General features: G+C 30.6%; 50 protein-coding genes (2 of these 50 only partly in view). 16 read left to right on the top strand and 34 right to left on the bottom strand.

Annotation, left to right across the window (positions count from 1 at the left end):
• The 14 genes from nrdD to GVY01_RS12555 form a co-directional block, all read right to left on the bottom strand.
• Nucleotides 1-1633: the 5' portion of an anaerobic ribonucleoside-triphosphate reductase gene (gene nrdD / locus GVY01_RS09995; protein ID WP_017636658.1), read on the bottom strand. Its footprint begins 218 nt before the window's first position; 1633 of the gene's 1851 nt are visible here — the first part of the coding sequence; it begins with the start codon at nt 1631-1633; its stop codon lies beyond the left edge, outside the window.
• 282 nt (nt 1634-1915) lie between these two features.
• Complete coding sequence (locus GVY01_RS10000; RefSeq protein ID WP_017636659.1) at nt 1916-2707, bottom strand: CHAP domain-containing protein; 792 nt, start codon at nt 2705-2707, stop codon at nt 1916-1918.
• Nucleotides 2708-3062: 355 nt separating this feature from the next.
• On the bottom strand, nt 3063-4280 hold the full coding sequence (locus GVY01_RS10005; RefSeq protein WP_159333743.1) for an ArgE/DapE family deacylase: 1218 nt from the start codon (nt 4278-4280) through the stop codon (nt 3063-3065).
• Between the two features lie 251 nt (nt 4281-4531).
• Nucleotides 4532-5149: an NAD(P)-binding protein gene (locus tag GVY01_RS10010; protein WP_017636661.1), complete on the bottom strand. Its 618-nt coding sequence runs from the start codon at nt 5147-5149 to the stop codon at nt 4532-4534.
• A 20-nt stretch (nt 5150-5169) separates the two neighbouring features.
• Entirely contained in the window at nt 5170-7035 is a 1866-nt protein-coding gene (locus GVY01_RS10015; RefSeq protein ID WP_017636662.1) for an assimilatory sulfite reductase (NADPH) flavoprotein subunit, read from the bottom strand.
• 523 nt (nt 7036-7558) lie between these two features.
• Complete coding sequence (locus GVY01_RS10020; protein WP_026083450.1) at nt 7559-8326, bottom strand: zinc-ribbon domain-containing protein; 768 nt, start codon at nt 8324-8326, stop codon at nt 7559-7561.
• Between the two features lie 177 nt (nt 8327-8503).
• Entirely contained in the window at nt 8504-9625 is a 1122-nt protein-coding gene (locus GVY01_RS10025; RefSeq protein ID WP_017636664.1) for a hypothetical protein, read from the bottom strand.
• A complete protein-coding gene (locus tag GVY01_RS10030) occupies nt 9625-10809 on the bottom strand; it encodes a 5,10-methylene-tetrahydrofolate dehydrogenase (RefSeq protein WP_017636665.1) in 1185 nt (394 codons plus the stop codon). Before GVY01_RS10030 ends, GVY01_RS10025 begins: the two co-directional genes overlap by 1 nt.
• 359 nt (nt 10810-11168) lie before the next feature.
• Entirely contained in the window at nt 11169-11963 is a 795-nt protein-coding gene (locus GVY01_RS10035) for a DUF4064 domain-containing protein (protein WP_029055924.1), read from the bottom strand.
• 122 nt (nt 11964-12085) lie between these two features.
• Complete coding sequence (locus GVY01_RS10040; RefSeq protein ID WP_108168243.1) at nt 12086-14092, bottom strand: FtsX-like permease family protein; 2007 nt, start codon at nt 14090-14092, stop codon at nt 12086-12088.
• A gap of 5 nt (nt 14093-14097) precedes the next feature.
• Nucleotides 14098-14850, bottom strand: a complete 753-nt coding sequence (locus tag GVY01_RS10045) for an ABC transporter ATP-binding protein (RefSeq protein WP_017637232.1) — start codon at nt 14848-14850, stop codon at nt 14098-14100.
• A 106-nt stretch (nt 14851-14956) separates the two neighbouring features.
• On the bottom strand, nt 14957-15850 hold the full coding sequence (locus GVY01_RS10050) for a sensor histidine kinase (protein WP_159333744.1): 894 nt from the start codon (nt 15848-15850) through the stop codon (nt 14957-14959).
• 5 nt (nt 15851-15855) lie between these two features.
• The gene (locus tag GVY01_RS10055; protein WP_017637235.1) at nt 15856-16521 is read right to left on the bottom strand and encodes a response regulator transcription factor; all 666 of its coding nucleotides are present in this window, start codon (nt 16519-16521) and stop codon (nt 15856-15858) included.
• 21 nt (nt 16522-16542) lie between these two features.
• Nucleotides 16543-16710, bottom strand: coding sequence for a hypothetical protein (locus GVY01_RS12555; protein WP_017637236.1), 168 nt, complete (start codon nt 16708-16710; stop codon nt 16543-16545).
• Between the two features lie 266 nt (nt 16711-16976).
• Between GVY01_RS12555 and GVY01_RS10060 the strand changes: the two genes are divergently transcribed.
• Nucleotides 16977-18431, top strand: coding sequence for an alkaline phosphatase (locus GVY01_RS10060; protein WP_159333745.1), 1455 nt, complete (start codon nt 16977-16979; stop codon nt 18429-18431).
• A gap of 91 nt (nt 18432-18522) precedes the next feature.
• Here the strand turns inward: GVY01_RS10060 and GVY01_RS10065 are convergent, their stop codons facing one another.
• Nucleotides 18523-18624: an SE2200 family small protein gene (locus GVY01_RS10065; RefSeq protein WP_017637237.1), complete on the bottom strand. Its 102-nt coding sequence runs from the start codon at nt 18622-18624 to the stop codon at nt 18523-18525.
• 233 nt (nt 18625-18857) lie between these two features.
• The gene (locus tag GVY01_RS10070) at nt 18858-19307 is read right to left on the bottom strand and encodes a MarR family winged helix-turn-helix transcriptional regulator (protein WP_017637238.1); all 450 of its coding nucleotides are present in this window, start codon (nt 19305-19307) and stop codon (nt 18858-18860) included.
• Between the two features lie 166 nt (nt 19308-19473).
• Here GVY01_RS10070 and GVY01_RS10075 point away from each other — a divergent pair, with 166 nt between their 5' ends.
• Complete coding sequence (locus tag GVY01_RS10075) at nt 19474-21114, top strand: alpha-keto acid decarboxylase family protein (RefSeq protein WP_017637239.1); 1641 nt, start codon at nt 19474-19476, stop codon at nt 21112-21114.
• Nucleotides 21115-21200: 86 nt separating this feature from the next.
• On the opposite strand, the gene GVY01_RS10080 is transcribed toward GVY01_RS10075, so the two are convergent.
• The 5 genes from GVY01_RS10080 to GVY01_RS10100 form a co-directional block, all read right to left on the bottom strand.
• On the bottom strand, nt 21201-21413 hold the full coding sequence (locus GVY01_RS10080; RefSeq protein WP_017637240.1) for a hypothetical protein: 213 nt from the start codon (nt 21411-21413) through the stop codon (nt 21201-21203).
• A 23-nt stretch (nt 21414-21436) separates the two neighbouring features.
• Complete coding sequence (argF, locus tag GVY01_RS10085; RefSeq protein ID WP_159333746.1) at nt 21437-22444, bottom strand: ornithine carbamoyltransferase; 1008 nt, start codon at nt 22442-22444, stop codon at nt 21437-21439.
• 412 nt (nt 22445-22856) lie between these two features.
• Nucleotides 22857-24380 (bottom strand): M4 family metallopeptidase, encoded by a 1524-nt coding sequence (locus GVY01_RS10090; protein ID WP_017637242.1) that lies wholly within the window; start codon nt 24378-24380, stop codon nt 22857-22859.
• 163 nt (nt 24381-24543) lie between these two features.
• Nucleotides 24544-25107 carry an immunodominant staphylococcal antigen IsaB family protein gene (isaB, locus tag GVY01_RS10095; protein WP_017637243.1) on the bottom strand — a complete coding sequence of 188 codons (564 nt, stop codon included), beginning with the start codon at nt 25105-25107 and terminating at the stop codon, nt 24544-24546.
• 160 nt (nt 25108-25267) lie between these two features.
• Complete coding sequence (locus GVY01_RS10100; protein ID WP_108017280.1) at nt 25268-26503, bottom strand: ArgE/DapE family deacylase; 1236 nt, start codon at nt 26501-26503, stop codon at nt 25268-25270.
• 131 nt (nt 26504-26634) lie between these two features.
• Here GVY01_RS10100 and GVY01_RS10105 point away from each other — a divergent pair, with 131 nt between their 5' ends.
• Complete coding sequence (locus tag GVY01_RS10105) at nt 26635-27165, top strand: hypothetical protein (RefSeq protein WP_236549871.1); 531 nt, start codon at nt 26635-26637, stop codon at nt 27163-27165.
• A gap of 286 nt (nt 27166-27451) precedes the next feature.
• On the opposite strand, the gene GVY01_RS10110 is transcribed toward GVY01_RS10105, so the two are convergent.
• The gene (locus GVY01_RS10110; RefSeq protein WP_017637246.1) at nt 27452-30313 is read right to left on the bottom strand and encodes a YhgE/Pip domain-containing protein; all 2862 of its coding nucleotides are present in this window, start codon (nt 30311-30313) and stop codon (nt 27452-27454) included.
• Nucleotides 30314-30565: 252 nt separating this feature from the next.
• Here GVY01_RS10110 and GVY01_RS10115 point away from each other — a divergent pair, with 252 nt between their 5' ends.
• On the top strand, nt 30566-32623 hold the full coding sequence (locus tag GVY01_RS10115; protein WP_017637247.1) for an amidase domain-containing protein: 2058 nt from the start codon (nt 30566-30568) through the stop codon (nt 32621-32623).
• A 63-nt stretch (nt 32624-32686) separates the two neighbouring features.
• Here GVY01_RS10115 and GVY01_RS10120 read toward each other — a convergent pair whose 3' ends face one another.
• A complete protein-coding gene (locus GVY01_RS10120) occupies nt 32687-34702 on the bottom strand; it encodes a hypothetical protein (RefSeq protein ID WP_017637248.1) in 2016 nt (671 codons plus the stop codon).
• Nucleotides 34703-34932: 230 nt separating this feature from the next.
• Here GVY01_RS10120 and GVY01_RS10125 point away from each other — a divergent pair, with 230 nt between their 5' ends.
• The 6 genes from GVY01_RS10125 (at nt 34933) to GVY01_RS10150 (ending at nt 42198) form a co-directional block, all read left to right on the top strand.
• Entirely contained in the window at nt 34933-35361 is a 429-nt protein-coding gene (locus tag GVY01_RS10125; RefSeq protein ID WP_017637249.1) for an organic hydroperoxide resistance protein, read from the top strand.
• 479 nt (nt 35362-35840) lie between these two features.
• A complete protein-coding gene (locus GVY01_RS10130; RefSeq protein ID WP_017637250.1) occupies nt 35841-38555 on the top strand; it encodes an MMPL family transporter in 2715 nt (904 codons plus the stop codon).
• Between the two features lie 23 nt (nt 38556-38578).
• On the top strand, nt 38579-39505 hold the full coding sequence (locus GVY01_RS10135; protein ID WP_017637251.1) for a glycine betaine ABC transporter substrate-binding protein: 927 nt from the start codon (nt 38579-38581) through the stop codon (nt 39503-39505).
• Between the two features lie 212 nt (nt 39506-39717).
• Complete coding sequence (locus GVY01_RS10140) at nt 39718-40308, top strand: TetR/AcrR family transcriptional regulator (protein ID WP_017637252.1); 591 nt, start codon at nt 39718-39720, stop codon at nt 40306-40308.
• A 51-nt stretch (nt 40309-40359) separates the two neighbouring features.
• Nucleotides 40360-40917, top strand: coding sequence for a TetR/AcrR family transcriptional regulator (locus GVY01_RS10145; protein WP_017637253.1), 558 nt, complete (start codon nt 40360-40362; stop codon nt 40915-40917).
• Between the two features lie 87 nt (nt 40918-41004).
• A complete protein-coding gene (locus tag GVY01_RS10150; RefSeq protein ID WP_017637254.1) occupies nt 41005-42198 on the top strand; it encodes an MFS transporter in 1194 nt (397 codons plus the stop codon).
• A 50-nt stretch (nt 42199-42248) separates the two neighbouring features.
• Here the strand turns inward: GVY01_RS10150 and GVY01_RS10155 are convergent, their stop codons facing one another.
• Both GVY01_RS10155 and GVY01_RS10160 read right to left on the bottom strand, forming a co-directional pair.
• Nucleotides 42249-42935: a flavin reductase family protein gene (locus GVY01_RS10155; RefSeq protein ID WP_017637255.1), complete on the bottom strand. Its 687-nt coding sequence runs from the start codon at nt 42933-42935 to the stop codon at nt 42249-42251.
• A 162-nt stretch (nt 42936-43097) separates the two neighbouring features.
• On the bottom strand, nt 43098-44273 hold the full coding sequence (locus GVY01_RS10160; protein WP_017637256.1) for an MFS transporter: 1176 nt from the start codon (nt 44271-44273) through the stop codon (nt 43098-43100).
• A gap of 249 nt (nt 44274-44522) precedes the next feature.
• Here GVY01_RS10160 and GVY01_RS10165 point away from each other — a divergent pair, with 249 nt between their 5' ends.
• Together GVY01_RS10165 and GVY01_RS10170 are read left to right on the top strand one after the other, a co-directional pair.
• Nucleotides 44523-45575, top strand: a complete 1053-nt coding sequence (locus GVY01_RS10165; RefSeq protein ID WP_017637257.1) for an LLM class flavin-dependent oxidoreductase — start codon at nt 44523-44525, stop codon at nt 45573-45575.
• A gap of 14 nt (nt 45576-45589) precedes the next feature.
• Nucleotides 45590-45949: a hypothetical protein gene (locus GVY01_RS10170; RefSeq protein WP_017637258.1), complete on the top strand. Its 360-nt coding sequence runs from the start codon at nt 45590-45592 to the stop codon at nt 45947-45949.
• A gap of 38 nt (nt 45950-45987) precedes the next feature.
• Here GVY01_RS10170 and GVY01_RS10175 read toward each other — a convergent pair whose 3' ends face one another.
• Nucleotides 45988-46464, bottom strand: coding sequence for a peptide-methionine (S)-S-oxide reductase (locus tag GVY01_RS10175; protein WP_017637259.1), 477 nt, complete (start codon nt 46462-46464; stop codon nt 45988-45990).
• Between the two features lie 215 nt (nt 46465-46679).
• On the opposite strand from GVY01_RS10175, the gene GVY01_RS10180 reads away from it, so the two are divergent.
• From GVY01_RS10180 to GVY01_RS10195, 4 genes are all read left to right on the top strand, one after another.
• A complete protein-coding gene (locus GVY01_RS10180; protein ID WP_017637260.1) occupies nt 46680-46979 on the top strand; it encodes an LPXTG cell wall anchor domain-containing protein in 300 nt (99 codons plus the stop codon).
• 292 nt (nt 46980-47271) lie between these two features.
• On the top strand, nt 47272-48156 hold the full coding sequence (locus GVY01_RS10185; RefSeq protein ID WP_017637261.1) for a trypsin-like serine peptidase: 885 nt from the start codon (nt 47272-47274) through the stop codon (nt 48154-48156).
• A 54-nt stretch (nt 48157-48210) separates the two neighbouring features.
• Entirely contained in the window at nt 48211-49401 is a 1191-nt protein-coding gene (locus tag GVY01_RS10190) for a C47 family peptidase (RefSeq protein WP_017637262.1), read from the top strand.
• A 40-nt stretch (nt 49402-49441) separates the two neighbouring features.
• Complete coding sequence (locus tag GVY01_RS10195) at nt 49442-49765, top strand: cysteine protease inhibitor staphostatin B (protein ID WP_017637263.1); 324 nt, start codon at nt 49442-49444, stop codon at nt 49763-49765.
• Nucleotides 49766-49848: 83 nt separating this feature from the next.
• On the opposite strand, the gene GVY01_RS10200 is transcribed toward GVY01_RS10195, so the two are convergent.
• The 8 genes from GVY01_RS10200 to GVY01_RS10235 all read right to left on the bottom strand — a co-directional run.
• On the bottom strand, nt 49849-50190 hold the full coding sequence (locus GVY01_RS10200) for a DUF4870 domain-containing protein (protein WP_159333747.1): 342 nt from the start codon (nt 50188-50190) through the stop codon (nt 49849-49851).
• A 122-nt stretch (nt 50191-50312) separates the two neighbouring features.
• Nucleotides 50313-51350 carry a glycosyltransferase gene (locus tag GVY01_RS10205; protein WP_017637265.1) on the bottom strand — a complete coding sequence of 346 codons (1038 nt, stop codon included), beginning with the start codon at nt 51348-51350 and terminating at the stop codon, nt 50313-50315.
• A 100-nt stretch (nt 51351-51450) separates the two neighbouring features.
• The gene (locus tag GVY01_RS10210; protein WP_159333748.1) at nt 51451-52674 is read right to left on the bottom strand and encodes a glycosyltransferase family 4 protein; all 1224 of its coding nucleotides are present in this window, start codon (nt 52672-52674) and stop codon (nt 51451-51453) included.
• A 48-nt stretch (nt 52675-52722) separates the two neighbouring features.
• Nucleotides 52723-54042: a hypothetical protein gene (locus GVY01_RS10215; RefSeq protein WP_017637267.1), complete on the bottom strand. Its 1320-nt coding sequence runs from the start codon at nt 54040-54042 to the stop codon at nt 52723-52725.
• Nucleotides 54026-55324 carry an O-antigen ligase family protein gene (locus GVY01_RS10220; protein WP_017637268.1) on the bottom strand — a complete coding sequence of 433 codons (1299 nt, stop codon included), beginning with the start codon at nt 55322-55324 and terminating at the stop codon, nt 54026-54028. Before GVY01_RS10220 ends, GVY01_RS10215 begins: the two co-directional genes overlap by 17 nt.
• On the bottom strand, nt 55325-56449 hold the full coding sequence (wecB, locus tag GVY01_RS10225) for a non-hydrolyzing UDP-N-acetylglucosamine 2-epimerase (protein WP_017637269.1): 1125 nt from the start codon (nt 56447-56449) through the stop codon (nt 55325-55327).
• A gap of 2 nt (nt 56450-56451) precedes the next feature.
• The gene (locus GVY01_RS10230; protein WP_017637270.1) at nt 56452-57588 is read right to left on the bottom strand and encodes a polysaccharide biosynthesis C-terminal domain-containing protein; all 1137 of its coding nucleotides are present in this window, start codon (nt 57586-57588) and stop codon (nt 56452-56454) included.
• A 25-nt stretch (nt 57589-57613) separates the two neighbouring features.
• Nucleotides 57614-57671: the final stretch of an SDR family NAD(P)-dependent oxidoreductase gene (locus tag GVY01_RS10235; RefSeq protein WP_159333749.1), read on the bottom strand. Its footprint extends 965 nt past the window's final position; only the last 58 of its 1023 coding nucleotides appear in the window; its start codon lies off the right edge, out of view — the gene reads right to left on this strand; its stop codon occupies nt 57614-57616.

The following is a 57671-nucleotide window of genomic DNA, read 5'->3' on the forward strand; positions in this document are numbered from 1 at the left end:
GAATATTGGTTCCTAGGTACCCTACTCTTTCATAAGCGTAATCCCATACTGTCTCTAATGCCTTAATATTATGATTCAATTTTGGGTATTCGCAATAATGTATAAAGCCACCGCTCGCATAATATGGATAATCCTTTTCAAAATCAATTTTTTCAAATGGTTTAATATCTTTTCTTACATCATAATGAAATGAATTTTGGTAATAACCTTTATCTGTGATATCTGGAATGTCACCGAACCGTTCTTTATCTAATCGACAGAAGCGATCTGTCAAAGATTCACTCGGTGTACTATAAATACTGAACCAAATATCATATTGATTGGTCCATTGTTCTTGAAGACGTTTCATTTCCTTTAATATTTCTAGCGTAAATGCTTTAGCTTCTTGATTATCCTCCCATTCAGGTCCATAAAAAACTGTTGCAGTTTCATATAACCCAATGTAACCCATAGAAATGGTAGCTCTTTTATTTTTGAATAAAGTATCGACTTGGTCATCATCGTTAAGTTTGTATTTAAATGCACCACTTCTATACAGAATAGGAGCATTATTGACTGTAGCACTTTTTAGTCGTTCAATTCTATATACTAATGCATCATGCATTAATGTCATTTTGTCGTAAAATAGTTTCCAAAACGTCGTCATATCCCCTTCTGATTCTAAAGCTATTCTAGGTAAATTTAATGTCACAACACCTAAATTACAACGACCATTATTTTCAAATTCTCCTTTGTCATTGCGCCAACTTGGTAAAAATGATCGACATCCCATTGGTGCCTTAAAATCACCTAATAACTCAACAATTTTATCGTAATTTAAAATATCTGGATACATACGTTTCGTTGAACATTCCAATGCGAGTTGCTTAATATCATAGTTAGGATCATTTTGCTTCAAATTCACACCATCTTTAATCGAAAATACTAATTTTGGGAAAATAGCTGTTACCCTATCTTTACCTAGTCCTTTAATTCTTGTATTCAAAATAGCTTGCTGTATTTTTCGACTTAATCGATCAGTTCCTAATCCAAAACCTAAAGTCACAAAAGGTGTTTGGCCATTTGATGTATATAAAGTATTAATTTCATATTCCAAACTTTCTATAGCATCGTTAATATCTTTTGTAACTTGTTCGTCTATATACTTTTGAATCTGGTCTTCTTTCACATAATTATGAGCCATTTCACTATGATGCCGTTCATTACTTTCTGCGTATTTACTAAGTAATTCGTCTACACGATCAACTGTACAACCACCGTATTGACTACTAGAAACATTAGCAATAATTTGTACAAGTTGTGCTGACGCTGTTTGAATGGATTTAGGAGAAGTTACATTAGCATTACCGATTTCAAAGCCATTTTTTAACATACTTTCTGCATCTATAAGACAACAATTCGTTAAAGGTTGAAATGGATGATAATCTAAATCATGAAAATGAATATCACCACTTTCATGTGCTTGCGCTATATGTTTAGGTAATAAGTAATTTAAAGCATATGATTTAGAAACAATTCCTGCTGTTAAATCTCTCATTGTGGAAAATGTATTACTATCTTTATTAGCATTTTCATTTACAATAGTTGGGTCTTTTTCTATAAGTCCAGTTAATGATTGTTCTAGTTGATTCATCTTTTCACTCTTTTCTATATATAGTGTTTAATTTAAACTTAATCCACTATATATAGTTATTCAATGAATAACTCGACACTTAACCAAACTGTCATAAAGTTTTTACTAATTAATGAACAACTATAAAATAATACTTACATTATTGATGGCAATCCAATTGATAACAATGAGTGCGCTACTTATCAATACTATTATTTTAATCAGCATAAATAACTTATTTTTTTTAATAAAAAAAGACAAACCCACCTCATGGTAAGTTTGTCTTAATAAACTCAATCTATATTATGAAATATAGTTGTATGAACCAGCTTGGCTAGCTGAAATTGTACGAGTTGATACGTTACCTGGTCCACCATTATAGTTCATTTCTGAAACTTTAATTGAACCATCAGAATTTACATTTTCAACATAAGCAACGTGACCATATGCACCTTGTGATGTTTGCATGATTGCACCTTGTTTAGGTGAATTACTTACATTGTAACCATCTTGTGCAGCAGCGTTTGCCCAGTTGCTAGCGTTGCCCCAGTTAGAACTAATTTTTCCGCCAACTTTGTCATATACATAATAAGTACATTGACCAGCTGTGTATGCATTTGAACCAGAGCTTGATTGACCTGAAAATGCAGTTGAATTATTTGATGATGGCGCATTTTGTGTAGTTACTTTAATGTTTTTATCTGATGTTGAATAATCAGCACCTAATCCGCCACCTTGGTTATTTGAATTATTTGCTGTATAAGATTGTGTAGATTGATTATTATTTGTTGTAGCGTTATTTGAATTGTAGCTTTGAGTTCCTTGGTTACCATAAGAATAACTATAGTAATTACCTTGTTGTGGTTGTTGAGCTTGTTGTTGATTTTGTTGGTTCTGTTGGTTAGGGCTCCAATTACCTTTCCAATCGTAATTGTAATTACCTTGTTGGTCTATTGTGTATGTGTACTCATATGAATAAGGATCATTAGGATTATATCCATTATTATTGTTTTCTGCTGCATCTGCATCATGTTGCATTAAACCAAAAGTTGCGAAACCTGCTGTTGCGATTGTAGCTGTAGCGATTTTTTTCATTTTAAATATCCTCCTAAAGATTGATATAACTGTTTATTCTCTTTATCTCGTGGCTACCTTCAATTTTCAATTAATAAAAGTTTTTTACTCGTTAAATAACGACAAGTCACACTCTAACAGACATACAAGGGTTTGTGGTCAATGTTAATGTTTTGTAAATGAATCATAATAATCCAACATTTTTTGTAAAATTGTTGGATATCGTTGTAATGGCTTTCAATTCATTGCCTAGGCTATTATTTAATTATATTTATATTATTTATTACTGTTTATGTAATTTATCTGACAATTACAGACATAAAAATACTAAGATAATAGCTTTATTTCTACTATTATCTTAGTATTTGATAATCTATTAATGTTGATTCAAATAATTCAATATAACTTGTTGATACATATCTATATAATCTAAATATCGAGATTTATAAACATATTCGTCTGTTTGATGTGCCAACGTTATATGTCCTGGTCCAATAATAGCTAAATCAAAATCTTCATCTTTATCCCCTAGTAATTCTGCTGCATCTGTTGCACCAACCATACCTGATACTTTGAAGTCGTGATTATATTCTAAAAATGTGTTTATTAAACGATTATCTTTATGCGTATAAACTGTAGGATGATTAACAGTGACTTCTACAGATAATCTTTCACTGTCTATTTCTTTTACAGTATTTTTAAATAACTTTTCAATAGCAACATTATCATATTCTGGCACTGTTCTTATATTAAATTCTGCGTAGGCAGATTCTGGCACTGTATTGAATTGCTCGCCTCCTCTAATAATTGAGTTTACAATTACTAGTCCTGCTGCCACATCTTCCTTTAGGTCACCATCATTATAATGACCTTGCTCTCTAATACATTCATCAATATAAGGATGAACATCAAGCGAATGTTCTTTTTCGTTCTTTTTGATTTCAACATATTTTTCTTTAATCCTTTGTATGAATGCAATTAATGAATTGATTGCGTTGTGCCCTAATGATGGTAAAGATGAATGTGCCGGTATGCCTTTAGATGTTACTTTTAATCCCATAGATCCCTTTGTTGCGTAAAAAGCGAAACCATCTGATGGTTCAGCAATGATCATTCCATCTAAATCATTAACATATCCTTGTTCTTTAAATAATTGAGCACCTGACATTTCTTTTTCTTCTGCAGCAGTAGCCATTAATCTAATTGTCCCTTTTTGTAAATGACCCGATTCCTTAATCTCAATCATGGCTATAATTAATGCTGCTAATCCACCTTTCATATCTGTTGTTCCACGTCCATACAACTTTTCATCTTCTTCAGTTAATTTAAAAGGATCATATTTCCATTCATTATAATCTCCTGCGTCAACTACATCCATGTGTCCTGATATAGCAATTTTAGGCTTTCCTTCACCTATTTCAGCAACTAAATTAGCACGACGATTGTCAACTTTTATTATTTTCGAATCAATATCATATTTGTTCAAAAATGCTTTAAAATAATTACAAACCTCAAGCTCATTATCATTTTCAGTATTTATTTCTACAATATCAGCTAAAATTTTTATTTTATCTTCTTCTGAAAATACACTCATGTCATCATCCCCATTGTATTTCATGTAATTAATCACTTTACATTAAATTTTTCACTTACAACCAATAAATAAACACTATTTTAAATATGTATTTTACTGTGTACCGATTTTTTGGGAAAAAACGAAGAGGATACGATGAAATGTCAACTTTCTTCATCGTACCCTCTATTAATTAAATAACGAATTATTTACTGTTTATAAACATAGTTAAATGTATTATTAAAACTCTTATACATACTTCAAGACGTCCTCTATCTATATGAATTCATAGATTCAAGCCAACTTATAAATGATTGTTGTTCTGCTTGATTAAAATATTTTTTAGACAAAATATCTTTAAGTAGTTGCTGTTTCTTAGACGAATCTATTACTTTCGCCTTAATTAATTGTCTTGCCTCATATAAGAAATCAATATAATTCTCATAAGATTTGTCATATGTTTCAGATAAATCTTGAATAATTTGTTTTCCTAATTTGGGACTTGCACCTTCTGTGGAGACACTGATAGTTAATCTTCCTCTTCTAAGTTGATTAGGAAACGTTATATTACCTTGTTGGGCATTACCAACATGATTAAATAGTGTGTGAGGGGATATATGATTTTTAATTTCATCGTTAACATGCGCTTGATTTGTAGCGGCAATCACTAGGTCGGCATTGTTTACATCTGATGCTTCAAAAGATTTTTCTTCCCACGTAATCTGTTGCTGTCGTACTAGTTGTTCCAATATATCTGTAATATGCGGACTGACTACATGAATTTGTGATGTATATTCAAGGAGCAAACTTACGCGACGAGTGGCAATTTTTCCGCCTCCAATAACAACTACATTCATATTTGTTAAATCAATCATTATTGGCATTTGCATGGGTAATCCCCATTTCTATTTTAATAGACATCTCTTTGATATCTATTTTCTTTTTTCATTTGTTTTAGATAATCTTCAGCTTCTGTTTCAGATAAATTTTGTTCTTTTATCAATACTTCTTTAATTGTTTGATGTACATCTTTAGCCATTTGTTTTTCGTCTCCACAAATGTAAATAGCCGCTCCGTTTTGAATCCATTCATTAAATTGCTCACTATTTTCTAAAATACGATGTTGTACGTACACTTTGTGTTCAGTATCTCTAGAAAAAGCAACATCTAGTTGAGTTAGATAACCTTTATCCAACCACTCTTGCCAATCTTCCTGGTATAGAAAATCCGTTTCAAAATGTTGTTCACCGAAGAATAGCCATGTATTTCCTTTTAACCCAAGTTCTTCTCTTTCTTGCATATAACTTCTAAATGGTGCAATGCCTGTTCCTGGTCCAATCATGATAACTGGAATATCACTATCTTGAGGGAATTTAAAATTCGGATTACGTTTTAAATAAATTGGTACTGTATCACCCGGTTGAAGGCGTTCTGCAAATTCTACAGAGCATACACCTTTTCTATTACGACCATGTGATTGATATCTAACTGCACCGACCGTAATATGTACTTCATCAGGTATCGCTTTATAACTACTTGAAATTGAATACTCTCTAGGCGGTAATTTTCTCAATAATTGGAATAGGTTTTCTGGTTGTAATTCTGTTGTATCAAAATCATTTAATAAATCGATAAGGTCTCGACCGTCAATATAATTTTGAATCCATTCTTTATCTTGAACTCTCTCTTTTAAATCATCATTATCAAATAACACAGCAGCATTTTCTAACAATGGCTTTGTTAGTTTCGTAATTTCAAAGTAGGATGATAATGCTTCTTCTAAGTTAAGTGTATCTCCATCATCATTGATAAGTACTTGGTCTTCATAATCCCAACCTAATGTACTGATTAATAACTCTACTATAGCTGGATCGTTTTGTGGTAACACAACAATACAATCCCCTGGTTCAAAGTCTTCACCAAAATTATCTAATAGTAATTCAACATGACGTGTTTCTTTATTTGATCCTTCACCATTTAAATTAATATTTTCTAATACTTCCGCTTCATAAGGATTTGATTTAGAATATTTTCTTTCTTTTGCTAATTTTATAGACTCACTTACCACCTGTTCACTCTCTGTATCTTCAGGTTTAGAACCAATTGAATTAATCACATTGGCCATCCATTTTTCAGTGTCTTCTTCATAATCTACATCACAATCTATACGGTCATAGATACGTTCAGCACCTAATTCATCTAATCTAATGTCAAAATCTTTACCAGCTTGACAGAAATATTCATAGGTTTGATCACCTAAAGCTAATACTGAAAATCTTACACCATCTAATTTTGGTGCTTCGCGTCTATGTAACGCTTCGTGAAATTCAAATGCATTGTCTGGTGGGTCACCTTCGCCATATGTTGAGGTAATAATAAATAAGTCTTCTACTTTCTTAAGATCAGAAGTATTGAAATCTTCCATTGATTTTAATGTGACATCGTTTCCTAGGTTCACAAGTCTTTCTTCAAATATTTCAGCCAAACTTTGTGCATTTCCTGTTTCAGAACCATATAAAATGGTAATTGTTCGCGATTCTGGAGTAACTTCTGGTTCCTTTTCAGCTAGTAGCGCTTCAGTCTGTTGGTTACTTTGTACTGAATCACTTGAGTTCAACGTGGAAGTTGATTCTTTTTCATTATTTGACACTTGTTCACTAGCTAAAATGTATCCACTTAACCACATTTTTTGTTCGGGTGATAGTGTTTGAAGTAATTCATTAAGTTGTTCTGCTTGTTCCTCATTGAAAGGACTATTTGTGATGTTAATCTTCACTGTTTCCACCTCTTATCTTCAATACTAAATTCTTTAAATCCGTACTTTATATATGAAATGATTTGTCGTTCTATATTTTTTATTAATTTTAAATTTAAACGTTCAATCTGTAAGCGTTCAAATACTAATAGCTAATCATCTTAAAATTCTATTATACATATTAATTTTTAAGTCGGATTCGATTACTTTCATTATGTACCAAAACGTTAAAACAGTAAATGATAGTGTAATTACATCTCTTTTTTAGTACCATTTGATACGATTTGATTTCAAATTTAAAGATAAGTGGTTTATAAACAGTATCTTACTTAACATTTCTCAGGAAATAATACCTTTATTGTTATCAATTATGCGTTAACTCGCATAAAAACAGTATTATCACCTTGATATTTTGAAAGATATAGCTGTGTAAAATACCAAACTAAAAGATTTCCTAAGAAAGCACGAATAAAAAAACTGTCGACAAAGTCATATACTTTGTCGACAGTCTGATTCAACCAGATTTAACTGATTATTTATCCAATTACAATTGATCCATATTTTCAATTAAAGTGATTTTGCCTTTTTTACTATGCACAACGACTGAGAAATCATTATCTTTATTACTATCGTAAATCAATTCATCGCCTTTACGTTCATCTGGCTCATTATATACGTCTGTAAAATCATCTTCTGATACATTCGAAGGTGCTACACCCACTCGATCAACTTTATCACCAGAATATAACACGGCTAAATCACCATATTTTTCATAATATGTTTGGCCCCCATCAACTTTGCCTGTAGGCTTGCCAAATTTACTTTCAACTTCTTTTCTCGTCATATCTTCATAAATGCCTTTGTAACCATCAGTAGAAGCAGATTTCATATAACCTTGATCGAAGTTACTACTAAATACATCAATCGTTGGTGCTTTTTCTGAACCTTTTTTATCATTTGATGCGTTATCATTTGATTTACTAGTATCTTTAGATTTTTTATTTGTCTCTGTAGTTTGATTATCGTCAGAACTATTATTGATTACATTGTTATAAAAATAATAAGCGCCATATAACAATGCTGCTATCAATAGAATAAAGATAATTGATAAAATCACGATCCATATCGGTTTTTTAGTCTTTTTATTTTGTTGAGGGTTATATTGATTACGATCTGGATACTGTTGATTAGTTTGTTCATTTTGTGATGCCGATGAAGTTGCTTTATCCTGATTATTTAAAGACTTCCCACATTTATTACAAAATGCTTGCCCAGACTTTAATTCATTTCCACAATTGGGACAATATTTCATTTTCATCGTTCCCTTCTCTCAATAATCGTTCACAGTTTATAGTTTTAAAAATATTGTTATACAATATTTTAAATTAATTTATGTAAAATGACTATCTTTTCTTTTACATTTTTAAAATTAATTGTTTTAATCCTATCAATTAATAAAAAAGTACCGCTCCAAAAAGGGCGATACTTTTTATGAATCCTGGTCTTGATGTGTGTCTTCATATCGAATGCGTTGTCGATAACCATACGTACTTTCTTTTATTAATTTTTCATCGAGTAATCCAGCACCAATAGCACCTGCTACTGTGGAAATAGATGCTGCAAACCAAGGAATGCTTAAATATAAATCAGGGCCAGCTGGACCTTTAAGACTAATTTGTTTTCCTAAGAAATCTGCTGGTAAAAGAACTAATTCTGCGAATAAAAACATTAAATAGAGAATAATATAATATATGATAATTGCAATAAACAATGTCATAACAGTTGTTAAATTATATAATAAGGTGATTCTTTTATTTTTGCTGTGCTTTGAAGATTCCCACAGATCATGTGACACCATAATCCATAGCAACATACCTAATATTGCAATAATAGAGATACCAAATAATCGCCACATTGAGAAATTGTCAGCCATCTGCCACATGGTAGTAAATATTAAACCAAAGGCGCCTGTAGTAAAAGCGATAGCTACAATATTACTTAAACTAGCCATCATATTGAGTGGATTGTTCGCAAATGTCATGCCGCTAACTAACCTAAACATACCTCTTGTTCTAGAGCTTGATAAATATCGTGTATGATGAGTCTCTGTATTTTCTAAATATACTTGCGTTTTATCGATTTTAGATAAAGGAAACTGTTGCTTTATACTTTGTTCAATATTGTTATTTTCATCATAGTCACGATGATCTTGTTCAGCATGATGCACTTCATTGATAATTGTTAAAATCGCACTTTTAAAACGCTTTTTAACTGGTCTCCAACCAAATGCAGGATAAGAAAAGATAGCAGCACCATTTTTCATATTAATATCTACAGCCATCACACGATGTTGATGAAAAATAGGTAAATCTGTAATTGCAAGAACGTAATCCCACTCACGTTCATCGTGATACTCTTGAACTTTACTAAATATATCTTCTACATTTTCAGCATAACCAGTCAGAGGATCGACAACTAAGTCAATTTCCCATTCATATTGATTTTCATTTTGTTCAGATAAAATATCAGGAACATCTTCCATTATTTTTTCTGCAAGTGCTTCTGTAACACCAGGTGCTACTACTAAACCAATCATTTTTCGTTGCGACATTAGCGTCCCTCCTCTCTGTGCTCTTGTTTCTTGCCTTTGTTTAAATCATCATTACGATCATCACTTGAAGATTGCTGTTCCACTTCTTGATGTGATGGATCATGTTGCTGTTCTTCCTCTTGTTGTTCTTCTTGAGCTTCTTTATAACGTTGGTACTGACGATATGAATAAGTAATCTTACGGATTTTTTCTTCATTTTCAACTGTAGATCCCATTGCACCAGCTAATAAACCAAGTGAGGAAACAAACCAAATTAATCTAACGTAATTCATAAATGTAAATTCAGCTTGTGCACTTGTCCAACTATTAAATAAACTTACTGGTACGAATAAGGTAATACTTATAGTTAACAGTATATATAATACAAAATAGTTAATAAGAGTAATGACAACAAGTGTCAACATTGTAGTCGCATTATATATCCATCTATAAGTCCTTTGAGATTTAGCTGTTTTTCTTTCAATTAATCTATGGGCGTAAAAAAGCCAACCTGCCATCCCAACTATTGATATAATCATTAAGATAATAAATCTTAATGGTGAATAAATAACACTGAGTTCCCATGGCATTGAAAAAATTGAGACATATGTTCCAGTCGCAAAGGCTACAGAAATAATTTTTTTAAAGTTAAATACATTCTTCCACGGCTTATTTGCTCGTGTTAAGCCACATATTAACTGAATCCAACTTATTAACATTAATGTATTGATATAGCGTCTTTTAGCGGATTCATCTTCTGCAGGTTCAACAGAACGTAAATGTATGAGGGGGTGTGTACTAGGTTTCTTTAAGGGTTCATTATAATAAAGTTGTTCAATCATAGTTGTGATACTACTGATTAACTTTCGTTTTAAATCAATTGCTCCTAATGAGGGTAATGACAACATTGCAACTTGTTTGTCATTATCAAAATCACTCACTACAACTCTTTTTCCTGAAATACTTGGAAGATCCGTCACACATATTGCAAAATCCCAATTTTTTTCATTTTTAATTTGTTCAGCTTTATCAACACTTTCGTGTACATCTTCCGCAGATCCAATGATTAAATCTTCTTTTACATCAAAGTTCCACTGACTATCATCGTTAATTCGTTGTGATAATAAGCGTTTTACTTTAGGAATGATTTTTGTCACATGCTCGTGCGCTACGCCTGGAGATGGTACTAAACCTACTGTATACATCGTCATACCTCCTTTCTTTATATAATTTTTGAAACTTTGGTCTAATTACCTATTATTAATAAAAATAGCAGAAACTATTTTAGTATATATAAATATAATGATATGCAAATCTTATTATTACCTAACTTTTCCTTTTTAAACCTTTTAAAAAGAATTAGCAGACAATAATACATAATAACTGTATTTATTAACATTTACAAACAATCTTTTTATACATTTACTTTTTTTTAGCAAATAATAGTCTAAAATAAATAAGTTTAATCTCAAACACAAAACACCTTGAAAGGAACTCAATTGATTTCCTTTCAAGGTGTTGAATTAAAAATAAGCCTATTTACTTTTTATAGATATTACTTTAATTATTTCTCTTTATTATCGTTAAAACGACGTGTTACTTCGTCAGTGAAATCATCTTTGTTAGAATCGTCTTTTTTTAATTTATCTTTTTGACGACTTAATTCTTCGTGATGATTATGTTCATTAAAGTGATCATCTTCTCTATGTTCTTCTTCATATGAATCACGATGATTGTCTACATTGTTATCTCTTTGTTTATCATCTTTTAAATGATTATCTATATCTTCACGATGTTCTCTATGAACATTGTCTTCTTTACGTTGATTGTCATAATCATTATGATTATCTACTACACGGTCATTTCTTTTTTCATCAGTTTCATGATGACGTTGATTATCGTTATGTTGATCATTAGTATGATGTTCATTATTTCTATGCTTGTCATCATTATGATTGTCTACTTGTTTGTTTTTTCTAACTAATAACATAATACCAGCAATTATCCAGAATAATGCTGCTATCCAGTTCATCACTAATGATAGGACTCCTGCAATTAATAATAAGATACCTGCTAATTTTGCATGTTTTTTTATTAATAACGTTGCAATTATTGCAATTACAAAAATAACTAAACCGTATATTAGACCTACTTTAAAGATTGAAGGTAATAATTCAGACATGTGTGATGTTGAGTCTACGGCCGGATTAGAAGCTGCTTGTTCTTTCGCTTGTCTTTTTATTTCACTTTGCACTTCACTTCTTCCACCAAATAATGATGCTACCCCTAAAATTAATATTACAAATAATTGAGTAATGATCCCTAACCAAGCAAGGATGCGTTCAATTGTTCTTTTCATCAATTTACACCTCTTTCTCTATTTCTTAATCATTACCCAAATGAATATTAATATATGCTTAAATTATTAAATTAAATTCATAAAATTTTAATTATCCCTATTATATCAATGTTTAATAAGTATTATTTCTTTAATTGTTTTACTAATTTTGTAAATAAATAAGATGTCATTTTATACATAATAAAATAAATTATACCTACAATGAGAACAATACTTATAAAGCTTGTAATATATATACCTATGTATACTTCTCCAAACAAACCTAAAATTTCATATATAATTTTAGAAGCAAATAATGTATGAATGATAGCTACGATAAAAGGAATACTAAATAACCATATTAATTGTTGATCCAATATGTGTTTGATTTTCTGATTATCAATACCTAAATGTTCCATAGTAAGATAATTTTGAACATCTTCTTGTGCTTCAGAAACTTGCTTGTAATAAATAATTAAAAATATGCCAATAAATAGAACTAATGATACTAAACTTCCAACAAATATAAGTCCTCCATTAATGTTGTACCAAACGTTCTTAAATTGCTCATAAGTACTAATATCTATATCATGTTTTCGTTCAATCTCATGTATTATCGGTGAATCATTTCCTTTTAACTCATAGTCATTAAACTCTATCGTCGTATTTGTTAAATGCATGTTCGATTGTGATGTCGACTTGTTATAGTAGTTAACTATTTGATTTAATTCCCTATCATTTTTCACTATCAAATTAATATTTTCACTGAATCTTAGAGAATTAACGTTAGTCTGATGGACACGTTTTATATGGTAAGGTTTACCTTGTATGACTATTTTGTCAGAATCATCTAGAATATTCATATTAGTGTTTACGCCAACTTCATTATCTTTAAGATGGAGATGACGATTAAATTGATTATAGTCATTTAAATTCATAACAGTTATAAATACATTTTTATTTTTCCCTGGATCAATATTAAACTTATTTGGTGTTTCACTCGGTTTTAATAATCTTTGATATTCTGAATTAGCATCCAAATATACATTAAACAGTGATTGCGTATAAACTTTTGGCGTATCAGCATTCGTCTTCTGTTTAATATCATTAATTACTTTTTTTACTTTTTTAGCAGTTTGTTGATTATGATGAAAGTCTCCATCTACACTCGTTACATATTGATTTTTCCACATTTCATTTACATTTTTATCTAAACCTCTATATGTAGTTACTGTCATCCCTAAAGTAACAATTAAGAAAGTACAAAGTAGTGCTATGCTTGCCAAACCAATAGCATTAGATTTCATGCGTGTTCTTAGACCAGAAATTAAAAAGAAATGCTTAGGTTGATAATAATACTTTGGCAACTTTTGTAATCTTTCTATTATGAGCACACTGAATGAAACAAATAATAAATAAGTACCAGAAAATACGAAAAATATAGCTATAAACAATGCAAAAAAAGATTCAACAGGCGTATTGTCCTGCAATGCAATTCTATAACCATTGCCCACAAGAATAATGCCTACAAGTAGAAGTATATAATTGATCACTTTTTTAAAACGTCGCTTGTGATGAGCCTTTTTATTAATTAATTGCATAGGATTTTGTAGCGTGATTTTAAATTGATTAATCATAAAAAGTAATAACATCACTATAAATAACAACAGTAATGTAATCCACATTGCTTTAACATCAAATGGATATGCACGTAAACTAGTTTGATGACCTGTCGTAATTTTATTGATTAACATAAAGAATAATGATCCAAATAAATATCCACCCACGATACTAATTATCGTTATAAGGCAGTATTTTATTATATGTTCAATAAGTAACATCACTCTAATATGTTTCTTTTCCATTCCTAAAATAAGATACAGTGAAAATGTCTTTTGTTGTTGTTTCATTACAAATTGATTGGCATAAATGATAAAAATGACAGCTAATAATGACATGAATACATTACCAATAATTGCAAACATACCTAGCATTTGGTGATGTTGTTGTATATATGAATTAGTCGTAATAGATAATAATATGTATTCTATAGCAAATATAATACTTGAAGATAAAATAAATGGTAAGATGATATGTCGTTGTGTTACAAAATGACGCTTAACCATAGTCCAAATCATCGAAAAGGGCATCTCATTTACTCCCTCCCATTATTTAAGATAGCTAAACTATCAGCAATTCGCTTTTGATATTCTGATTGTCTTTCTTCTCCACGATAAATTTCATGGTACAAACGTCCATCTTTTATAAATATGACTCTATTCGCATATGAAGCATCAATATTAGAATGAGTCACCATCAAAATCGTTTGTAATTGTTGTTGATTAATTTGTTGAAATAATTGCATTAAATGTTTTGAACTTTTCGAATCAAGTGCACCAGTGGGCTCATCAGCTAATAAAATTTGGGGTTGTGTAATAAGCGCTCTTGCTATAGCTACTCGTTGCTTTTGTCCTCCAGAAATTTGGTTAGGAAATTGATTTAATATATCACTAATATTAAGACGCTGAGCTAAGTTATCAATACGCTGTTGCATAACTTTAACTGGTTTATTAGCCAAAACTAATGGCATTAAAATATTATCTTTGTTAGTCATTGAATCTAATAAATTAAAGTCTTGAAAAACAAAACCTAATTGTTCACGTCGAAATGAAGCGATATCTTTCGATTTCAGTGATGCTAATGATTGACCATCGATTTGAATCGTTCCTTCTGTCAATTGATCGAACGTCGCAATAAGTTGAAGTAAAGTTGTTTTTCCCGAACCTGATTCTCCCATAATAGCTACAAATTCACCTTTATCAACAAATAAATTCATATCACTTAATGCTTCTGTCCTATTTAGCCCCTTGCCAAACACTTTTTTAACTTGCTTCACTTCTAATAACATATGGACGCTCCTTTCCTAATCATTACCTATTTTATATTAAAAAATAACCAACAACATTTATAATTTCTTACAAATTTTGTTGGTTACCTTACAATTTTGAAAGTTATCATTCTCTTGGAAAATCAATCGTAAATTGCGTACCACTGTTTAATTTTGATTCTACTTCAACGTTTAAATTAAGATGTTGAGATATGTGTTTAACAATAAATAAACCTATACCACTAGATGATTCATTAAGACTCCCATTATATCCAGAATATCCTTTGTCAAAGATTTTTGGTAAATCTGCTTGGCTAATACCTATACCATTATCTTTGATATATAATTGTTTTGTTTCTGAGTTAAAGTTAATCCAAATATCTTTGCCACGTGCATACTTTAATGCATTATTTAACAACTGTTCTATTAATATAGATGCCCATTGTGCATCGGTTAATACGTTATCATCAACTGATTGATAATGGATTTTAGTATTTTGTTCAATAAAATGTACACGATACTTCATAATTAAAGGCTTGATTAACTCGTCAATTTTTACTTCTGAAATACTCATATCAGAAGCTTCATTAAGTAATTTCAAATAACTTAATGCTAGACTAGTATAATTATCTATTTGTACTATTTCTTGTCTTACTTGATTAACAACATTATGTTCATTACGTTCTAATAATAATTGGGTGGCAGTAATAGGTGTTTTAATTTGATGTACCCATGTTAAAAAATAACTTTCAATATCTTTTTGATATTCAACTTGTCGTTTTTTTGTTTCAAATAATTCTTCTTCAAGTACCTCTATTTTATGTTTAAGATTAACTTGTTTTTGAAATCCTAAATAACTAATCCACCAATAAATCAGCATAATAAATAAAACAATAGCAATACCAAGCAGCAATGCACTCATTGAAAGTGAAAATACAAAAAAGATCACAGCAAATAATAATAATATTAATGTGACGATTGCAATTTCATTTTTAATTGTTTTTATAAAAGGTAACATCATTTTATTTATACCCTATATCCAACATTTTTCTTCGTTTCAATAAAGTCTTTTAAATCAATTTGATTTAATTTCTTGCGCAGTCGCGTCATATTAACGGCTAATGTATTATCATCTATATAATTTTCAGATTCCCAACATTTTTCAATCAAAGCATTGCGTTTAACGAATTTCCCTTCATTTTGGAATAATAACTTTATGATTTGAAGTTCTGTTAAAGATAATTGTATTGCTTCTTCGTTATAAATAATTTTGGCCTCATCAATAATTAACTTACAACCTTTGACAGTTAATTCATCATTGGAAACTGCTAAATCATAGGTACGACGAAGTAATGCTTGAACTTTAGCAACCGTTAATGATAAATTAAATGGCTTTTCTATGAAGTCATCGCCACCCATTTGGATAGCCATAATTTGATCCATATTATCCGTTCGAGAACTGATAAATATAATAGGCACATTAGAAATCTTTCTTATTTCTTGGCACCAATGAAATCCATTTAATGTCGGTAGATTAATATCTAACAATACTATGTCAGGTTGATATGTGATGAAGTCATCTAAAATATTTGAGAATTGTTTAGCTATACTTACCTCATAATTCCAATTTTTAAGTTCATTAGCTAAACTTTCTGCAATGACAAAATCATCTTCTAGTATAAAAATCTTCATTAAGATACACCTTTCGTTGCGCTAAATTGTTTTATCTTGATGTTTATCTTTTTCATCAGTTTGATGTTGAATATGATTTTCATTTTGATTGTTTTTAGCTTCTTGGTTCTTTTTTCTTCTTTTTTCTTCATAAATACTTAAAGCAATAAAACCTACTATAAATAATGGGGATAACATGACAAATATCATTTTCTTCACCTCAGTCATATTAGCTTAAGAAGTTACGATGGTAAATACACACCTTAATTTCTCTTACTACACTGTATTTATTATCTATTTTACATCTTTATTATAAAAAATACATTTGTTATGAGTGATTTACTTTTACATTTCTTAATGTAATTAAAATTTATTATAGATTTACAATCTATTTACATGAATATCATAAACAGTCAAAATTATTTTCTTATAATTAAAATGTAATAAGTATATACATATTTTAGGAGGCTTTTTTAATGAAATCTTTTAAACATATTGGTAAGTATTTGTTGTCGGGTAGCATAGTCGCTGCAACATTATTAAGTACGACAAATATATCTTCAGCTTCAGAAACAAATGCTGATAAAAGTAAGGATAAAAACAAAGATGACGCAGTAGCCTTCGGTAATACTAAAAATCCAAAAAATGTCATCTTTTTAGTGGGTGATGGTATGGGTCCATCATTTAATACGGCCTATCGTTATTACCAAAATGATCCATCTGCAAAATCTATGAATCCTACCACTTTTGATAAATACTTAAAGGGTACGAATCGTACATATCCAAATGATCCTAAAGAAAACGTGACAGACTCAGCTGCAGGAGCAACTGCATTTAGTTCTGGTCATAAAACGTATAATGGTGCCATTGGTGTAGACGAAAATAAGAAAAAAGTTAAAACAGTTTTAGAAGACGCTAAAGAAAAAGGCAAATCAACTGGATTAGTATCAACTGCTGAACTCACTGACGCAACACCAGCTGCCTATGCTTCTCATGTAGATTCAAGAGATAAAAAAGACGAGATTGCTAAACAATTTTATAAAGATAAAATTAATGGCAAACATAAGGTCGATGTACTTTTAGGTGGTGGCTCTAAATACTTTGGCAAAGAGAACGGCAATCTTGATGAAAAATTTAAAAAAGATGGCTACGATGTAGTATCTAACAAAAATGAGCTTAATCAATCTAGCAAAAAACAAGTATTAGGATTGTTCTCAGAAGAAGATATGCCGCTTCAAATTGATGCGCCAAATAGTAACCCATTATTAGTTGATATGGAAAAAAGTGCTTTAAGTAAACTTGAAAAAAATGATAAAGGATTCTTCCTAATGGTAGAAGGTGCTTCTATTGATAAATCTGCACACCCAAATGATGTAACAGGTGTCATGTCTGAAATGCAAGGCTTTGATAAAGCATTTTCAAATGCTATTGATTATGCGAAAAATCATAAAGATACGCTAGTTGTGGCTACAGCTGACCATTCTACTGGTGGTATGACAATTGCAAAAGGCAAAGATTATAAATGGAATCCTCAAGCCATACATCAAATGAAACATTCTGGCTCATATATGACTAAAGAAATCGCATCAGGAAAAGATCCTGAAAAAGTTATTAAAGAAGGCTATGGCATTGATTTCCCTAAAGAACAAATGGATAAAGTTAAAAAAGAAGCTAAAAAACTTAAAAAATTAACTAAAAAAAATAAAGATGACGAAGATCCTAAAGTAGAAGAACAAACAACACATCTTCAAGATGCAATTCAAAAACCAATTAATGATGAATCTCATACTGGTTGGACAACATATGGTCATACTGGCGAAGATGTTAATACTTATGCATATGGTCCTGGTTCTAAAAAATTCACAGGTAATAAAGAAAATACTGATAGTGCTAAAAACATATTCGACTTTTTCGCTAATGACGTCAAATAATGATTTTAAAAAATGATTTTAAAAAAATCCGGGATGAGTAATACCTCATCTCGGATTAATTTCATGTATACAGTTATATTAAATATCTAAATTAATATTCAATATTTGGCGCTTGGTTTACATGGTTTTGATATCTTTTAAAAGCATAGTAACCTGCACCAACTAAAGTTAAAAGTATAGCTAATTTTTTCATCATCAAAACTCCTTTTCAATTTATTCATTTCAATTATCGCTTTGAAATTCTTATGACATAATTATACACTTTTTTCCAATAATTTTAAAAACCTTAATCTAATAGGATTGAAAAAACATAAATTAAATTTAATATACTTAGCACAAATATACAGAATGAGTATGAATGACAACTGCTTCAGGAGAATTTTTTAATTAGATATAAAACGATATAAGTTTATAAAATATCTTTTATTACTCTTGTCCTTTTAAATGCTCTATATGTTTAAAACCATCTCTTCGAATTGCTAGTTCTTCCATAATATCGTACCAATTATGACCTACTTTTTGTTGGATTGTTTGTAATAAGTGATCTTGAGCATAATTAAGTTCATTGATTAACGCGTTCCCACTGTCAGTTGAATATAATTGTTTTACTCGACGATCTTTGTCGGACGTTTTCTCTATGATAAGTCCCTTTTCTTTTAAAGTTCTTAATGTAGCATGTGAACCTTGTTTTGAGATTTCCAAAGTTTGTAATAACTCTTTAATAGTAATACCTGGTAATTTATTGATAAAAAATAAAAACCGGTGATGCTGACGACTCATGCCATATTGTTCAATAATGTCGTCGGCAGTTGTAACAAAGGTTTTATATGCGAAGTAAAACAACATATGTTCATAATCATTTTTATTTGTCGACATTTGCTTTCTTTCCTTTTCTTATGTTTAAGACTTATTATAATAAAAATTCAGTATTTCGTCATGTTTATACTTATAACTAGAAAGGTCAAGTTAGTTGACTTTATAATCTTAAAAAGTTATCTTTTAAATGTAATATACAAATACATAAACGAAGGTGGAATGAGTTATGAAACAACGTGTAGGACAATATTTGATGGATGCAGTACACGCTGCAGGAGTAGATAAAATATTCGGTGTCCCTGGCGATTTTAACTTAGCCTTTTTAGACGATATAATTTCACATGAACACGTAGAGTGGATTGGCAATACGAATGAATTAAACGCTAGCTATGCTGCAGATGGTTATTCACGAATCAATGGTTTAGGTGCATTAGTCACTACTTTTGGTGTAGGTGAATTAAGTGCTGTCAATGGTATTGCAGGTTCTTATGCCGAACGCGTACCAGTAATTGCAATTACTGGGGCACCTACTCGAGCGGTTGAATCTGCTGGTAAATATGTTCACCACTCATTAGGTGAAGGTAAATTTGATGATTACAGAAAAATGTTTGAACCCATTACTACAGCTCAAGGATACATTACACCTGACAATGCAACGACAGAAATTCCAAGACTAATTCAAGAAGCTATAAATGAACGTCGCCCAGTTCATATCCATTTGCCTATTGATGTAGCTATGACTGAAATAGATGTGACTTCAACGTTCCAACCTAAACAACCAACAGAACAAGATATTTCTAGCTATATCAAAATGATTGAAGATAAATTGAATGCTGCTAAGCAACCTGTTATTATTGCAGGTCATGAAATTAATAGTTTTGGCCTACATTCAGAGCTAGAACGATTTGTTAATCAAACAAATATCCCAGTAGCACAACTTTCTTTAGGTAAAGGTGCCTTTAATGAGGAAAATGAACACTATCTTGGAATCTTTGATGGTAGTATTGCTGAAGAAAATGTTAAAAACTATGTTAACCAAAGCGATGCCATCTTAAATATTGGTGCTAAATTAACTGACTCTGCAACAGCAGGTTTCTCATATGAATTCGATATAGATGATGTCGTTATGTTAAATCACAACTATTTTAAATTGAATGAAACAACTTCAAACGATATTGCTTTACCTAACTTATTAAAAGGATTAATGAATATTTCATATAAAAATACATCTGATTTCCCTTCATATGTTAGAGAAGAAAATAACGATTATATATTAGATGATCAACCTTTAACACAAGCAACTTATTTCAAGATGATGCAAGAATTCATACAACTTGATGATATTTTAATAGCTGATCAAGGAACGTCATTCTTCGGTGCATATGACTTATCTTTATATAAAGATAATACATTTATAGGTCAACCTTTATGGGGCTCAATTGGTTATACATTACCTGCCACACTAGGCACTCAAATTGCTGCGCCTAACAGAAGAAATATTTTATTAATCGGAGATGGCTCATTACAATTAACTGTCCAATCATTATCTACTATGATTAGACAGCAATTGAAACCTGTTATATTTGTTATTAATAACGATGGTTATACGGTTGAAAGATTAATTCATGGTATGAAAGAACCTTATAATGATATTCATATGTGGGATTATAAAGCGTTACCTGCTGTGTTTGGTGGCGATAATGTTGCAGTTCATGATGTCAACACATCCCATGAACTTAAAGATGCTTTTGAAAACATAAACGCTAATAATGATCGTATGCATTTCGTCGAAGTCAAAATGGCTGTTGAAGATGCACCAACTAAATTAAGCGATATTGCAAAAGCATTTGCTTCACAAAATAAATAATTAAGCATTAACTTCATATAACAACTTACTTGTATAGAAATCCTCTTGAATAATGAAATTTAGATCATTATTCAAGAGGATTGTTTTTATTGATACTGAACCATTTTTTCTTCTTCTAATTTTTCAATAACATGATTAATAGTCTGTTCCTGTATTTCTGATTTAATATCTTCATGTATTTCATCTTTAATCATAGGATATAAATGATCAATAATTTGTTTACTTGCAATTTCACCTATCTCTATTTCATATTTTTGATAAAGAAACGATTTTAATTCTTTAGAGACTTCTATAATCATATATATCACCTCTTTTTAATGATTTATTTTAATCCTCCTAAAGTTAATGCCATTATTGCTTTAATTGAATGTAAACGATTCTCTGCTTGCTTAAAAATAATAGAATACGAACTATTAAATACTTCATCAGTAATCTCCATTTCAGAGAGTCCATATTTCTGATAAACTTCGTTACCTACTTTAGTTTGTGTATTATGGAAAGCTGGCAAACAATGTAGTACTTTTACATTCGGATTTTGAACTTTTTTAATTATTGACATGTTCACTTGATAAGGTTTTAACATTGCTACACGTTCTTCTATAACATTTTCAGGTTCTCCCATTGAAAACCAAACATCAGTATATAGAGCATCTGTTTGATATATTGTATTATCTACTTCACTACTTAATTGTATTGTCGCCCCAGTTTGTTGTGCGTATTCTTTAGCCATAGTCACTACTTTTTCTTGTGGTAATCGTGACGTAGGTGCAACAATGTTTACATTGACACCTAATAAAGCGCCTGTAACTAATAAATCACTAGCAACATTATTTTGAGCGTCACCTATAAAAGTCAACGTTTTCCCTTCCAATGTACCCCATTCCTCTTTTAAAGTCATGAAGTCAGCTAACATTTGAGTAGGATGCCATTCATTCGTTAATCCATTCCAAACTGGTACATTTGCATATCTTGCTAATGTTTCCACATCATCATGTTCATGCCCTCTAAATTCAATGCCATCATACATACTTCCCAATACTTTAGCAGTATCATAAATAGATTCTTTTTTACCTAAATGAATTTCATTTTGACCAAAATAATCAACATTCATTCCTAAATCATGTGCTGCTACACTGAAAGCAGCTAGAGTACGTGTTGATGGTTTTTCAAAAATAATAGCTATATTTTTATTAGTAAGTAATTGATGTGGTTGATTATTTTTCTTTTCATCTTTTAATAGTCGTGCTTTTTCAATAATATAATTCAATTCTTCTTTAGTATAATCAGTCGATTTTAAAAAACATTTACCTTCAAAGTTAAATTCTCTCATGTCATCAACTCCTTGATAACATATTACAATAAAATTAATATAGATTCAATATAATGATTATTTATGCATAAATTAAAAAGTGCTTTTCCCTTTGTTATTCTGATTAGTTGCTATCTAAACGGAAACAAAATACGTTTTCTATGTATATATGTTTTTGTAATATAAAACTATTTCATGATGTTTCTCATGAAACATTTTAAAAGTAAAAGACTAAGCAACAATCATGTAATTATTTTTTCAAAAATATTTTTCTACAGTTCAAACTAGTTAATATAGTTATTTATATCTTCTTGGTTTCACTTTGAAATTAAGACTACTCGATGTCTACCGTAAGACAAACCTAAGTGTGACGTATATTAAAAAAGCCTTTCATTGTCTCATTCACAATGAAAAGCTTTTAACTATATAAATATTATTCAACGCCGACATCTTCCCATGATTGATTTACTTTGTCTGCAGTGGATTTATCATATAAATCAAGTGCTGCTTGATGTAATGATTTTTTTGCATCTTCAAAATCAGAATTTGAAGAAAGATATTGTGTTAATGTTCGATAATAAATTTGTTCTGCTTTATCTTTACCAATACGTTTGATAGTTAGGTACGCAGCTTTGTTAGGTATACCAGAATTGGTATGTACTCCGCCATTATCTTCTTGAGTTTTTGAATAATGTTTCATATTAGATGGTTGATCATATTGTTCAGGTTTAGACATACTTCTAAGTGCATCGCCTTTAACATTAGGTGTGTATATATCTTCACCTATTAAAAAGTTATTACTATCAATAAAGTATGCAAAGGTATCAGAAATACTTTCATTTAAGGCTCCCGGTTGATTTTCATATACTAAATCCGCTGTTTCTTGGGTGATTCCATGTGTAATTTCATGTGCTACAACATCTTTAGCACCAGAGAATGATAAATAATTTTCATTATCGCCATCACCATAAATCATTTTGTCTCCAATCCATGCAGCATTATTTCGATTATCTTCATTTTCAAATTGGTTAACATGTGTCAGTGAATCGATAGTACTTCCTTTATCATCATAAGATTCTCGCCCAAATTTATTTTTATAATACTCGTAAACGTCTTTAGCATAGTCATTAGCGTCTACACCAGCTCGTTGGGACTGATTTACAAAGTTTTTATCCTTATCAGTCATTAGTTTCGAATCACCTGATTTATCATTATAGTCATAAGCTGAAATTTTACCTTGATGTGTCACATCTTGCAGTGCATAACCTTTCTTTTGACTATTGATATTAATTTTTTTGTTTTTATTTAGTACACTTTTGCCTGTACCTTTAGTAGCAGCATGTTGCATATTATTTAATTTATCAACGACCTCACCTGTTTGGGCATCTACTTGTATAGTCCAGTGAGATATTTTAGGGTATGTTGTTACGATTTCAATATTATAAACATATTTATTATGTTGACCACTAATTTGGATATTATTCTCTTTAACAACATTATCTTTAAAGTTTTTAGCTTTATTTGATGACATAGAAATAGATTCGAATGCTTTATTTAGAGCTTCGTTTTTATTAATTTCAATACTATTACTTGGCTTAATTTCACCACCACTCGTATTTCCATTTATAAGAACTACTTTCCCTTTTTGATCTGTATGTATTTTAACTTCTCTATCAGGCACATATGTATTTTTAAACTTTGGCTGTAAAGTGTAATGTGTATAACCTAATTGGTCAGTTTTTACCTCAACAGTTTTGTAATGTTTATATTGTTTTTTCGCATTTTTATCATTAGGTAATACTTTTAATGCTTGGAATGCTTTATGTTTTTCTGTAATTTCTATTTTACTTTTAGTTGATGACTGTTCGATCTTAGCATCGGCATTTCCACTATAAATAGAACTGCTTAATGTTAATAAAGAGATGCCTGAAATAACAATTTTTGAAAATTTATTCATAGAACTCCTCCATTTATTCACAAAATTTATAATCTCCCCCAATAATATTTATATTTTTCAAAAAAGTAAATGCGAATTTCATAAAATACTTTGAATATTCTTTATAAAACACAATAAAAAAACAGACGTCATTTAATATATGACGTCTGTAAAAAATCTTATTTTATTTAATTTTTTTGATAGCTTTATCTTCTTTTACAGCTACTTTAGTTTTTTCATAACCAATTACTATACGGTCAATTTTACCTTTAGAAGAGTCAAACCATACTGTTTCACCTTTTTTATTAGGTTGGTAATAATAGATACCAGTATTATTATTTTTACCATTATTTACTTTTTTCAAATCTTTACCATATGATTTTTGTAAATCAGTTAGCTTCAATTGTTTTTTCAATGGAATATCAACTAGTGAAGCCTTTTTAGTTTTTTTATCATATTGGCGGAATAATTGATCTGATTTAACAATATTTTTTGTTGAATTTGTTGATGCAATTTTTATACCATTAAATGTTACATTTTGAGCTTTGATAGCATTTTTGAAGTTTTTATCTAATACGAATTTTGCATCGTAGCCTGCGTCACCTTTATAAGTATAATATGCATTATGTTGTTGTGTAGTTGCTGCATGAGCAGTAGTATTTATAACTGGCGTCGCACTCGCTGATACACTTAATAATGTTCCAAAAGCTAATGTAGACGCAATAATTGTTTTAGTCTTTTTATTCATGAGAGTACCTCACTTTCTTTATCTGTTACTATTTCTCTCAATGAGACTCCTAAATTATACGCTATCGGTCAAAGACATACAATTAAAAGCAGTTGTTATTACATATTTGTAATATTCAAATTGTTGATGAACATAAAACACTTGTAAACATAATTAATTTTTAACATTCTTCTAAATATGTAGTTAGCAGTTGGATATAATAGTCTATGAATTTTAAATAATCCGCTTTATTCACACACTCATCGATTTGATGAGGTCCTTTTCCTGGTCCAATCATTAAAAATGGAAAAGCATCTGTTTTACCTTTCAATAAATTAGAGGCGTCTGTAACTGCAACAGTTGGTGTAATCACTAATTCTGATTGATTGAAGTAATTTGTCGCTAACTGATGTCCTAATTTAAACAAACGATTGTCTCCAGTAGTCACTACAGGATCCAAATCTAAATATATGTCGTGCGTTAATTTTGCTCCTTTATCATTTGCTATGTTGATATATTTTTCAAATAAAGCTTTAACTTTTTCATTATTGTATTCAGGAATCGTTCTAATATTAAATTCAGCAGTTGCATAATCTGGAACTGAATTTACTTGAGTGCCACCTTTAATGATGCTATTTGTCATAACAAGACCTTGTATTCTAGTTTGCACTTCTTCTTTACTAACATAACTAGGTAACTGACTAGCCATTTGGTCGACCATATTACCATAGTTTAATGCTGTACCTTTTATATTTTGAGTGATTTCTTCATATTCTTTATTAATATTTTGAATAAATTCGATCAGTGGTGTGATCGCATTTTCTCCCATAAACGGTGTTGAACTATGGCTCGAACGACCTTTAGATGTAATTCTAATATCCATAGAACCCTTATGTGCATATACAATACTTGGATATGATGGCTCAGCTATCACTAGTGCATCTACGTCATCCATATAACCTTTACGATATAATTGCTCTGATCCGGCTTGTTCCATTTCTTCTCCAGCAGTTGCTAATAATTTAATTGTTCCTTTAGGTAATTGGCCACTTTCTTTAATTTCTATCATTGCTATCACTAATGCCGCTAGTCCTGATTTCATATCGGCAGCACCCCTACCGTATAAATAGCCATCTCGTTCTGTTAACTCAAATGGAGGCGATGTCCATTCCTCATGATTTCCTTCATGTACAACATCCATGTGACCTGAAACTGCAATTACTGGCTTTCCTGAGCCAATTGTTGCAATAAGATTTGCACGTTTATCTGATACTCTGTCTATTTCAGATTCAATATTATATTTGTTAAGACATTGCTGTAAATACAACGCTACCTCTAATTCATTATCATTAACTGTAGGAATAGATACAATATCTGATAAAATTTTTACCTTTTCTTCGTTAGTTAATACGGCCATAAATTTCACTTTCTTTCCTATCATATTTGAAGTCAATTAACATTCTTCAATAAAAATATAATTAAATGATATGTTCTTATTCAGAAAATTGATTATAATATAATTAATTATCATCGAAGTTAATGGAGGATATGCTTTTGAAAAAAATATTAGCAAGTATTGTTGTTTTAGCACTTGTAATAGCATTAGGATTTTCTGTTTTCGCAGCTTTAACTCATCAAAATAAATCATCACATCACAAAACAAATCATCAAACTGAAGACAAAGATAAAAAGAAAGACTCTAAAGATAAAAAACAAACAACTACTAAACAGCAGGAGCCTGTTCAAACTGAGCCTTCATCGTCTCAACAACCAAGTAATACACGCTCTAATAGTTCAGCTAGTCAACAAACGATTCAAAAATCAAATAAAAATAATAATCAAACGTCTCAAAATCAATCAACACAAGCCAAACAATCAACACAACCTGCACAATCTTCACAACGTAGTAGTAATCAATCAACTCGTTCACAACAACCATCAGCATCTAAGAAACAAAATCAATCTAATACGAGTACAGAAACTCCTAAAGCTAACAATGGACAAACTACTAACCAAAATGCGAATCACTCATCGCAGAATAACAGTAGTAATTCAAATAAACAGAACAAATCAGAATAAAATAAGAAATAGGGTTAGGTCATTCTCACACAGGCTCAATGAGCTGAATGTCTAATCCTTTTTTGTTTTGATTTTAATTAAATCTCACTTCAATCTTTCCACTTAGCGCTAACTATTTCATCAAAATCATCACTTATTATCTTCATATCAATGAATTATATTAATATATTATAATATTATTTAAAAATGATTTTGTGTGCAAGTAACTTCTCTTAAGAAAATCACAAAAAAAATTCTAGCACCAAGACATTAATTAACTGTCTTAAGTGCTAGAATCTAATTGTTATTATTCGGTTACATTACTTTCATCAACTTTAGCTGAGACTTTTCTCATTAGAGGATCAGTAATCGGTTTAAGTACTACACCTATAATTATAAACGCTAATCCAAATGCTGCTAAAATAATCACTTTTGTAATTAAAATTTCAGGCACAATACCTCCTACTGTTTCACGTAAAGCGTCAATAGCGTAAGTAAATGGCAAGTACGGTGATATCGTTTGGAAGAATTTAGGCGTTGTTTGAATTGGGAACGTTCCGCCACCGCCTGCAATTTGTAATACTAAGAAAATAATGGCAATTGCTTTACCTGGATTTCCTAATAACGATACACATGTATAGATAATTGAGTTAAATACTAACGAGCAGAACACTGCTATCGTTACGAATAATAATGGTGATTCAACAGCTGCTTTTAATATTACCAAATCTCCTATAGATACAATTAATGATTGAACAATACCTAATAAGAAGAAAAAGCCTGCTTTGCCCATGAAAATTTCGCGTGGTGTGAGTATCGGTTTCAATGATTCATGTTTATTGTCTACTGATAATAAACTCACCATCAATAACCCACCTACCCATATAGATAATGCAGTGTAGAATGGCGTCATTCCTGATCCATAATCTTTAACTGGGAAGACATCTGTTGTCTTTTTATTAATTGGATGAGCAATGACATCAGCTTGTTTTTTCAAATCATTTTTTAGAGTATCGATTAAATTATCAACAGCGTCATCTTTATCCAATTGCTTGAAAATTTTATTTGCTTTTTTCAAGTCTTTTTCAACGCCTGGTAATTTATTTTCAGAGAAGTCGGCTAAATTAGACAATGCCTCTTTAGCTCTAGGTTGATTTTTATCTAGTAGATTAACTGCATTATCATATCTACTGAACAATGATGGTAAATTATCATTTACTGATTGTGTTGCATTAGCTAGGCGTTGTTCTAATCCAGGTAAGTCGTTTCTAACAAAATCTGCGGCCTTACCAACGTCTTTCTTCACGGTTGGGAAGTATGCTTGTGCTGTTTTCATGGCATTGATATAAGCTTGTTCTATGCTAGGTAATGCTGTTTGAATACGCTCAATTCGTTTTTGACCGCTATTTAAAATACTTTGACCTGAATTAATCACTTGATTAATTGAATTTAATTTAGATTGTACATTTGATAATGTTTGTTGTCCTTCAGATAATTGTGCAGTAATGTCATTTGAGATATTTAATAAGTTTTGGTTTAATTCCTTCTTAATATACGTACGGAATTGACTTAATGCACTGTTTGTATCTTTGATATTTTTTAATACATTAACCGCTTCTGCTTTACCAGAACTTCCATTTGATAATGCATCGATTAATTGATTTGTAGTTCTTAATTGTTTGTTCAATTGATTGTTTGCAGATTTAATTTGTTTAATTTCTTTAGACAAATCAACATCTTCATTTTTCTCAAGTTCTGATAAGATATCGATAAATTGTTGATTATATTTTGTAGCATTTTCTAATCTTGATTTAATATTATCTAATGGTTCTTTAAACTCAGATGGCTTATCTGATGACAAAATACCATAAGATACATTTTTCAGCGCATCCATATCTTTTTGTGATGCGTTTGCTTGTACATCACTCATATTGGATAGTGATAATAACGATTCAGTCAATGCAGTATTCATTGATTTCACATCATTTGAAGTAACAAACTCATTAGAATTACTATTTTCATTATTACCAGATGTACTCAATGATTTCGTTTTAATATTTGAATTATAACTATGTCCTTCATCATGCTGTTTACCATGTGCACTCTGTTGACTTGTATTAGTTTGTTGTCGTAAGTCTTGGTTCACATTATTATTAGCATTTTGTGCTCGTCCAGCTGCGTCTTGGTAATCACCAACTCTATTTTGAACTTGAGTTAAAAATCCTTTAGCATCAGTCAATTGATCGTTTGCTTCATCAATACCTTGTCCTGCAATAGATACCCCTTTATTTATTTTAGGGAATTGTGCTGGTACATCATTCGCTGCAACATTCAAGACGCGTTCAATGTTAGGCATATAATTATTTAAAGCTAAAATTAATTTTGCCCTTTCGTTTAATGCAGGAATTGATGCATTGACTTGATTGAGTTTTTCTTGTGCATCTAAAATATCACCTTTATAATTACCAAGATTTCTAAATTGATTCGCATATTGATCAAGGTCATCCTGATGGTCATTTAAGTAGATAATTTTATCTTTAAATTTATTTATTTCTGGTAATGATTTATTAGCTGCGTACACTGCATTTTTAATTTTATTAATTGTAGGTACTTCGTCTTCAATTTTCAATCCTACTTTATTTGCTTCTGCAAGTAACGCTTTGGTCACAGTTTGGTTAAATTGTTCATTGGCTTTTTCTACTACCATCGAAGAACCTGTATCTGTTAGTTTTGCAGCTACAGCATTAATTTTTTGATTAACTTTGAAATCAACATCCGCCTTTTCAGGATGCTTTCTTAAAGTACCTGTAATTTGGTGTGTAAACTTACTTGGTATGTATATGCCTGCATAGTATTTCCCCATTTTTATTTCATGATCAGCTTTTTCTCGACTTACAAATTGCCAATCAAAGCTATCATTTTTCTTAAGCGTTTGTACCATTTTGTTACCGACGTTAATTTCTTTTCCTCTTACTTTGTCACCTTTATCTTCATTAACAATTGCCACTTTAATATGTCCAGTATTACCATACGGATCCCACATTGCCCACAAGTTAAACCAAGCATAAAATGAAGGTAATATAGCTAAACCTGCTAAAATCACCCAAACTGCCGGTGTCTTAGCAATTTTCTTTAAATCCGTTTTAAACAGTTTCAGTGCGTTTTTCATTGTCACACTCCTAAAAACAATTTATTAACTTTTCTACCTATTTTGTCACAGTCTTTATACTCATTTTATCAAATGTTATTTTACATTTTTCTAAAAACAATTTATTTTTCTTATAAAGGTTAGTATAATACATTTTGTTAGGTTATTATAATTCGTTGATATGTATCAACTATAAATGCCATAAATTAAATTATATCAAATTCAAGGTATATAGCACAATAATATTTAAATTTTCAAGGGAGCTTAATATAGATGTCTAAAGACAAATTCTTAATTTATTTACTTTCAACTACTTTAATCGTGCCATCTCTAACAACAGCACCCATAGCCCATGCTGAAGATGATCAAACACCTACACATTCATCATCTTCACAACGCACTCAATCTCAAAGTAATGCTGATAAAAAGAGTGGTCAAGTTACTTCATCAACAAATGATAATAATGACGAAGAAGATAAAGACAAAGATCATGATACCTCTCAAAGTGATAAAGAAGCTAAAAATAAATCTTCACGTCATGATTCTAAAAATAATCAATCAAAAGAAGAGAATCATTCATCACATCATTCTACACAAACATCTGTCACTGATGATAATTATAAAAAATCCCATCAGCCAACTAATGTTATCAATCAATTTTATGATGGATTATCTTCTTCACAATCTGATTTCAATCGTTTGTGGTCACCAGATAAATATGACAATAGTTTTAGTTTAACGACATTAATTCAAAATCTATTTCATTTTGACACTGATATTTCAGACTATGAACAACCAACTCGCGATGAAGAGAAAGATAATCAAAATTCCGATGATCAAGATACTAACGATGATGTAACGAGTGACGAAAGTAAAAGTAATTTAGATAACGCATCATCTAATAACAATTTAGAACAAGATGACAATAATCAAAACGATCAAACTACATCAAATGATGATCAAACAGATCATGATAACAATGATTCTCATAATGCAACACAAGAAACAAATGATGATGCATCTCAAAGCTCAAACACGAGCCATTCAAGTCAATCTAATACTAAAAATGACGATAATACTGATTCATCAAATCAAAGTATCTCAGATTCTGCGATTGATTCTATTTTAGATGAATATAGTGAAGATGCAAAGAAGACACAAAATCAATACCAATCTTCTAAAAATAAAAAAACTCGCAATGAGAATCATTCAGAAGAAAAACACAATGACGATACACAACAAGATATCAAGAACCCTCAATTACCAACACCTGACGAATTAAAACACAAAACGAAACCAGCACAATCATTTGAGAGTGATTTTAAAAAGTCTAATACACGTTCAACTGGTCTATTCCAACAATTACCAACATTACAAGATGGTCATTTAACAGATGGAGATATCAATATTGTAGATAGTAAAAACACAAGAGACTTTATAAAATCTATCGCCAAAGACGCTCATCAAATAGGACAAAAAGAAGATATTTATGCTTCAGTTATGATGGCACAAGCAATCCTAGAATCTGACTCAGGTAACAGTACGCTTGCTCAAAAACCTAACTTCAATTTATTTGGAATTAAAGGCGATTATCATGGTCAATCTGTTTCATTTAACACATTAGAAGCTGATAGCTCAAATAATATGTATAATATAACAGCTGGATTCCGTAAATATCCTAATACCAAAGCTTCATTAGAAGATTACGCTACTTTAATTAAAGATGGTATCGATGGTAATCCAACAATTTATCAACCAACATGGAAAAGTAAGGCATCTACATATCAGTCAGCAACGTCACACTTATCACGTACGTATGCCACTGATCCAAATTATGCTAAAAAATTAAATAGTATTATTAAACATTATCATTTAACTGATTTTGATAAGAAAAAAATGCCAAGTTTAGATAAATATAACCATTCTATTAAAAATGACGATCAATCACAATCCAGTTTCAAACCATTCGAAGAAAGTCAAGGTAGCGCTGGCTATCCTCAAGGTCAGTGTACTTGGTATGTTGACCAACGTATGAAACAATTTAATGAATATATCCACAGTAATATGGGAGATGCTCATAATTGGAATAACCGTGCAGAAAAAGAAGGCTATCATGTATCATCAACACCTAAAAAGCACACTGCTGTTGTTTTTGAAGCTGGTCAATTAGGTGCAGACACGCAATATGGCCATGTTGCATTTGTAGAAAAAGTTAATTCAGATGGTTCAATTATTATTTCAGAATCTAATGTTAAAGGATTAGGAGTCATTTCATATAGAACAATTGATGCGAGTGACGCTTCACAACTTGATTATATTACTGGTAAATAATTTCAAACTATAAATAATGGACGAGACAATACTAAATTTGCCTCGTCCATTTTTATTTTGATGTTACTGTTGATGATGTTTTCGTTTATGTCTGCTTATCCAAATAAGACTTGCCCCGAATAATGCAACAACAATTGAAATTGGCATCCAGTGTTGTTTAATTGTTTGTCCTGCTTCTGGTAATGATAGATTACCGTCATCATTAAATAACCCTTCTAACAGACCATCTCCAGAACCTAGTGTCAATCCCTTTTCTGGTGTAGGTGTTGGTATATCTTCAATTCCATCCAATAAACTACGTCCTGAATTTAATTGATCCAATAAGCTTGAGTCATTATTGGAACGCTGATTAATTCTATCAAAGATACTTGGTCTATCTTTAATAGGAGATATAATGTAATCTAAATCTTTCTTAGCACTATCTACTTTATGCTGTAATTGTAATAAGTCATTTGCTTTACCGTTAATTGCAGATTTAATTAAGTCTAGCGTACTCGCTTTATCGGTTTGAATACGATTAATGATATCTGCCAACACTTTGGCTTTTCCTTGTTCTATACGAGTTGCTAATATCGTTTCAATGGCTTGTCTTTTATCTTTAGCATTATTTAATACATCATTTAAAATATCATCTGCAGTGACGTTCCCTTGTTTATTAATTTGCTGTTTTAACTGATCTACAATTTGTTGATTATTTAAATTTCCATTTGCTAATTGATTGGAGATACGTTCTGCTTCTTTGTCATCTAATCGGGTAGAAAGTAATTGTTTAATCAATTGTTGCTTATCTTTAGATTGATCTAGCATTGATTTTAAAATATTATCTGATGAAGTATGTGATAAGTTATCAAATTGTTTTGCAATTTGATTAGCGATTTGTTCATCTGATTGACCTTTGGTTTGTATTTTTTTCAGAGCTTGATCCGCTTCATTTTGGCTCATAACGTTATTTAATATCGCTTTAACTGATTTATTTTTGTCTTTAGAGTTGTTGAGCTCATCAAGTATTAAATCACGTTGTTGATTTGTACGATTTTGAGTTTGACGAATATCTCGTTTCAATTCTTTTTTACTTTGAGAAGATAATTCACTTTGTTGATTCACATCATTTTCTAATTGCTTTAAGGCATCTTGTTTATTTTTCAAATATTGATCATTATTTGCATGACTTTCAGCTAATTTTTTAGAAATATCATGATCAATTTTGTCGCTGCCTTCTAACTTTTTAGTAACATCATTCACTTTATCTTTAGCTTTATTATTAGTACTCTCTGAATTTGTATCTTTGATTAATTGTTGAACTTGAGATGATGTTTGATTTTCTTTATCTTCAACATTATTTTGCTTTTGCAAATTACTCTTCGTTTGTTCTTTATGATTGGATTGTATTTTCTTAGAATTGTTTGATGGTTCAACTTTTTCCAGTTGATCATTGTTGTTATCTTCTTCGCCATTTATTGTTGCATCTTGTTTGATTTTATCCAAATCATCGATGATATTGCCCTTTTTATCATCTGAATTCGTTTTATCAAGTTGTTGATTTTGTTCCTCGGTCACATCTTTATCATTATCGGAATAGGAATCTCCTTCACTTAGTTGACTATTATCAACTTTCGAGGATGAAATGTCTAAATCCTTTAACATTTTGTCTAAATTCTCTGTCACATCTTTATTATCATCAGTATTACTGGAATGATTTACTTGTGAATTTGATTTTTCATTCTCAGTACTCTTAGCAGTCTGTTTCTTTATTGTTTTTATTTTTGTATCTTCTTGCTTAGCATTTTTAATAATTTTGTCCAAATTAGTATTATCAGTCACGTCATCCAATTGTTCTAGATAATCTTGCTGTTTTTCTTCATTCAAATGGCTGAGTTGTTTAATGTCATGTTTAGCTTTTTTGATTTGATCTTGCAAACTTTCTTCTTTCGATTCAAGTGTGCTATAAGATGATGAATCCTTTGCTTGGACTTTCATATTATTTGTAAAACCATATCCAATCATTGAGCCACTGATTAAAAGCGCTGAACAAGATAGTTTCAAACATATGCTGAATTTATTTGTTTGTTTATCTTTCATGTTTTCAATCTCCTTTAGCCGATTAGCAATTTTAAATTTGTTTTTATTATATAACAAACTCCTATAAAATTACACTTTACATTTTAAATAGAAGGTATTTGATATCCTTATAAATTTTATCAAACAAATACGTTGTATTTCTATGTATATAGCTTTATAATTCAACCAAGCTAAATTAATTGGTTTTTGTATATAATTTAACTTAATTAAATTTAAAAGGAGTTTTTCAGATGGCAGAGTCAATTTATTCTACTACTATTATTAGTAATGGTGGTCGAGATGGTCGTGTATTTAGCCCGGACAATACTTTCGTACAAAATTTAGCGACGCCTAAAGAAATGGGTGGTCAAGGCGGTAACGACACTAACCCTGAACAATTATTCGCTGCAGGATATAGTGCTTGTTTTAACAGTGCTTTGTCTTTAATTCTATCTCGTAACAAAGTCAACGATGCAAATCCTGAAGTAGAAATAACTATTGAATTAGTTAAAGATTCTACGGATAACGGTTTTAAATTAGCTGCAGACATTCAAGTTACTTTAGAGAATGTATCTCAAGAAGAAGCAGAACAATATGTTGAACAAGCTCATCAATTCTGCCCATATTCTAAAGCAACACGTGGAAATATTGATGTTTCGTTAAAAGCAATTGCTCAATAATAGTAGATAATTTTTAATTACCCCTATGATTTCATTAATATATATTAAATATCTTGAAAGTGGTGGAGAATGAATGTTTCTCCCCACTTTTTTTAATATTTTATGATCCTATTCAAAATATAATGGTAAACAAGTACATCCCTATCCCAATTTTCAACAGTTATATTCAAAAACATCCTATTTTACTAATTATTTATATAAATTAAGGGAATAAGGTACAACAAGCTCTATAATTAATTCCCCATTCAATAAGAACAACAACGTTACAGCTAACATTATCAATTAATTTTCCAACAATTTTTGCAATCTGTTTCATTTTTCAACGACTTAAAAAAATTAATGGTGTTTCATATAGTTGAATCTTGTTAAATTGATAAATGTAACTTTTACACACCATAGATTTCACTCAATTAAATTGAACTTAACTTCATATGTACGACATAAGTTTACTAATAAAAAAACAAATAGGAGGAAATGTCTTGGCAAAACTTTTATACAAATTAGGCAAATTTATCGCTGAGCACAAATGGTTAAGCATTATTTCATGGCTTATCATTCTTGGCGTAATTATCACACCACTATTGATAAGCTCCCCAAAATTCGATAGTGATATCACTATGAATGGACTTAAATCATTAGACACAAATGACAAAATGTCTAAAGAATTCCATCAAGATAGTGAGAAGGCATCGATGAAAATTGTGATTCATTCTGATAAAAAGAATGGCATCACTGATAAAAATACTAAAAAAGACATAGAAAAAGCTTTAGATAATATTAAACAAGACGATGATTACGTACAAAATGTAAGTAATCCATATGAAACAAATCAAGTAAATGATGATAAAGATACTGCTATTGCAACAGTAAACTATGTTGTAAATCAAACATCATTACAAGATTCTTCTAAAAAAATTATCAATCGAGAAATGAAAGATGTTAAAGATGACCACAATGTTCAAATAGAACAAACAACTGGAAGCTCAATGAATTCTGAAATTGGTGGTAATTCAGAACTTGTTGGTATCATCACAGCATTTATTATTTTATTAATTACATTTGGCTCATTAATCGCTGCAGGTATGCCGATTGTAAGTGCCTTAATCGGTTTAGCTTCAAGTGTGGGAATCATTTCATTACTAACTAATGTATTTGACATTCCAAACTTCACATTGACGCTAGCAGTAATGATTGGTTTGGCAGTTGGTATCGACTACTCCTTATTTATTTTATTTAGATATAAAGAAATTAGGAAAAAAGGTACACCTCCTGTTGAATCCATCGCTTTAGCAGTTGGAACAGCCGGAAGCGCCGTTATCTTTGCCGGATTAACAGTAATGATTGCTGTCTGTGGATTATCATTAGTAGGTATTGACTTCTTAGCAGTTATGGGATTCTCTTCTGCACTTAGTGTTTTATTTGCTGTATTAGCAGCCTTAACACTATTACCTGCATTAATTAGTGTATTCCATAAACAAATTAAAATTAAAAACAAACCAGAAAATAATAAAGACCCTAAAGATCATAAATGGGCAAATTTCGTAGTTGGTAAACCTATAATTGCAATTATTATTAGTTTAATCATTTTAATTATCGCTATCATACCTGTATCCGGAATGAGATTAGGTATCCCAGATGATAGTCTTAAAGCTAATGATTCATCAGCACATAAAGCTTACAACTTAATCACAGATAACTTTGGTGCAGGCTATAATGGACAAATTGCAATGCTTGTTAACACTAAAGATGGCGGTAGCAAAAAATCTATCGAATCTGATTTAAACAGCATGAGAAAAGATATTAAAGACATGGATAATGTAGATACTGTGGAAAAACCACAATTAAATGATAATAATCATTATGCACTTATCCAAGTTATTCCAGAAGATGGTCCTAACGCTAAATCTACAAACGATTTAGTTTATGATTTACGTGATTACAATAAAGATGCTAAAGAAAAATACGATTTCAATTCTGAAATAACAGGTCAGAGTGTTATTAACATTGATATGTCAGAAAAACTTAACAACGCTATTCCAGTATTTGCAGGCGTTATCGTATTATTAGCCTTTGTATTATTAGTATTTGTCTTCCGTTCAATCCTTGTACCATTAAAAGCAGTACTTGGTTTCGTACTTTCATTAATGGCTACATTAGGTTTCACAACTTTAGTAATGCAAGATGGTTTCTTAGGTGGCTTATTCGGTGTCGAAAACACTGGACCAATATTAGCCTTCTTACCTGTTATAACAATAGGCTTACTCTTCGGTTTAGCTATCGACTATGAATTATTCTTAATGACACGTGTTCATGAAGAATATAGTAAGACTGGCGATAACGACCACTCTATTAGAGTAGGTATTAAAGAAAGTGGCCCAGTTATTGTTGCTGCAGCATTGATTATGTTCAGTGTGTTTATTGCTTTCGTTTTCCAAGATGATATGGCAATTAAATCAATGGGTATTTCTCTAGCATTCGGTGTTTTATTTGATGCATTTGTAGTACGAATGACATTAATTCCAGCATTAACAAAATTATTCGGTAAAGCTTCATGGTACATGCCTAAATGGTTGCGTAACATCCTCCCTGAATTAGATATCGAAGGTAAAGCATTAGAACAAGATTCAAATAGAGCTAATTCTCAAGCACATTATAATGAAGATAATTATAATGCTTATGCCGATGACCGTCGTCAAAGAGAAGATAGAAATAGCGTAAGCAACCAATATCGTTCAGATGAGCAACGTCGTTTCCATAATGAAAATGGACAACATTATAACGACAATCGTGATCACTCAACATATACTAGTGAATCGCACTTATCTCGACTTTCTTCAAACGAACCTAATGATGATGTAGATTATGAATCTTTATATAACAAAGAAGGAAATGGACAATATGTTGGTAATCGCAGAAATGATGATTACAGACACTACGATAGTCCAAATAATTATGATAACCATAACACTTCGTACGCACGTCGTTCTCAATCAAATCAACAAAGCAATGAAGTACGTACGACTGAATTATTTAAAGATTTATCAAGTAAATCAAATGGTCAAGATGTGTTATTCCATGCTCTAATGTTATATGCAAGAGAAAATGATCACGATGTTTATAATCAATATAATCATCACTCTGATCAACAATCTCATGACGACACTCACCGTAATAACGATAGAGATAGATATTAATTTTTAATAGGAGGAAATGCTGAATGTTTAAAACAAGAAGTTTAAAACTTTTAGGCCTATTTGCCACTATTGTCTTAGCCATTGTGCTAAGTGCATGTGGTAACGGTGGCGGAAGTTCATCAAAAGAAAAAGGCACATCACTTGGTAATAAAGAAATCGAATTACCTTACGTTGCTAGCGATAACTCTGCACCACGTACATTAGTCATTGCTGAAGTTTTAAAGAAAGCTGGTTATGATGTAACAACAACACCTGTTCAAGCAAGTGGCCCGTTATATGCTTCTGTAGCTGAAAATCCGGATTCATTCCATGCATCAGGTATTTTCCCATCTACAGATAAAAGCTATTATAATAAATTCAAAAGTAAATTATCAGTTTATGACAAAGAAAATCTTGTAGATGACGTTAAAGTTGGCTTGGCCGTACCAAAATACGAACAAGATATCGATTCTATTGCTGATCTTAAAGACAGTAAAAAATTCGATAAAGACATTCAAGGTACTGACGCAAGAAATGGCGTTATGAAACAAACTAAAAGTGAATTAGATGAAGATAATTTAGACGGCTATAGTCTTAAAGAATCTTCAGACCAAGATCAATTTAAAGCGATTCAAAAAGCTTATAAACAACAACAACCAATCCTATTTACAGCAATGGATTCAAGTTGGTTCTCTAAAGAATTAGATGTAAAAATGTTAAAAGATCCAGATAAAATCTATGGTAAAGAAGATCAACATATCAATTTAGTATTCAACAAAGAATTTAAAGAAAATCATCCAGCTGCGTATACAATTGCAACACGCATGTCAGACGACTGGAGCAAAAAAGATGAAGATCAATTAGCTAAGAAAATCTTCAAAGACCAAAAAAATCCAGAACAAGTTGCAAAAGATTATGTGGATGACCACGACAATAAAGTAGACGAATGGTTAGAAGGCATCGACCACTAATCCTAGCTACGACTTAATAACTCCGAGTAACAATCATGTAAAGGACTTGAGAATGAAGACATTCTCAAGTCCTTTTTTGTGTATTTAATTGAAGATAATTGTTTAGTTTATGTAAAAACCATTTATATTTGGTAAGATAAAATTATTCGTGATACATTACTAAATAAACATTGTTATTATTAATTAACATTATTACTTGAGGAGTCATAGTTATGCCAACATCAACACAAAAACGCATGATTAAACATATTAATCAAACTGCCTTTGAATTGTTACACCATAATCATTTTGATGAAATTACTGTACAAAAGATTTGTGAAGCAGCCGAAATTAACAGAAGTACATTTTATCGATATTTTCAAGATAAATATGATCTACTTCTACCACTTACAGAATTCTTAATGGAAGAAGAAGTAGTGAAGTATGATGGCCATAATGCTTCAACAGATGCGTTCGAACTGTTTATCCATTTTATTGATAGTAACAAACGCGTTTTTAAAAATTTATTAGTAGCTTCAAGACAAGAAGATGTATTTCGTCTGTTCACTCGATATGGTAGTGAAAAAATGATTGAAGAAGCACAAAACAATAATGACCCTCTTTCTAATAAAATTAATAATAGTAAATTCCCACAATTAATTGCTGATTTTTATAGTAGTGGTTTAATAGAAATTATTCGTCGGTGGGTTGAAAATGACTATAGTTATTCAGCTGATGAAATTTTAGAAGCTTTATATGATAGTTTGGATATCAATATCCCCTCTTGTTATAGCAGACAAACACAATTTGACAACCAAAATTGACAGTGTTAACTTTAACTAGAATGACTATTCTATTTTTAATGAGTGATGAAGATGTCCAAGAAGAAACAAGATTTATTAGAAGTAGCTGAACGATTATTTTATCAACACGGTTTCCATGGTGTTGGTCTCAAACAAATTATTCAAGAAGCTAATGTAGCCACAATGACACTTTATAATCATTTTGATTCAAAAGAAAAATTAGTAGAAGCTGTCCTTAAACAACGTGAATCACGTTATTGGCATTATTTAGAAGATGGTGTTAATCAATCTCCTCATCAACCTTTTATTTCAGCTGTTGATGCACATTGTAAATGGTTAGAAGACTATTCTTATACTGGAGATATGTTTATGAGAGCTATCGAAGATTATAGTGACAGTGATAGTAATATAGAATCTATCGCTCGTGGTCATAAAGAGCGTCTTTTAAACTTTCTTGAAAATTTAGCTACTCGATCTAACTTTAAAAATGGTCGTGATTTAGCGATTAGATATACTTTACTTATGGAAGGTACAACTTCTATGACAACACTATTAGGTGTAGATGAAGCGACAAAGCATGCACGTTATATTGCACATCTATTTATAGATGAAGCAACCAAATACAATTAATATTTGAGATTGATGTTTTCATCAATCTCTTTAATTTCAACCTAAAATAGAATGAACGTTCTATATAAAAGAGGGAGTGATCATATAATGAATTTCTATAAACTTGTATTTCCAGGTATTGCCATGATTGCTACAATCTATGGTTTAGGTAGATTTAGTTTTGGCCTATTTCTCCCTGATATTTCTAAAGATTTACATTTAAGCGCTTCAAGTGCTGGAATTATATCATCTTTATTTTATTTATCTTATTGTTTTACCATCATCTATGCTACGTTAAGAACTGCAAAAACTGGTCCTAAATATATGATTATGTTAGCTAGCTTATTAGTTATTTTAGGTTTAATCACCATTAGCATAGCCTCCAATGCATTGACGCTTTCTTTAGGTGTTATATTTGCTGGAGCGAGTTCGGGCCTTATCTCTCCACCTTATGGTTATGCTATTTCATTATGGATTAAATGGGAACAACAAGGTAAAGCTAACACATGGATTAATTCAGGTACGAGTATAGGTTTAGTGTTTACTGGAATAACTGCTATGTTAGTTTTTATAGATTGGCGTTCAGTATATTTAATTTATGGTATTATCGCCATTTTAATTACCGTATGGAACTTCTTTATTATTCCGTCTTTAAAACACAACATAAACATAAATCCAGGTTCTCTTAATATTCTAGATATAAGTGCCAGTAAAAGAATTATCTTTGCATCTACAATATTAGGTATTTCAACTGCACCATATTGGACCTTTTCAAAATCATATGTTCAAAATACTGATCACTACTCGCCTATCGCTTTATCTATATTTTGGATACTTATTGGTGTAGCTGGTGTATTAGGCGGTATTTCCGGTCGAATGATTGATCAATACGGACTTAAGTTCTCATATTTTTTAGGTGTCATTTTAATGGCAGCTGCATCTATTCTACTGGCATTAACACCTTTTATTTGGATAGTACCTTTCCTAGCTTCTTTACTTTTTGGAGCAAGTTATATATTTATTACAGGTGTATTGCTTGTTTGGGGAGTTAAATTGTTCGTTAAAAACGCTTCTCTTGGTATAGGAATTCCATTTTTAATGTTAGCAGTAGGACAAGTCATTGGTTCTGTTTTAGCAGGCCCTATTGTAGAAGAATTAGGTTATACATTCACCTTTGTAATATATGGCATTATTGGTTTAACACCAATCTTAATCTATCCAAAAGTTGAAGTTAAACCTCCGAAAGTTAATATCGACGATGAATATACTAAACTACAAAAAGCAAATAAAGATTTACTATAGATATAAAAGAAAGCTCCTCAAAGCGAATTGAGGAGCTTTCTTTATTTATATTAATCTTCATTTTTATTATCGAAATTTCTTCCTTCTAGTCCTGCTAATTCTTCTTTAGATGCATGTGGTGCTTTCATCTCAAACACTTTATCTACAACAGTGTAATCATAATATCCTAAACGTGCAATTGGACGAATTGAAGGTATATCTAGCTTTCCATCTTCAGTAATCACTTTATCATCGATATGAACTTGAGCAACACGACCAATTACAATATCCACTGTAGATACCGGGTCACCAGTTGGTATACGAATAGTTTGAACATATTCACATTCAAAATGAACAGGAGATTCCTTAACTCTATATCCAGGTGCTTCAATACATTCTTCTTTAGTCACACCAGCATATTCAAATTCATCTTCTTCGGGTGCTAATGCTTTGGATGATAAATTAACAGCTTCTCTTAAATCATAAGTCGCCATATTCCAAACAAACCAACCTGTTTCTTCTGCATTTTTCACTGTATCTTTACGTTCGTGGTCTCCTAAAACAGATTGATTAGCGGCAAACATAACCATTGGCGGGTCCCATGTTAGATTCTGATATTGACTATAAGGTGCTAAATTATCTTTACCATCCTTAGAAACAGTTGATATCCATCCTATAGGTCTTGGTACTGTACTACTTTTAAATGGATCATGTGGTAATCCATGAGATTTAGTGCCTTGCTTTGGTGAATAATTCATTGTTCCTCACCCCTATTAAATATTTATATTTCTTCAATCATACAATAACTTCATTGATAATTCTAATACTAAAAAACGATTTACTTATAGTCACATGCTATAAATAAATCGTTTAAAAATAATTAATAACTATTAATCTAACAATATTCCTTTAACTTTTATTTAATAAGCGTTAGCATTACTAGGCATAAATAACGATACGATAAATGCAACAAAACCTATACAAGCGATTGAAGCAAACATCATAAAGTAACTAGACATCTCACCAATATAAATCATTATTATTGGAGCAATGGCTGTTCCCATAAATAATATCACTGTATTTACAGATAAAAAGAATCCTTGATTACGATTAACTGTAATTCCTACTTTTGAAATGACTGAAGGGATTGCAAAGGCAATACCAGCTACAAACGTAACGCTAAAAATAGTTATGCAAATAATGTTAGTAGTCATTCCCATAACTAAAAGTGAAATTGTACTTGTTAATAAAGCTAATGAGATCAATCGTTTGATACCTATGCGACCGCTCAAACGTCCAGCTAATAATGATAGCAACATACCAATAACACCAAATAGTTTTACTAATGATGCTGTTGAAATGTCACCATTCAATTTATCAGATAGTATATATAAATTTAAAATAGCGTACATACTAATAAACATAATCAATAAAGTAAATGAAATGAATAAACAGTAAATAACTTTTAAATTATCTCGAAAGTCTTTGAAGTTATTAAAAAATTTAAGTAATTTAACATCAGTATTTCTGCGAGGACTTTCAGGTACAAATTGATAAATAACAAATACCAATAACAAATATAATACTGTTAAAGTAAAATACACCCAATGCCAATTTAAATGATGAACTATCATTTCACTTAAATTTTGTCCTAACACACCAGATAACATAAAACTTGTACTAATAAAGCTAATTGCTGTAACTCTCTTTTTAGCAGGGTAAGTTTCTGTGGTATAAGTAATAGCTACTGGAGAAAATGCAGCGGCAAATATTCCTTGTAACGCACGCATAACAAGTAATAATGTAAATGAATTTACAAAGCCAATAATAAAGCAAATCAATGTCAAACCACTTAATCCTATTAATATTGTTTTAATTCTCCCGTATTTATCAGAAATGGTTCCATAAAATAGACAGCTAATTGAATACATAATAGAGAAAATAACACCATTTAAAGTAGCAACAGATTGTGGAATATGAAATGAATGAGCAAATGCTGCAGTAAGCGGAAGTGCAGTATATAAACTTCCCATAACGATAATTCCTGAGAAAAAGAGAATTGTAGTTATAAGATTATAATGACGTTGTTCTTCCATTTATCTTTATACTCCCTTCCTATTTTTTATTAACGTTACCTATTATTACACTTTAACTCATAAAACTAAAGAACCTATTTAATTTGCAAAAAATTTAAAATTTATAGCAAATTAAATGCCACGTTGATATACGCTGTAATTTGCTCATCTATCCCTTTTATAACCTACAAGCAATTCGTATTGACTTTCATTACCCCAAGATATATAATATATCCAGTATAAAAAATATATTAAATGGAGGTGACCCATATGAAAGTAGAATTAGGTTTAACATCTTTTGCTGATAACACTGTTATTCACATGCCAGAAGGTTCAGAATTACCTATCTCAAACGCGGAAAGAATTAGAAATATCGTTGAAGAGATTCAGCTTGCTGATCAATTAGGATTAGATGTGTATGGTCTTGGAGAACATCATAGAAAGGATTATGCAGTATCCGATCCTGTTACAGTATTAGCTGCAGCTGCTGCAAAAACATCTCACATTAAACTTTCTTCTGCCGTTACCGTATTATCGTCTGATGATCCAGTCAGAGTATACGAACGTTTTTCAACATTAGACGCCGTATCTAATGGTAGAGCTGAAGTAATGATTGGTAGAGGTTCATTTATCGAGTCATTTCCTTTATTTGGTTACAATTTAAATGACTATGAGGATTTATTTAATGAAAAGCTTCAAATGTTGCTAAAAATCAACAATCATGAAATGATAGATTGGGAAGGTAAATTACGACCTAGCATTGATAAGACAGGTATATATCCAAGAATAGAACATGGACAATTACCTATTTCAATTGCTACAGGAGGAACGCCTGAATCTTCTTTAAGAGCTGGTGCATTAGGTTTACCAATTACTTATGCTATTATTGGTGGTAATCCTAAACGTTTTACTCGCAACATTGAGATTTATAAATCTGTTGCTGAATCATATGGTCACAATCCTTCTGAACTGCCGATTTCAGTCCATTCTTGGGGCTATATTGCTGATACAGATGAACAAGCTAAACGTGAGTTCTTCCCGTCATTAAAAGCACATCAAGATATACTTGGTAGAGAACGCGGTTGGCCAACTTTTGATGAACAAGCCTTTGAAAGAGAAATTGGAAGCAATGGTGCGATATACTTAGGAAGTCCAGAGACTGTCGCACAAAAGATAATTGAAACTATAGAAACTCTAGGTCTTAATCGTTTTATGATTCATACACCAGTAGGATCAATGCCTCATGAAAAAACAATGCATTCAATTCGTCTTTTTGGGGAAAAGGTTAAACCTATAGTAGATAAATATTTTAAAGATAAATAGGAGGAAATATTATTATGATATTACGTTATGCTACAAATTTAAAACTTGCTAAAGAATTATACGATGCATCAAAACCAAAATTACAAGGTGATCAAGGTATGATTGATACATTCACAAATGTATTCGGATTACCAGAACAATCTGTTAAATTAGCTGGTGGTGTTGAAGCTGCAGCTGCAGGTTTGTTCGCAGTTAGTTTCTTAAGTAAAACAGCTTCTCGTTTAGGTTCATTAGCTACTATTTCAGTATTAGGTGTAGCAACTTATAAACACTTTGAAGCTGGCCATGGTAAAAAAGGTGCACAACACGCATTAGACTTACTAGGATTAGCAACATTAAGTTTACTAGATACATTTGATGGTAAACGCAAATAATTTTGACCATAAAATAGACCACATCCTTGTGGTCTATTTTATTTATATTTATTTAACAAATGTAATGGAATATGACACATATGATGATCTTCAGGATAATGTTCTAATCTATCTTGATGTTCTGACGCACTTTTTACATAATTAGACAGAGGTAAGACTTCCACCTTTATTTTAAAACAATCTTCTCTTTGATTAATAAAGTCTTTCGCTTCTTGCAAATGTTGATCATCCTTACTATAAAAACCTGTTCTATATTTTTTACCTACATCATGCCCTTGTTTATTTACACTATATGGATCAATGACTTCAAATAAATACTCCATAATTTTATATATTGTTAACACTTCAGGATCATAAGTTAATTTTACGCATTCTGCATATCCATCATAATTCCCATCTAATGTTTGAGTCTTTCCATTGGCTCTTCCAGCTTCTGTTGAAATAATGCCTGGTATTGTTTTAAAAAATGCTTGCACTCCCCATAGACATCCACCAGCCACATATACTGTTTCCATACTATTCACCTCTTTAGTTGAATTATACAAAAATAAATTAAAAGTACTTATTACTTCTCTCTATAACAAAATATTTATAAACAACTAATGCAAAGTGACAAAACTGTTATTCAATTGACACCTCATACATAGGTCTTTTAAAAGTTTAAATGATATCTTTAATTTAGATATTAAACAGCTTTAGTCATTTACCATTTACTAAAGGGGAGATCTATTTGTTCCATCAATCTATCAAATATTTTATCAGAGCTATTGTCATTGCTATAGCTTTATTACTTAATTTCAACCAAAATGTTTTAGCTTCTATAAACGAAAATCCACATAAAAACCACATTTCACATCAGAAAGATAATACATATACACTTAAGACAACAAAAGAAAGACACGAGCAACATATGAAATTATTGCCAGAAACTGGTCAAAACAGAAAGCATACACCCATCCTAGGTTTGGTAGTTCTTTTAATATTAGGTATTACTTTTATCTTTATAAAACGAACTTCATCTAAAAAGTAATATATTTTATATTAATTTCTCCTTTCTTAAACTTTCATAAATTAATCTTTTTTTCATATAAGTATCGATAAATACCAACTTCTTATAGTTTTTATCGATACTTTTTTCTATGGTTAAATCGAATTAACGACAATTAAATAATATTAAATTCCATTTAATTAAATAAAATAAAAAGAATTCGTTTCAAAACTTAAATGTCATAAATATTTTTAAAAAATTTATATATTTATATTGACTTAAAAATATCTGATGTTATATTTGAATCGTAAATAAATTTTTTGGAGGTTTTTATATGAAAGCAAAATTTTTCACAGCTAGTTCTTTGTTAATTGCCACTTTAACGTCCGCTACTCTTCTCAACTCAGCACAAGCCGACACTACATCCACACAACATCAAGATAATAATCAACAAGTTAAACAGAGCCAACACCAAAAGAAATCTAACATTCAGAACAAAGACAATATTAAACCTATCGAGAAAAAAGAAAGAGCAAATGTTATATTACCTAACAATAATAGACACCAAATTACAGATACGACTTTAGGACACTATGCACCAGTAACTTTCATTCAAGTCAAAACTAATGGTGGTACTGCAATTGCATCAGGTATCGTAGTTGGTAAAGATAAACTTTTAACAAATAAACATGTCGTCGATGCTACTAATGGTAATCCACAAAATCTAACTGCAGCCCCTTCCGCTATCAATGAAAATGACTTCCCTAATGGTAGCTTTACTGCTGAAACTATCACTAAATATCCTGGTAATGCTGATTTAGCCATCGTAAAGTTCTCTCCTAATCAAAACGGTGAAAATATTGGAGATGTTATTCAACCAGCAACAATAGACGGTAATGTAGATTCAGAAACTAACCAACCTATTACTGTAACTGGATATCCTGGTGACAAACCACTTGCTACTATGTGGGAAAGTAAAGGTAAAATCACTAAACTTCAAGGCGAAAATATGCAATATGATTTAAGTACTACTGGTGGTAATTCCGGTTCTCCAGTATTTAACTCAAGAAATGAACTTATCGGTATTCATTGGGGTGGCGTTTCTAATGCTTATAATGGTGCGGTTTACTTCAATGATGATGTTTTAGATTTCTTAGAACAAAACATTCAAGATATTAACTTTGCAAATAATGACGATGGCAATGATGACGCCGCTTAATTTTAAAATATTTTAAATATAGCTATACAATATCCATCCAATGGAGGTTTATTAATGCAAACTACATCTAAATATAAATTATTTAAGTTACTTACTTTTTCTATCATTGTTGCTTTACTGTTATCACTAAGCGCTATAACTAATATTAAAACAGCTCAAGCTAATCAAGATTCAGATCAACTTGAAATTAATGTAAAGAGTAACAAAGTACCTCAAAAAGTAGAACAATTAGCACAACAACAGTATGTTGGCTATGCACAAGCACTTGATAAACAACACAATAAGCAAAGTGGGAAATATCAATTAGGCGAACCTTTTAATATTTATAAATTTAATGGCGAAGAAGATAATAGTTATTATTATCCTATTTTGAAAGATGGCAAAATTGTATACACACTAACAATAAGTCCAAAAACAAATTCCGACTTAAAAAAATCTAAAGAAGACGCTAATTATAGCGTGAAAATATCTAATTTTATTGCTGATGATTTAGATAAAATTAAAGATAAAAATTCAAAAATCACTATCCTTACTGATGAAAAAGGATTTTACTTTGAAGAAGATGGCAAAGTCAAATTAGTTAAATCTACACCACTACCTACTAACACTAAGGAAAAAGAAAGCAGTAAAACTGTTTCTTCAACACTCAAAAAACAATTAAACAATACATCTGAACCGACTAAAATTAAAGAAACTCAATATGCAGAAAATGAAAGTAATAATCAAGTTCAATATGAAAACACCCTAGATCATTTCAAAATTAGAGAACAACAATTTGATAATTCTTGGTGTGCAGGATTCAGTATGGCTGCCCTACTTAACGCTACAAAAAATACAGATAAATACAATGCATATGACATTATGAGAACTTTATATCCTAATGTTAGCGAAGCAGAATTGCCACAATATTCTACTAACCCAAATCAAATGATAAGATACGGTAACTCACAAGGTAGAGATATCCAACATCAAAGTGGCATGCCTTCTTATAACCAAGTTGATCAATTAACTAAAGATAATAAAGGTGCTATGATTTTAGCACATAGTGTTGAAAACAATCCAAATGATCCTCATCTTGGTCACGCTCTAGCCGTGGTTGGTAATGCTCAAATTAATAATGAAGATAAAATTATCTATTGGAATCCTTGGGATACTGAACTATCTATTCAAGATGCAGATTCTAACTTATTACATCTGTCATTCAATAGAGACTATACATGGGATGACACAATGATAGGTTATTAATTAACATAGTCATTGATATTGATTAGAGGTAGGTGAAAGTATGTATCAACTTCAATTTATTAATTTAGATTTCAATCCATCAACACTCACAAAGGAACAGCTTAATTTGATTCAACAATTTTTAGGTAATTGGAAAAACCAATCACTTAAAAAATCAATTAGTATTCGATATGAAAGACATACTCTTCTTAATCAATATCAAATAATTCAAATTGATTCTAACCATCAGCGTATCAAAATATTACCTGAAGATAATCAGCAAATAATATATACATTAGACTATGAAGACTCACAACATATTTTAATACAAACATCGATTCATCATTCTTACGGCACTTCAAGACCAATAAGATATGAAAAATAAATTACATTAAAATCACAATATGAATAACGCCGTTCAAAGAAAGATACATTAAAGTATCTCCTTTGAACGGCGCTTTAATATGTTTAATTAATAAGTAGTTGAACTCCTCTTACTATATTAATGATAAATAGTATGCCTGAACCAATGATTAATATAGTAGCTAAAATAAATAATAGTACCATTAGTATAGTGTTACTATCGTAAAATACTGGTGCCATTGCAAAACAAATTAAAGACACGACGATAAATAACCACGATAAAATATGATTGAATAATGCATTTCTAGAATGTGTAGATGCAGGTTTTTCACCCACAATCCAAACAATAAGTGGGAACAGTACGGGTGCAAAAAAGATACTTAAATAGCTTAACGATCCCAGTACATTATTGGTTCTATTATCCAATTCTCTATTGTTATCTTCCATCTGTTGCCACCTCTTTTTTCATTTCATTTCTTTGTATATACTCAATTATTTCCTAGGTTATTTATTTATACCTCTAGTAGCGTTGATTTACACATTATCATCTATATATCCCATTTAATTAACTATCTAATAATATAACCCTGTTGACCTAATATATCTAAAATACTTTTAGCCTGTATATTCATACCTTTAGTACTGATAATTGGATAATTATAAAAATTTAAAACTTGTTGTTCTAAATTTGCATCATTAAATAAAAATTGATGAGGATAATGTTCTAATAATTCTTCGGTGACAGCTTGTTTTAACGCTAGTATTTTAGCACCGTAATGCATACCTTCTATAAGCGGCAACCCAGTACTTTCTACTTCAGAGGTAAACAACAAATGATTACTACGGTAATAAGTCTGCATTTTCAAACAATCAATTGAACCAATAAATCTTACTGGTAGTTTTTCTTTACGACATTGCTTAAACATTCGTTTTATTGAACGTGTTTCATCTCCGTTTAATGTGATTTGTATATAAGAAGGAATTTGAAATTTCTTAATTGCTTGTCCCACTTTTACTACTAAATCAAAACGTTTATAGTTTTCAGTATTAGTCGGATAAAATAAATGGATGGCTTCATCATGTACTTCAGGGTACGAAGTAAATAGTTTTGGCTGACAAACTTGAACTTGGTCGTTATATGGTTCTACTAACTTTTTCATTTCATTAGTCTGAACAATAATACAATCTGCATCACTCACGCTTTTTCTAATCTTTTTCTTTAATATATTCATTTTCAATCGCTTAAGCATACTATCTGATTGTTTGTACGATTCGTTTATGAATGCAAGTGCTTGATGAACATATAAAATCTGCTTTCCACTAAATCCCGAGACACCATAATTTAGTAATGACACAATACAATCTGGTTGTAATTTTTTTATCATGCGCTTTAATGTAACAAATTCAAAATAGATTCTGTGCAAAATTGAATATTTAATAAATGGAAACGTCATGCCTTTAACGTGTTTAGATTCATAGACTCGTCTTTTACTTGTAATAAATAGCCATTCATTATGTTTATCTTTTAATACTTCCTTATTAAAATAATCCGATATGGTTTTTGCTCCTCCATATTCACTTGCATAATCTAATACTAAAATCTTCATCTTTCCATCTTCCTAATCTATCATTAGAGGCTAACATTTAATCTTTCGAAATATTCACCATTAGAATTGATTTCAGTATATTTATAGCTAACCCCTACATTCATTTCTTTAATTGTTTGATCTGTTTCATCATCGCTTCTACATTTTGTTCAATCTTAAATTCACTTTCATAAAATCGGCGGGCATTCGTACCCATTTCTGCTCTCAATGTTTGGTTATCAGTTAATTGACTTACATATGTCAAACATTGGCGATAATCACCATTATTAACCCAATATCCGCATTGCTGTTTGACAATTTCACTGCCAGCATCTGTATTACTATCAGTCATAGCAATCACTGGTTTACCAAACATAAAATAACTTGTTAGTCGTTGAGGGTAATTAGGTATAGTAAAACGTTCGTCTAAAAATATAAATCCTACATCACTTTCTTTTAACAGTTGATGATAGGCATGTTGAGATAATCTCTGTATAGTAATTACATTGTCAATATGTTTAGTAGCTTGAACAACATCTTCAAATTCAGTGCCATTACCTACAATCACCATTTGAGCATTGGGTATTTGGTTAAATCCTTGTGCAACAGCTTTAACAACAGCTTTAATCTTGTCTGGTGATTGTGGTACACCAATATTCCCACCATAGATAAATGTAACTTTTTCTGCATCTAAACCATATTGACGAAAGATTTTTGCCTTTTTATGACTAAATTTTTGTGAAATATCGTATAATCCATTTCTAAAAATGTGTATTTTATTTTTCACAATATTAGGATGATGATTTGTAATAAATTTCTCATTAGCTTCTGACATTACACCAATATAGTCTGAAACTTTGTATAGTAATGTTTCTTGCTTTTTAAAATATCGATACATAAAGCTATCTTCTTTTAACATATTTAAATCAACAGCATTTTGTGGAAATATATCCTTTAACAATAAAGCCGTTATTGCATTAAATTGTTGCTTCAAATCTCGAACTAGTGGCCCAATTGTGACAGGTGGGGTTGGGTATAGAATCAACTGAAACGTATCGTTAGGAAAATATTTACCAATAGCACGTTTAAATAATCGACTAATGATTAGCATACTAATGCCTCGTTCAATTGCATTTGTTTGATTAATATTTGTGGGTAATTTCACTCTTAATATCGATACATTATCTTCTTTAATTACATGCGTCTTTTCTACGTGTCGTCTCTCCAAAGGACAGAGCACAACAACGTCTTCATAATATTGTTTTAATTCATTAATTAAATCAGGATATAACCCAATGTCTTTAATCGTTGAAATATTGACTACCGTTAAAAATATTGCTTTCATGTCATCACCAAGTTGTTTTTATAAATTTATCATCGAAAGGCTATAACACTATAGTTTCGATTGAGTATATTGAATTGATAATTTATGTAAATTTTTTCTAAAAATCAAAGGCAATACTATAGCTGGTATACATATACCGCTATTAATCGCTAATAAGAAATAATAAGGACCTAAATTAAACACTTTGAGTAAAATAAACATTAATCCCAAGCTCACAATTACACCGCATAAATAAATGATTGCTTGTGAATAAACAATGTTCATTGCATTTAATAACGTTTGATAAGTAAAGGCAATAATAGATAACATCACTATAGTTGCGGTTAAAAAAATAAATATCCATTCGATTTGATATGATTTACCTATCCAAATATTTATGACTAAATTCACCATCCATGTCATGAAAAACATACTTATCAAAATCATGCATATAATGATCATTAATTTTTTATGTATACGTTTAATATCTTGAAACTGTTGCGCTGTTAATTTAGCTATCATTAACGTCCAAAGTGGGGATAAAATAACCGTTGCCATAGTTAAAAATATTGAAAATAGTTTATACGTTAATTGGAATTCCACGGAATAAAAAGGACTGAAAAAATAGCCAATAAGTAGTGGCCCTGAATTTAATAAAGTTAATGAAGCTACGTCTAATAAAAAGAAACCTCCACCAAGTGACAATAACGGTTTAATTAAATCCTTCCTAAATCCACTCATGTCTAATTTGACTATCTTTCTATATTTCCTAAAATAAAATACTGTAAAAATCAAAGATACACTTACATTTATTGAAAAATAAATCACGCATAACGATACAACGCTGTGCAAACCAATCATGTTCATCGCTAATATTAATAAAGTACTAATGAATAAATTTAAAAATTGCATCAAATTAACAATATAAGATTGAAAATGAGCATGATAAATATAAGTTATGGTATTTAAATAAAATACAAATGGAAACATAAAGAATGTGATTAAAAACATTTGATTTACGTCTGATTTTGAATTTTTTATATGAAATAATGTTGCCCAATCCACCCATTGATTAACGATTAACCCTGCATAAAGTAATATAATTAAGGGAACAATCATCGCTACGTATGTCGTGTTGATGACTTCGTTTATACCATGTCGATCTTTCTTTTGAATAGCAATTGTTAATAGATTCCTTAAAGAATTAGAAATACCAAAATCCATAATATAAAACCATGTCATTGTAGATAATATAATTAACCAGATGCCATACAATTCATCATTGTTTAAGTATTGATTTGTCACTCGATAGAACAAGAAATTTGCACATAGTGATAATCCTGTAAATAATCCAATTAAAAGAACATTATTTTTATAGCTTTGATTCATGTTGTAATTCCATTCCTTCTTTTAAATAAATGCCCCATAATATATAACAAAAAATGCCAGCATTCGTTGAACTAAACATAATCATTTCTCCCATATTAACGAGTAACGTCGATATAAATAGTACGATAGTTAAACGAAATGGATGCTGTACAATGAACAACATAAACACGAGATAAATCAAATAACAAATTAATCCGAAAATACCTGTAAATATAATTAATGCAAAGAAAATATTCCCCGCTTCAAAGGTAAAGTTAAGTAAATCCAAACTTGTATTATTCACTGGTATACCAAATCCTCCACCAAATAAGGGGTATTTATCTAGTGCATCCATTAAATATTCAATTTGTATATATCGAGAATATAATGCTTGGTCACTTCGCTGTCCTTTAACTAAAAAGGCTTTAATGCGTTCCTGAATAAAAGGATTCATAAAAATGATTACTACAGTCATAACTACACTACCGAAAATCAACCATTTATAACGCTTATGCATATTCATCAATAAGAAATACAAGCAGACACAAACAACAAATGATAATACACCTGTACGTGAATTAGTTTTCACTAGTTCATAAGTGCCAATTGCTACTATAATAAGTTGGCATATAATAAATTGTCTTTGATAATTGATTGATACAAGTATAAGTGTCAAACCCATTAGCATAATGATTGCAAATAAATTTGGATGATTAAGTATACCTTGAAACGAATAACCATTAAGCAATTTCCCTATTGGTTGATTAATATAAAATGACGAACTTATAATCAACAACTCGATATATACGGCTAACCAAAATATCAATTTTTTAAAGTCTTTGATTTGTGAAATTAATAATACAATGATCATTAACGGTAAAAAATAATTGATTAATTTAAGAATTGCAACCAATGGAAAGGCTGATGTCAACAAACTCGTAATTGCATATATTGTCATTAATAAGCACGAACCAAACACAAATAATGACATTACTTTATTTGTCGCCCATTGTCTTGAAGATTGATATAAGAAATAGCTACCACAAATGAAAATCAAGACATATTTCATTATATTAATGAATAATTGACTACCTTCAAAATCAATACCAGGCGAAATAAAATAACGCATCATATAAAGAAATATAAGTTTAACGACACCTATCTCACCTTGTTTAATGAGCAGCAAAGAACAGCACATTGTAATCAATAATAAAGTTTGATTCTGTATGCTTAAGATAAATAAAATAATCGTTAATAAACACTCAATCCAAAACGAAATATTGATTTTAATACTTTTTTGCATTTACTTTCTCCACACCGTATCATTAATGATATCTTTATAACTTTGTATAATTTTTACTACCTTTTGAGAAACATGTATATCTTTATAGTCATTTGCCTCAATGATTGGAGATGCATTATCTTGCATCTTTTTAACGAGGGCAACCGACTGTATGATATTGTCAAAATGGATGCCACCTAATACAATCGTTCCTTTATCTACTACTTCCGGTCGCTCTGTAGAATTTCTTAGTAATACTGCTGGAAATTTAAGTATTGCAGATTCTTCAGATAAGGTACCACTATCTGATAACACAACATATGCATTTTTCTGTAAGGCATTATAGTCTATAAAACCAAATGGTCGTAAACGCCGTACTAAAGGATGGAAGTTCACTTGTTGTTCATCAATCATTTTCCAAGTTCTAGGATGTGTAGAATAAATAATAGGCAATTGATAGTGTTCAGCGATTTGATTAATCGCATCCATTAATGATTGAAAGTGGTCTTTGTGGTTAATATTTTCTTCTCTATGTGCAGAAACAACGATATATTGTTGTGTTTTTAAATTGAGTCGTTCTAACACATCACTCGCTTCTATTTTAGACAACTGCTCATGTAACACTTCTTTCATTGGTGAACCTGTAACAAAAATATGTTCTCGTTTAATCCCTTCATCTAATAAATAACGACGACTATGTTCTGTATAAGGTAAATTAATATCACTAATATGATCTACTATTTTACGGTTAATTTCTTCTGGAACATTTTGATCAAAACAACGATTGCCCGCTTCCATATGAAAAATAGGAATTTTCAATCGTTTGGCAGCAATAGCTGATAAACAACTATTTGTGTCACCAAGTATTAGCAATGCATCTGGTTTCTCTTTCTTTAATACGTCATAGGCCTTTTCTATAATATTTCCCATAGTTTGACCCAAATTATCACCAACTGAATCTAAATAATAATCTGGTTCTCTTAACGATAAATCTTCGAAAAACACTTGGTTTAAGGTATAGTCGTAGTTTTGTCCTGTATGCACTAATATGTGATTAAAGTAAGTATCACATGCTTTAATTGTTGCTGATAATCTTATAATTTCAGGTCTCGTACCTATAATCGTCATTAATTTCAACTTTTCCATATTTATACCTCCAAGAAATATGTATCTGGATGTTCAGCATCGAAGATCTCGTTAGCCCACATCAAAGTGACCATATCTTCTTCACCTAAATTTTCAATATTGTGTGTATAACCTACAGGTATATCTATGATTTCCAATTTATCCGAAGACACTACATATTCAATAATTTGTTTGCTATCAGGTAATCGAAAGCGAATGATACCTTTCCCAGCTACGACTAAAAATTTTTCATTTTTAGTATGATGCCAATGATTTCCTTTAACTATACCTGGCTTAGAAACATTAACAGAAATTTGTCCTCGATCTGACGTTTTAAATATTTCTGTAAATGAACCTCTGTCATCTTTATGCATATGCAATGGATAGCCGAATGCATTATCAGGTAAATAACTTAAATATGTACTATATAACGCCTTTTCAAAAGGATCTTCTAAATAAGGTAGTGATAATGTTTCTCTCATATCTTTGAATCGACGTATTAACCGTTCAATTTGACCTAACGTTTTACGATGTACATTGGATACAATTGTAAATTCTGCTTGCTTCGTTGGTTGGCCATTAATCGCTCTTATTAATTCACGAATAACATCATCAATATAATTCAATTTAAGTTCCTTTGTTCTATCCGTAATGTTGATAGGTTTATTTCGAGCAATGTTATAACAAAATGTCGCAATCACTGAGTTATAATTAGGCTTACACCACTTACCAAATAAATTTGGCAACCTGTATATAATAACTTCATTTCCATGGTCTTGTTTAAATTGTTGTAGTAACAATTCTGCTTGTAATTTACTTCTTCCATAATGATTATCTAATTCTGCTTGTATTGACGATGTAAATATAATCGATGGTCTCTTTTTATTTCTACTAATGATTTGTAACCAGTCTGAAAGTTGATTCACATTACATTTATTAAATATATCTTGTCTCTGTGTATCACTTATATCTTTTGTGGAATTAAAGCGATTCAAAGCAGCTAAATGAACGATAATATCAGCATTTAATAGATATTGTTCTACTAATTTGGAGTTAGTTTCACGAGATATTTCATAGACTTGATATTGCTTATAATTTCTCAATTCAATACAAAGGTTCCGTCCTATAAATCCTTTCGCACCAGTTACTACAATATTCATTCTTAATGTTCCTTCCCTGCAGTTGTTATTGAGTCTGATATACTTTTAATTCATTTCTTACATACTCTAAAGTTAATAATTTT

The organism is Staphylococcus sp. 8AQ (assembly GCF_902506595.1).
GTDB lineage: Bacteria > Bacillota > Bacilli > Staphylococcales > Staphylococcaceae > Staphylococcus > Staphylococcus pasteuri.

Coding starts and splice junctions, on each gene's coding strand:
- GVY01_RS10220 (WP_017637268.1), bottom strand. CDS start 55,324: ATGCAAAAAAGTATTAAAATCAATATTTCGTTTTGGATTGAGTGTTTA.
- GVY01_RS10055 (WP_017637235.1), bottom strand. CDS start 16,521: ATGAAGATTTTTATACTAGAAGATGATTTTGTCATTGCAGAAAGTTTA.
- GVY01_RS10025 (WP_017636664.1), bottom strand. CDS start 9,625: ATGTCGCAACGAAAAATGATTGGTTTAGTAGTAGCACCTGGTGTTACA.
- GVY01_RS10040 (WP_108168243.1), bottom strand. CDS start 14,092: ATGCCCTTTTCGATGATTTGGACTATGGTTAAGCGTCATTTTGTAACA.
- GVY01_RS10090 (WP_017637242.1), bottom strand. CDS start 24,380: ATGAATAAATTTTCAAAAATTGTTATTTCAGGCATCTCTTTATTAACA.
- GVY01_RS10000 (WP_017636659.1), bottom strand. CDS start 2,707: ATGAAAAAAATCGCTACAGCTACAATCGCAACAGCAGGTTTCGCAACT.
- GVY01_RS10210 (WP_159333748.1), bottom strand. CDS start 52,674: ATGAAAGCAATATTTTTAACGGTAGTCAATATTTCAACGATTAAAGAC.
- GVY01_RS10035 (WP_029055924.1), bottom strand. CDS start 11,963: ATGAAAAGAACAATTGAACGCATCCTTGCTTGGTTAGGGATCATTACT.
- GVY01_RS10070 (WP_017637238.1), bottom strand. CDS start 19,307: ATGTCGACAAATAAAAATGATTATGAACATATGTTGTTTTACTTCGCA.
- isaB (WP_017637243.1), bottom strand. CDS start 25,107: ATGAATAAAAAGACTAAAACAATTATTGCGTCTACATTAGCTTTTGGA.
- GVY01_RS10175 (WP_017637259.1), bottom strand. CDS start 46,464: ATGGAAACAGTATATGTGGCTGGTGGATGTCTATGGGGAGTGCAAGCA.
- GVY01_RS12555 (WP_017637236.1), bottom strand. CDS start 16,710: ATGATATTTGTCATGTTATCCCCATTATTTATAGTAGGTTTTATTGCT.
- argF (WP_159333746.1), bottom strand. CDS start 22,444: ATGAGAGAATTTAACTTTGAAGGTAAATGTTTTTTAAAATCGACTGAT.
- GVY01_RS10065 (WP_017637237.1), bottom strand. CDS start 18,624: ATGAAAAAATTAGCTATACTTTTAACTTTAGTTGGTGCAGGTTACTAT.
- GVY01_RS10150 (WP_017637254.1), top strand. CDS start 41,005: ATGAATTTCTATAAACTTGTATTTCCAGGTATTGCCATGATTGCTACA.
- GVY01_RS10110 (WP_017637246.1), bottom strand. CDS start 30,313: ATGAAAAACGCACTGAAACTGTTTAAAACGGATTTAAAGAAAATTGCT.
- GVY01_RS10075 (WP_017637239.1), top strand. CDS start 19,474: ATGAAACAACGTGTAGGACAATATTTGATGGATGCAGTACACGCTGCA.
- GVY01_RS10140 (WP_017637252.1), top strand. CDS start 39,718: ATGCCAACATCAACACAAAAACGCATGATTAAACATATTAATCAAACT.
- GVY01_RS10005 (WP_159333743.1), bottom strand. CDS start 4,280: ATGAGTGTATTTTCAGAAGAAGATAAAATAAAAATTTTAGCTGATATT.
- GVY01_RS10125 (WP_017637249.1), top strand. CDS start 34,933: ATGGCAGAGTCAATTTATTCTACTACTATTATTAGTAATGGTGGTCGA.
- GVY01_RS10105 (WP_236549871.1), top strand. CDS start 26,635: ATGCTTTTGAAAAAAATATTAGCAAGTATTGTTGTTTTAGCACTTGTA.
- GVY01_RS10195 (WP_017637263.1), top strand. CDS start 49,442: ATGTATCAACTTCAATTTATTAATTTAGATTTCAATCCATCAACACTC.
- GVY01_RS10010 (WP_017636661.1), bottom strand. CDS start 5,149: ATGCAAATGCCAATAATGATTGATTTAACAAATATGAATGTAGTTGTT.
- GVY01_RS10080 (WP_017637240.1), bottom strand. CDS start 21,413: ATGATTATAGAAGTCTCTAAAGAATTAAAATCGTTTCTTTATCAAAAA.
- GVY01_RS10155 (WP_017637255.1), bottom strand. CDS start 42,935: ATGAATTATTCACCAAAGCAAGGCACTAAATCTCATGGATTACCACAT.
- GVY01_RS10200 (WP_159333747.1), bottom strand. CDS start 50,190: ATGGAAGATAACAATAGAGAATTGGATAATAGAACCAATAATGTACTG.
- GVY01_RS10115 (WP_017637247.1), top strand. CDS start 30,566: ATGTCTAAAGACAAATTCTTAATTTATTTACTTTCAACTACTTTAATC.
- wecB (WP_017637269.1), bottom strand. CDS start 56,449: ATGGAAAAGTTGAAATTAATGACGATTATAGGTACGAGACCTGAAATT.
- GVY01_RS10185 (WP_017637261.1), top strand. CDS start 47,272: ATGAAAGCAAAATTTTTCACAGCTAGTTCTTTGTTAATTGCCACTTTA.
- GVY01_RS10060 (WP_159333745.1), top strand. CDS start 16,977: ATGAAATCTTTTAAACATATTGGTAAGTATTTGTTGTCGGGTAGCATA.
- GVY01_RS10020 (WP_026083450.1), bottom strand. CDS start 8,326: ATGAAATATTGTCCCAATTGTGGAAATGAATTAAAGTCTGGGCAAGCA.
- GVY01_RS10100 (WP_108017280.1), bottom strand. CDS start 26,503: ATGGCCGTATTAACTAACGAAGAAAAGGTAAAAATTTTATCAGATATT.
- GVY01_RS10050 (WP_159333744.1), bottom strand. CDS start 15,850: ATGATGTTACCTTTTATAAAAACAATTAAAAATGAAATTGCAATCGTC.
- GVY01_RS10160 (WP_017637256.1), bottom strand. CDS start 44,273: ATGGAAGAACAACGTCATTATAATCTTATAACTACAATTCTCTTTTTC.
- GVY01_RS10170 (WP_017637258.1), top strand. CDS start 45,590: ATGATATTACGTTATGCTACAAATTTAAAACTTGCTAAAGAATTATAC.
- GVY01_RS10215 (WP_017637267.1), bottom strand. CDS start 54,042: ATGAATCAAAGCTATAAAAATAATGTTCTTTTAATTGGATTATTTACA.
- GVY01_RS10135 (WP_017637251.1), top strand. CDS start 38,579: ATGTTTAAAACAAGAAGTTTAAAACTTTTAGGCCTATTTGCCACTATT.
- GVY01_RS10190 (WP_017637262.1), top strand. CDS start 48,211: ATGCAAACTACATCTAAATATAAATTATTTAAGTTACTTACTTTTTCT.
- GVY01_RS10145 (WP_017637253.1), top strand. CDS start 40,360: ATGTCCAAGAAGAAACAAGATTTATTAGAAGTAGCTGAACGATTATTT.
- GVY01_RS10165 (WP_017637257.1), top strand. CDS start 44,523: ATGAAAGTAGAATTAGGTTTAACATCTTTTGCTGATAACACTGTTATT.
- GVY01_RS10120 (WP_017637248.1), bottom strand. CDS start 34,702: ATGAAAGATAAACAAACAAATAAATTCAGCATATGTTTGAAACTATCT.
- GVY01_RS10030 (WP_017636665.1), bottom strand. CDS start 10,809: ATGTATACAGTAGGTTTAGTACCATCTCCAGGCGTAGCGCACGAGCAT.
- GVY01_RS10205 (WP_017637265.1), bottom strand. CDS start 51,350: ATGAAGATTTTAGTATTAGATTATGCAAGTGAATATGGAGGAGCAAAA.
- GVY01_RS10230 (WP_017637270.1), bottom strand. CDS start 57,588: ATGAATATTGTAGTAACTGGTGCGAAAGGATTTATAGGACGGAACCTT.
- GVY01_RS10045 (WP_017637232.1), bottom strand. CDS start 14,850: ATGTTATTAGAAGTGAAGCAAGTTAAAAAAGTGTTTGGCAAGGGGCTA.